Below are 57,671 nucleotides of genomic sequence, written 5' to 3' on the forward strand. Positions count from 1 at the left end.
AGTATGTTCAACAAAGGGTTAGCCCTGATTTTTAGTCTTTATTCTTCATTGAGCTGGGGAGGATTTGAGGTGGTCGCCCTCGGGGTAGACGGTGGCGTCAGCGATGGCAATCTCACTTCGTATTTAATTCGTGGTGATAATAATCCACTTTATTTGGCATTGGATGCCGGTTCGCTACTACCAGGCATCAGTAAGGCGTTGGATAACGGCCATTTCGCCGATGTTACTGATCAAATGGCGGCACCTTTTACTCGTCAGGGTTATATTCTCCGTCAGCGTATTAACAGTTATTTTATCAGTCATGCCCATCTAGACCATGTGGCTGGGCTGATTATTGCCTCTCCAGAAGACAGTAAAAAAACCCTTTATGGCACGGCTTCGACCGTAGAAACGCTGAGAAATTACTATTTTAACTGGCGTGTCTGGCCGAACTTTACCGATTCGGGTAGCGGCACACGCCTGGGAACTTATCGTTTGGAGGCGAAACGACCCGCCCAGAGTTTCACCATTGGACTCACCCGACTGCTCGGCGAAATTTATCCCCTTAGCCACGATCAATCCCCATCCTCGATGCTATTGATTAGCCAAAACAATGAGTCCTTTGCCTATTTTGGTGATACGGGTTCGGACGCGGTGGAGAACTCAAAGAATCTCGATCAGATCTGGCGCATTTTGGGTGAAAAAGTCAAACAGCAGCAGTTGAAGGGCATCATTATTGAGGTTTCCTACCCAAATAATGTGGCTGACGGCAAACTTTATGGTCATTTGACACCCAAATGGTTACTGACAGAGCTGAAGAATTTGGCGAAATACAGTGGTGAGAGTAAGCAGCCGTTGAAAGACCTGCCGGTGGTGATCAGCCATATTAAACCTTCCCTGCAACAGGGGGTAAATAGCCGTCAGATCATTGCCGACGAATTACAGCAAGGGAATGATCTTGGCGTTAAATTTATCTTTATGGATCAGGGTGAGCGCCAGCAATTCTAAAATTCGCCGGTTTGCTTTCACAGAAGTTGGCGGGTATGTTAACGCCAATAACGATGGTACGAGATAAAAGCATGCGTAATGATGAATTGGAAATCCTGCTTAACACCCAACTGAATACCACGGCCTTTCAGGATTATGCGCCGAACGGTTTACAGGTAGAAGGACGCCCTGATGTTCAGCGGATTGTCACTGGTGTTACCGCCAGCCAGGCATTGCTGGATGCCGCCGTTGAGCATCGAGCTGATGCGATTCTGGTTCACCACGGCTATTTTTGGAAAAACGAGCCAGTGATGGTGCGAGGTATGAAACGGAATCGGTTAAAAACCCTGCTGACCGAAGATATTAATCTGTACGGTTACCATTTGCCGTTAGATGCGCATCCTACTTTGGGTAACAATGCCCAATTAGCCAAGCTGTTGAATATTGATGTAAAGGGCGAGATCGAGGCCTTGCTGCCCTATGGTCAGTTTGAGCAACCGATCACTAATTTGGCGCTGAAAGAACGTTTGGAAGCACTGTTGGGTCGTTCGGTATTGCATTGCGGTGACCATGCACCAGCAGAAATTCGCCGCGTGGCTTGGTGTACCGGTGGTGGGCAGGGCTATATTCAACAGGCCGCTGATTTTGGGGTTGATGCCTTTATTACTGGTGAGGTTTCCGAGCAGACCATTCATATTGCCCGTGAAATGGGGGTGAATTTCTATGCGGCCGGGCACCATGCTACCGAGCGTTATGGTATTAAAGCTCTGGGGGAATGGCTGGCGGCGCAACAGGGTTTTGACGTGACGTTTATCGATATTCCCAATCCGGCCTGAGCATTGAATACTTCACGCCATCCTATCAGCGGATGGCATGACTTATCTTGGCGAAAACCAAAGACTACGCCTTTTTATCCGATTAAAATCCACTTTAATGCATAATTATGGGTAGAGATGAGATTTCTCATAATCTTTAATACCTTGCTACTGATTCTAAATAAGAAAAAAAACCTTCAAAGAATAAAATATGCCTTTAAAATAGGAAAATACTGTTTTTTTTGTGGCTAATATGGCTTTTTCACCCTTATTTGTTGATTAATCTCCCATCTTCTGTTGTTACCCGGCTATTGACAGTTTTAATACGCTAAAGCATAATTATGTATTCCTGACTAATAATTATTAAATTTCAGAAACAGTCAAAGTCTTATAAAAAACAGGGAGAACAGGATTGCAACGAGCACGATGTTACCTTTTGGGAGAAAGCGCGGTAGTTCTGGAACTTGAGCCGCCGGTGACGCTGGAAAACCAACAACGTATCTGGGGGTTGGCGGATCGTTTGATTCATCATCCTGATGTACGTGAAGCTATTCCTGGCATGAATAACTTAACGCTGTTGTTGGAAAATCCGCAACAAACGGCATGGGATGCTATTGAACGTTTACAGCGCTGGTGGGAAGACGGTGAATCTTTGCAACTGGAATCCCGTGATATTGATATTCCGGTGATTTACGGTGGCGCAGCTGGCCCCGATCTGGATGAGGTTGCCCGTCATACCGGCTTAACGCCACGTCAGGTAGTAGCATGCCATTCTGCTGCAAGCTATATCGTCTATTTCCTTGGCTTCCAGCCCGGATTTTCCTATTTGGGCGGTATGCCAGAGGCGCTGTCCACCCCCCGTCGTGCTGAACCACGGCTGGTGGTCGTTCCGGGTTCTGTCGGCATCGGTGGCAGCCAGACGGGTATTTATCCGCTGGCGACGCCCGGTGGCTGGCAGTTGATTGGCCGTACTGCACTGGCACTGTTTAACCCGCTGGAAATGCCACCAACCTTGCTACGGCCCGGCGATAACGTGCGCTTTGTGCCGATGAAGGAGGGAGTATGTTAAAAATTATCCGTGCGGGTATCTATACCACTATTCAGGATGAAGGACGGCCCGGTTTCCGTCGCTTGGGGATCAGCCAGGGTGGGGGGCTGGATCTGCCAGCGTTAAAAATGGCCAATATGCTGGTCGGCAATGCGCCCGGTGATGCGGCTCTTGAAATTACCCTAGGACAATTCAGCGCGGAATTTACCCAAGCTGGCTGGATTGCCGTCACTGGTGCTGGCTGTGATAGCAAACTTGATCATCAATCCTTATGGACTGGCTGGCGTTATCCGGTCAAAGCGGGTCAGCGTATTCAGCTCAGCGTACCGGTGCGGGGAATGCGTAGTTATCTGGCTATTTCCGGCGGTATTGACGTGCCCGAAATGCTTGGCTCACGCAGTACTGATCTGAAGGCTGGATTTGGTGGTCATCAGGGGCGATTAATTAAAGAAGGTGACGAACTGCCACTGGGCAAAGTGACCCGTTTACCTAATGCATCCGTTGGAATCAAACAATTATTATTCGGCAACCGAGTACGCGCTGTTCCTGGGCCAGAATATCACCAATTCTCAGCCAGTGCGCAAGAGGCGTTTTGGCGCAGTGCCTGGCAGCTTAGTCCACAAAGTAATCGTATGGGCTATCGACTGACCGGCGGGGCATTGGCTCGTACTACTCAGCGGGAAATGCTGTCTCACGGCTTATTGCCCGGTGTGGTGCAGGTTCCCCATAACGGCCTGCCGATTGTGTTGATGGCAGATGCACAGACTACCGGTGGTTACCCGCGAATTGCCTGCGTGATCGAAGCCGATCTCTTCCATTTGGCGCAGATTCGCTTGGGCGAATCGGTGCATTTTGTCAAGTCTACCCTTGAAGATGCGCTGCAAGCCAAGGCCGAACAACAGCTTTATTTACAGCAGATTGAATTCGGTTTAGCCGCAGGCTTTCGTCCGCTGGAGGCCAAATGAAGGTAGATTTAAACGCTGATCTTGGCGAAGGCTGCGCCAACGATCGCGAGCTACTACAGTGGGTCAGTTCCGCGAATATCGCCTGTGGATTCCATGCCGGTGATGCAGAAATCATGCGCCAGTCGGTACGCTGGGCCATGGAGTTTGGTGTGGCGATCGGTGCTCATCCCAGCTTTCCTGATCGGGAGAATTTTGGCCGCACGGCGATGAAATTGCCACCGGAAACCGTTTACGCGCAAGTGGTTTATCAGCTAGGCGCGTTGGCGGCGGTGGTGAAAGCCGAAGGTGGTCGTATGCAGCATGTGAAGCCACACGGCATGTTATATAACCAAGCGGCTCGCGATCCACAGTTGGCTGATGCGATTGCACGGGCGGTGAAAGCCGTTGATCCTACTTTACGTTTGGTTGGTCTGGCGGGGAGTGAATTGATTCTTGCCGGGCAGCGTGCCGGTTTACAAACGCGGCAAGAAGTGTTCGCCGACCGCCGCTATCAGGCTGATGGTTCGTTGGTTCCTCGTAATGAGCCAGATGCACTGATCAACAGCGATGCCCAGGCATTATCCCAAACGCTGGCCATGGTACAGCAACAGCGGGTTCAGGCGCGGGAAGGAACATGGGTAGCGGTACAGGCGGATACCGTTTGTGTGCACGGCGATGGTGAACATGCGTTGGTCTTTGCCCGCCGTCTTTATGACAGTTTCATCCAGCACAATATCAGCATCAGTGCTGATTAATAGGGCACCAATAATCATAACCGCCTGGCTCGGGCGGATTCAGTTAAAACTTCATTAGAACCCAGGAGAATAGATTTGGAAGCAACAGTTAATCTCTGGCCGCTTATCGGTATCGCCGCCATTATCATCGGATTTTTAATGCGAATTAATGCCGTATTGGTGGTGATTACCGCGGGTATTATTACCGGTGTTGCGGCCTTAATGCCGATCGCCACTATTTTGGAAAAATTGGGTGAAGGTTTTCTTAATACTCGAAACCTGCCATTGATTCTATTATTGCCGCTGGCAGTTATCGGTCTGCTGGAACGCCACGGCTTGAAAGAGCGGGCGCAAAGCTGGATTTCGCAAATTAAGAGTGCGACTTCTGGTCGTCTGCTGATTGTCTATCTGTTTATCCGCGAAGCCACGGCAGCGCTGGGTTTGACCAGTCTGGGTGGTCACCCGCAAATGGTGCGTCCGCTGTTGGCACCGATGGCGGAGGGCGCTGCGGAAACCCGTTATGGGGAATTGCCAGAGAAAGTACGCTATCGCCTGCGTGCCATGTCGGCAGCAACGGATAACGTCGGGCTATTCTTCGGAGAAGATATTTTTGTCGCCTTCGGTGCCATTATTTTTATGCATAACTTTATGCTGGAATCCGGCGGCATCCAAACCGAGCCGCTACATATTGCTCTGTGGGGAATTCCAACCGCAATTTGTGCCTTTATCATTCACGCCTATCGCTTGCAACGTTTGGACAAGCAACTGGCGGCAGAATTGACGGCGCTGAATCAGTCGGCACTGGCTGAAAAAGGGGCGTCAAAATGATTTTCCAACAACAATATCTTTACTGGTTAGCCGGCTCGGTTTTGCTGATCGTGGCCTTGATGTCCTTTCGCGATAAGGCTAATCCGCGTCGTATCACTACCGGCCTGTTTTGGGGTTTGTATGGCATGGTCTTCCTGGTGGGCGACTGGACATACCGTTTGGCAAATACGTTGGCGGGAGAGGGGCCGGATGAAAAACGCATCCTGAATATTGCGGTCGGTGTTGTGGTGGTCATTATGGCGCTGATCGCCGGTTTGGGTGGTGTACGTCTTGGTAGCTACCATCAGCGTACGCCAGTTGAACGTGAGGTGAGTGCCAAACGTTTGGGGAACCGACTGTTTATTCCAGCGCTGGCTATACCTATTGTCACGGTGATTGGCGTTTTACTGTTCAATAATATTCCGGCGTTAGATTTGTGGGTATTTGGTGCCGGTAATCATGCCACTTTGGTTACGTTATTCTCGATGACATTGGGCTGTGTGCTTGGCCTGATCATTGCTGTGGCCATGACGGGTGAAACTGCTGCGCAGCCGATTCAGGAGGCTCGTCGCTTGCTGGACTCTATCGGTTGGGCCTTTATTCTGCCGCAGATTCTGGCCACTTTGGGGCTGTTATTTACCACTGCGGGCGTAGGAACGGCGATAGCGCATTTAACGCAGGAATATCTGGCAGTCGATCATCGCTTTATTGCCGTAGCCGTCTATGCTATCGGCATGGCGGTACTGACCATGATTATGGGTAATGCTTTTGCTGCTTTCCCCATTGTCACTGCTGGGGTCGGCATACCAATTTTGGTATTACAGCACGGCGGTAATCCGGCGGTGATGGCGGCAATCGGGATGTTTTCCGGTTATTGCGGTACCTTAATGACGCCAATGGCCGCTAACTTTAATATTGTGCCGGCGGCATTATTGGAGTTGCCGGATAAAAATGCGGTGATTAAAGCACAGATTCCAACTGGCGTAACGTTATTGATTGTTAACGTATTCTTGCTCTATTTCCTGATGTTCCTGTAGGAGAAGTGATGAAAAATGTGTTGATTACCGGTTTTGAGCCATTTGATGGTGAGAGAGTCAATCCCTCTTGGGAAGTGGTCAGGCAACTGAATGATTTAATGTTGGGTGGGGTCAGAGTTGTGGCGCGCCAGTTACCTTGTGTTTTTGGTGAAGCATTGACGGCGCTAAATGTGGCAATAGATGAGCTACAGCCAGCGCTGGTACTGGCTATCGGGCAAGCTGGGGGGCGCGCTGATATGACTATTGAGCGAGTGGCGATTAATATTGATGATGCCCGCATTCCAGACAATAAAGGTCAACAACCGGTGGATCAGCCGATCATTGACGCTGGCCCGGCAGCTTACTTTACCCGTTTACCCATTAAAGCCATGGTGCAGGGGATCAGGGATGCTGGCATTCCTGCCTCGGTTTCCCAGACCGCAGGTACCTATGTTTGTAATCATGTTATGTATGGGTTATTACATCGGTTAAATCAGTCCGGCAATGTCAAAGGTGGTTTTATTCATATCCCTTATTTGCCGGAACAAGCTGTCAACCACCCCGGTGCGCCGAGTATGTCAGCGCAATCGGTGCTGGTTGCATTGGAGCTAGCGATTTCCATTGCTTTGCAGATTGATCATGATTTGCAGATTGCTGGCGGCGCGATTCATTGATTTTCATATGAAAATATCACAAGGAAAAGTGAGCGTTAGCCCATTTTTCCTTTAATATTCAGTGAGTTCTTTTATCCTTGGTCGCTGAGCTTAGACCGGTGTTGATTTTACTGATGGGGGGTGTTCGGTGGGTTGTGCTTCGATACTTATTTGATGCGTAAATCTTTTATTTGCCAATATTTTATTCCCATCATCTAATAAGGATTTCTTATTCCCTAAAATATCAGCAACACTTATTGCGAGTATCTTACCATCACTATAACTAACGGTTTTTTTATTTAAAATAGTTGCTAGTTGATCAGCCAGTCCTCCCGGCTTTCCCGCGTAACAAGCCGCGACATGTAATCGCTTTGTATCTTCTTTTAAATTTATTCCCGACTGCGTATTGATATACTGAACTAACTGAGTGGCAGTGAAGTATCTGGTATTTTTACTCTCGATGGTTTTAGAATCAATAATATATTCTACTGGTCCTGGAGTTACAGCATAATTCCCACATGGGGTACCATGTATCATGATCCCAGATTCACCCGTTCCCCTGAAATCACTAATATATGCACAAAAAGGTTTGTGCAGATGTACGGGGGCATCTGAGTTGGCTAAAAAAGCCTTAATATTAAACGCCTTGTAAAACTGGACGGGACTCGCCTGCTTTGGATGTAAGTTTAATTTAATATCCGGTCTGGATCTTACCAACTTGAAACCTTTTATTGCTTTGTTGCTAGATAAATTATACTTCATCACTTTCAATGAAATGTGAGTTCTATTTAATCGAGGGAATTCCATAACGCCTCCAAGGGAAAATAAAATTTTCGCTTAGTGACGAATCATTTTATATCATAAAAAGATAATTTGATATTTGGTGTTAAAATAAAATTGATATATTAATTATTAAAGTTATTTAAATAAAAATAAAAGGTCTGAGTTCCGCAACGTATTGAACTCAGACCAAAAACTAGCAGTCGGCTTATTTCTTCAACTGACTGTTAAATTCACGCTCGGCATAACCGGTATAAAGCTGACGCGGACGAGCAATTTTCAGACCTTCGTCATGCATTTCATTCCAGTGGGCAATCCAGCCGATGGTGCGAGCAATCGCAAAGATGACTGTAAACATGGAAGAAGGAATCCCCAAGGCTTTCAGGATGATACCTGAGTAGAAGTCCACGTTCGGGTACAGTTTTTTCTCAATGAAGTACGGGTCGTTCAGCGCGATACGTTCCAGCTCCATCGCCACTTCCAGCAGGTTGTCATTCAGGTTGAGTTCTTTTAACACCTCATGGCAGGTTTCACGCATTACCGTGGCGCGCGGGTCATGGTTTTTGTAAACACGATGACCAAATCCCATCAGACGGAATGAGTCATTTTTATCTTTGGCACGACGGATAAATTCAGGAATGTGCTCAACCGTCTTTATTTCTTCCAACATTTTCAGACAGGCTTCGTTCGCGCCGCCGTGAGCGGGTCCCCATAGGGAAGCGATCCCTGCCGCAATGCAGGCAAACGGGTTGGCACCGGAAGAGCCTGCAGTACGCACGGTAGAGGTGGAGGCGTTTTGCTCATGGTCAGCGTGCAGAATCAAGATACGATCCATGGCGCGTTCCAGCACCGGATTCACTTTATACTCCTCACACGGAGTGGAAAACATCATGTGCAGGAAATTGCCAGCGTAAGACAGGTCGTTACGTGGATAAACGAACGGTTGACCCAACGAATATTTGTAGCACATCGCGGCAACGGTCGGCATTTTGGACAGCAGACGGAAGGCGGTTATTTCGCGATGGCGCTCGTTGTTAACATCCAGTGCATCGTGATAGAAAGCGGCCAGTGCGCCAGTTACACCACAGAGTACCGCCATCGGATGAGAGTCACGACGGAAGCCTTGCAGCAAACGGGTAATCTGCTCGTGAATCATGGTGTGGCGGGTTACGGTGGTTTTGAAGGTGGCGTATTCTTCCGCCGTCGGTGTTTCGCCGTACAGCAGGATGTAGCACACTTCCAGATAGGTGGATTCTTTTGCTAACTGATCGATAGGGAAGCCACGATGCAGCAAAATACCTTCATCGCCGTCAATAAAGGTGATTTTGGATTCGCAAGACGCCGTGGAGGTAAACCCGGGATCAAAGGTAAAATAGCCTTTGGAACCTAAAGTTCGTACATCGATAACATCGGTGCCCAGAGTCGGGGTGAGTACGCCCAGTTCAATCGCTGCTTCGCCAGTCAAATTTAGCGTCGCTTTCTTGTCAGCCATTTACAGTCTCCTTAGCGCTATATTTTAAAATCCTTAACAACGGTAATGTCTTTTGTGCCTGCGACGCGTTTTTCAGATTATCAGCAGCACTCTGTTTTTTCATCGTTCAAGTCGCGATTTAGGGCACAGAGCATGTTGCTAATAGGTCGGTTGTCCAACACGCTGAAGAGTCAGGTGACGTTACGTGATTGTTAATGATTTGTCGGATACTTATATTCTTCTTATCATTGCCTACAGTCTATGTGTGGATATTTACTTTATACACTGTTGCATAACTCATGCTCATGGGGAAGTGTATCTGTAGACCTTTCACGCATCATAGAGCTTATTTAGCCCTTAGTTGTAATGGAAGTGTTTATTCTTTGTCAAATCAGATAATTAATTTTATTTAAATTGTGTGAATCGTGATCCTAATCACTGTTCAAGGGAAATGTTATTAATCAGTTTGTGTGGGAATTGTAATAAGAATGTGAACCCCCTATACTGCCGCTAGGTCTCCGGATTACCCTGAAGTAGGAGCACCCAGCGTTATACAGAGCACACATTTTTTGTACTCAGGACGTGGTATCGAAATTTGTGATGTGAAGGGTTACGACTCTTAATGCTGTCTGATCCCTGCCCAGGCCGGAGGAAGGAAAATAATAAGAGCTGTGTGGGCAAAACCGTGAAAAAACAAAGACCTGTCAACTTGGATCTGCAAACCATCCGATTTCCTATTACTGCGATCGCGTCCATCTTACATCGAGTCTCTGGCGTCATTACCTTCGTTGCTGTGGGTATCCTCCTCTGGCTACTGGGTTTGTCTCTCTCGTCTTCCGAGGGATTCATGCAGGCCGCTGCCATCATGAATAGCTTCATTGTTAAATTCATCTTCTGGGGAATCCTCACTGCGTTGGCCTACCACATCATCGTCGGTATCCGCCACGTATTAATGGATTTTGGTTATATCGAAGAGAGTTTGGCTGCGGGTACCCGTTCTGCCCAAGTGGCAATGGGATTAACCTTGGTGCTGTCAGTTCTGGCTGGAGTCTTGGTATGGTAAGCAATGCTTCTGCATTAGGGCGTAATGGTGTACACGATTGGCTGCTTCTGCGTGCGTCTGCGATCGTCATTACCCTGTTTGTACTCTACATCTTGGGCTTTGTTGCTATTGCCCCGGATATCACCTACGAAATCTGGCGTGGCTTTTTCGCCTCTTCCATCACCAAAGTCTTTACCTTGCTGACACTGTTGTCGATTCTCGCTCACGCGTGGATTGGGCTGTGGCAGGTACTCACAGACTATATAAAGCCATTAGCATTGCGGCTGGTGTTACAACTGGTCGTGGTTATCACGTTACTGGTCTACTTATTGTACGGAACTATTGTGGTGTGGGGAGCTTAAATGAAACTGCCGGTCAGAGAGTTTGATGCTGTTGTTGTGGGTGCGGGTGGTGCGGGTATGCGTGCCGCCTTGCAGATTTCTCAAATGGGGCTGTCTTGTGCCCTGATTTCCAAAGTATTTCCAACCCGTTCCCATACGGTATCAGCGCAGGGCGGTATTACCGTTGCGCTGGGTAACACCCATGAAGATAACTGGGAATGGCACATGTATGACACGGTGAAAGGCTCCGATTATATCGGTGACCAGGATGCGATTGAATATATGTGTAAAACTGGCCCGGAAGCGGTGTTGGAACTTGAACACATGGGGCTGCCTTTCTCCCGTCTGGAAGATGGCTCTATTTATCAGCGTCCGTTCGGGGGGCAGTCACTGAACTTTGGTGAAGGTCAGGCGGCACGTACTGCGGCGGCAGCTGATCGTACCGGCCATGCGTTGTTACATACGCTTTATCAACAGAACTTGAAAAACCACACCACTATTTTCTCCGAGTGGTATGCGTTGGATTTGGTTAAGAATCAGGACGGTGCCTTTGTTGGTTGTACCGCCATCTGTATCGAAACCGGCGAAGTGGTGTATTTCAAAGCAAAAGCAACGGTGTTGGCGACCGGTGGTGCAGGGCGTATTTATCAGTCCACCACCAACGCTCATATTAATACCGGTGACGGTATCGGCATGGCATTGCGTGCCGGTGTACCGGTTCAGGATATGGAAATGTGGCAGTTCCACCCAACCGGTATCGCGGGCGCGGGCGTGTTGGTGACCGAAGGTTGTCGTGGTGAAGGCGGATATTTGCTGAATAAACACGGCGAACGCTTTATGGAACGCTATGCGCCAAATGCCAAAGATCTGGCGGGGCGCGATGTGGTGGCGCGCTCGATCATGATCGAAATTCGCGAAGGTCGCGGCTGTGACGGTCCTTGGGGTCCACATGCCAAGCTGAAACTGGATCATTTGGGTAAAGATGTTCTGGAATCCCGTCTGCCGGGCATTCTTGAATTATCCCGCACCTTTGCTCACGTTGATCCGGTTAAAGAGCCGATTCCGGTGATTCCGACCTGTCACTATATGATGGGCGGAATTCCGACCAAAGTAACCGGTCAGGCTATTACCGTGAATGAAAAAGGTGAAGACGTGGTGATTCCAGGTCTGTTTGCCGTGGGCGAAATTGCCTGCGTCTCGGTGCATGGCGCTAACCGCTTGGGCGGTAACTCGCTGCTGGATCTGGTGGTGTTTGGTCGTGCTGCCGGTATGCATTTGCAAGAATCATTAATGGAACAGGGGCCGAGTCGCGATGCCAGTGATTCTGATATCGATGCCTCTCTGGATCGGATGAACCGCTGGAACAACACCCCGTCAGGCGAAGATCCAGTTGAGATCCGCAAAGCCTTGCAGGCCTGTATGCAGAACAACTTCTCGGTATTCCGCGAAGGCGATGCTATGGCTAAGGGATTGGAAGAGCTGAAAGTGATTCGTGAACGTCTGAAAAATGCGCGCTTGGACGATACTTCCAGTGAATTTAATACCCAGCGCATTGAATGTCTGGAACTGGAAAATTTGATGGAAACCGCGTTTTCCACCGCAGTCTCCGCTAACTTCCGCACCGAAAGTCGTGGCGCACACAGCCGTTTCGACTTCCCGGAGCGTGACGATGCGAACTGGTTGTGCCACTCGTTGTATCTGCCGAAAACTGAGAGCATGACCCGTCGTGAGGTGAACATGCAGCCGAAGCTACGCGCGGCTTTCCCGCCGAAAGTGCGTTCTTACTGATGTGTTTACCGAGTTAACCCGTTGCGGAGGAGTGAGTCATGAAACTCGAATTTTCGATTTATCGTTATAACCCGGACGTTGACGACGCGCCGCATATGCAGGATTACAGCCTGGAAGCGGAAGAAGGCCGGGATATGATGCTGCTGGACGCACTTATCCAGTTGAAAGAACAAGATCCAACCCTGTCATTCCGTCGCTCATGCCGTGAAGGCGTTTGCGGCTCTGATGGCCTGAACATGAACGGTAAAAATGGTCTGGCTTGCATCACGCCGGTATCGGCATTGGTCAATGGCAATAAGAAGATAGTGATCCGCCCATTACCGGGGCTACCAGTCGTACGTGATTTAGTGGTTGATATGGGGCAGTTCTACACCCAATACGAGAAAATTAAGCCCTATCTGCTCAATGATGGCAAAAATCCGCCCGCTCGTGAACATCTTCAGTCGCCGGAAGAGCGGGCAAAACTGGATGGTTTGTACGAATGTATCCTGTGCGCCTGTTGTTCAACCTCTTGTCCGTCGTTCTGGTGGAATCCGGATAAATTTGTCGGCCCGGCCGGTTTGCTCGCCGCTTACCGTTTCCTGATTGATAGCCGCGATACTGAAACGCAACCCCGTTTGGATGACCTTAACGACGCTTTTAGTGTCTTCCGTTGTCACAGTATTATGAATTGTGTGAGTGTTTGCCCAAAAGGCCTTAATCCTACTCGCGCAATAGGCCATATTAAGTCTATGTTATTGCAACGAAGTGCGTGATATGAGTTTATGTCGCCTGGGAGTTTCTTCCCAGGTGATATAAAAAGGTAGGGAATCTCTAAAAACTGGCGATGTGTCTGTTTCTAGAGGTTCCTTGAAAGGGGCCGATAAGGTCCATAACAGAACGTGCATCGAGCACGTCGAGTGAACCGTCTTTACGGCAAACCGTTTACTTCACGGTATATATGTTAACCACGGCGAAAACTGAAGCTTTAAAGCTTAAGGGATCATGATGCAGAACGGCGCAATGAAGGTCTGGCTGGATTCCTCCTATCTGGCGGGCGCAAACCAGTCCTACATAGAGCAGCTCTATGAAGATTTTTTGACAGACCCTGGTTCCGTTGATGATAGCTGGCGTTCAATATTTCAACAGCTACCGACTACGGGTGTAAAACCTGATCAATTACACTCTCAAACGCGTGAGTACTTCCGCCGGCTGGCGAAAGACACCACTCGTTATCACTCCGCGATCAACGATCCTGATACTGATGCCAAACAAGTTAAGGTGTTGCAGCTAATCAACGCCTTCCGCTTCCGCGGTCATCAGCATGCAAATCTTGATCCTCTGGGGTTGTGGAAACAGGAAGAGGTGCCAGACCTTGAACCTGCTTACCATCACCTGACCGAAGAAGACTTCCAGAACACTTTCAACGTCGGTTCTTTTGCCATCGGCAAAGAAACCATGAAGTTGGCTGATCTGTATGCCGCGCTGAAACAGACCTATTGCGGGTCTATCGGTGCCGAGTATATGCATATCACCAACACGGAAGAGAAACGCTGGATTCAGCAACGCATCGAATCTGTCGTAGGGAAACCAACGTTCAGTAATGATGAGAAACGTCGTTTCCTGAGCGAGCTGACGGCTGCGGAAGGGCTGGAGCGTTATTTAGGCGCCAAATTCCCCGGAGCTAAACGATTTTCGCTGGAAGGCGGCGACTCGTTAATCACCATGCTGAAAGAAATGATCCGTCACGCAGGGAAAAACGGTACCCGTGAAGTGGTATTGGGGATGGCTCACCGTGGTCGCCTGAACGTCCTGATCAACGTGTTGGGTAAAAAACCGGAAGATCTGTTCGATGAGTTTGCTGGCAAGCATAAAGAACATTTGGGTACCGGTGACGTTAAATATCACCAAGGCTTCTCTTCCGACGTAGAAACCGAAGGCGGCCTGGTTCACTTGGCGCTGGCCTTTAACCCTTCTCACCTGGAAATTGTCAGCCCAGTGGTGATCGGCTCTGTTCGTGCCCGTCGTGACCGTCTTGATAAAGCCCGCAGCAATATGGTTCTGCCAATCACCATTCACGGTGATGCGGCCATTGCAGGGCAGGGCGTAGTTCAGGAAACCCTGAATATGTCGCAGGCGCGGGGTTATGAAGTTGGCGGTACCGTGCGTATTGTCATTAACAACCAGATTGGTTTCACTACGTCCAATCCGCAGGATGCTCGTTCCACCCAATACTGTACCGATATTGCCAAAATGGTGCAGGCGCCGATTTTCCACGTCAATGCTGATGATCCTGAAGCTGTGGCGTTTGTTACCCGTCTGGCGTTGGATTTCCGTAACACCTTTAAACGTGACGTGATGATCGATCTGGTCTGTTACCGCCGCCACGGCCATAACGAAGCCGATGAGCCAAGTGCCACTCAGCCAGTGATGTATCAGAAGATTAAAAAACACCCAACGCCGCGCAAAATCTATGCTGACAAGCTGACTGAGCAAAAAATTGCTGGCCAGGAAGATGCCACGGAAATGGTCAACCTGTATCGCGATGCGCTGGATCACGGAGATTGCGTGGTTGAAGAATGGCGTCCGATGAATCTGCAATCTTTTACCTGGTCTCCGTATCTGAACCATGAGTGGGATGAGGAATATCCGAGCAAAGTTGAAATGAAACGTCTGCAAGAGCTGGCGCGTCGGATCAGTCAGGCTCCGGAAGCCGTTGAAATGCAGTCTCGCGTAGCAAAAATCTACGGCGATCGTGCTGAAATGGCGGCAGGAAACAAGCCATTCGATTGGGGCGCGGCTGAAACGCTGGCCTACGCTACGTTGGTGGATGAAGGCATTCCGATTCGCCTGTCAGGGGAAGATGCGGGTCGTGGTACTTTCTTCCATCGCCATGCGGTTATTCATAATCAGAAAAATGGTTCTGTTTATATCCCTCTGGCGAATATTCACAGCGGTCAGGGTGATTTTACCGTCTGGGATTCAGTGTTATCTGAAGAAGCGGTACTGGCTTTTGAATACGGTTATGCAACGGCTGAACCACGCACCCTGACCATCTGGGAAGCACAGTTCGGTGACTTTGCCAACGGTGCTCAGGTAGTGATCGACCAGTTCATCAGTTCTGGTGAACAGAAGTGGGGCCGTATGTGCGGCCTGGTGATGTTATTGCCGCATGGTTATGAAGGACAAGGCCCGGAGCACTCCTCCGCCCGTCTGGAACGCTATCTGCAATTGTGCGCCGAACAAAATATGCAGGTGTGCATTCCGTCCACTCCGGCTCAGGTTTACCACATGTTACGCCGTCAAGCGTTGCGCGGTATGCGCCGTCCGTTAGTGGTGATGTCACCAAAATCCTTGCTGCGCCATCCACTGGCGGTGTCTTCTCTTGATGAACTGGCTAACGGTACCTTCCTACCCGCAATCGGTGAAATTGACGAGTTGGATCCAAAAGCGGTGAAACGCGTTGTAATGTGTTCGGGTAAGGTTTATTACGACTTATTGGAACAGCGCCGTAAGAACGATCAAAAAGATGTCGCTATTGTGCGTATCGAGCAACTATATCCATTCCCGCATCAGGCAGTTCAAGCGGTTCTGGAGCAGTATGCCCACGTACATGACTTTGTCTGGTGTCAAGAAGAACCACTGAATCAGGGTGCCTGGTACTGTAGTCAACATAACTTCCGTGAAGTGATCCCATTCGGTTCCTCTTTACGTTATGCCGGTCGCCCAGCTTCGGCTTCTCCGGCAGTAGGTTATATGTCTGTGCACCAGAAACAGCAACAGAGTCTGGTTAATGACGCGTTGAACGTCGAATAGCTAATGGTTTAATACACAAGGGATAGATAATGAGTAGCGTAGATATTCTGGTTCCTGACCTACCTGAGTCCGTCGCGGATGCGACAGTCGCCACTTGGCATAAAAAACCGGGCGACAGCGTTCAACGTGACGAAGTCCTGGTAGAAATCGAAACTGACAAAGTGGTACTTGAAGTGCCTGCCAGCGAAGCCGGGATTCTGGACTCGATTCTGGAAGATGAAGGTGCAACCGTACTTTCCCGCCAGATTCTAGGTCGTATCCGTCCGGGTGACAGCTCAGGTAAACCAACAGAAGAGAAGAACCAGAGCAAAGAATCCACTCCTGCTCAGCGTCAAACCGCCAGCCTGGAAGAAGAGAACAACGATGCGCTCAGCCCGGCAATTCGCCGCCTGATTGCCGAGCATTCTCTTGATGCTAGCGCAATCAAAGGCAGTGGCGTGGGTGGGCGTATCACCCGCGAAGACGTAGACCAGCATTTGGCTACCAGGCTGGCGGCACCTAAGGTTGCTGAAGCCAAAGTAGAAATGCCAGTTCCTGCCTTGGGTAGCCGCAGTGAAAAACGCGTGCCTATGACTCGCTTGCGCAAGCGGGTGGCCGAGCGTCTGCTGGAAGCGAAAAACAGCACCGCCATGTTGACGACTTTCAATGAAATCAACATGCAGCCAATCATGGATTTGCGTAAGCAATACGGTGAAGCTTTTGAAAAACGTCACGGTGTACGTCTGGGCTTTATGTCCTTCTACATTAAAGCGGTTGTTGAGGCGCTAAAACGTTATCCAGAAGTGAATGCTTCCATCGATGGTGAAGACGTGGTTTACCACAATTACTTCGATGTCAGCATTGCGGTTTCGACTCCGCGCGGCTTGGTTACCCCGGTTCTACGTGATGTAGACACGCTGGGTATGGCGGATATTGAGAAAAAAATCAAAGAATTGGCTGTTAAAGGCCGTGATGGCAAACTGAAAGTTGAAGAACTGACCGGCGGTAATTTCACCATTACTAACGGCGGCGTGTTCGGATCCTTGATGTCTACGCCGATCATCAACCCACCACAAAGCGCAATCTTGGGCATGCATGCCATTAAAGATCGTCCTATGGCGGTTAATGGTCAGGTAGTGATCTTGCCAATGATGTATCTGGCGCTCTCCTACGATCACCGTTTGATCGATGGCCGTGAATCTGTCGGCTATCTGGTTACGGTGAAAGAGATGCTGGAAGATCCGGCTCGTCTGCTGCTCGACGTATAAAAAAGATAACTGGTAAAGGTTGCCTGTTGACTGGGTGAAATCCCGGATTACAGGCACCTGATGCCATAACAACCTATGTGCTAATAACGGTGGAACCCTGAGCGGTGTTATCTAGACACTGTAGGCTTCTCCCCGTTTTCAGACTTTATATGGATAGAACATCATGAATTTACACGAATATCAGGCCAAACAACTGTTTGCTCGGTATGGCTTACCCGCTCCAACCGGTTTTGCCTGTAGCACGCCTCGTGAAGCAGAAGAAGCCGCATCAAAAATCGGTTCCGCTCCTTGGGTGGTAAAATGTCAGGTTCATGCGGGTGGTCGCGGTAAAGCGGGCGGCGTGAAAGTGGTTAAAAGCAAAGAAGAAATTCGTGCTTTCGCCGAGCAATGGTTAGGCAAGCAATTGGTCACTTACCAGACTGATGCTCATGGCCAGCCAGTTCACCAAATTCTGGTTGAAGCAGCGACTGATATCGATAAAGAACTGTATCTGGGAGCGGTGGTCGATCGCGCTTCTCGCCGTGTAATTTTCATGGCTTCAACTGAAGGTGGTGTTGAAATCGAGAAAGTTGCGGAAGAAACACCGGAACTGATTCACAAGATTGCGCTTGACCCATTGACTGGCCCGCAGCCATATCAAGGTCGTGAATTAGCGTTCAAGCTAGGTTTGAGCGGCAAACAGGTCAGCCAATTTACCAAGATCTTTATGGGGCTGGCGGCACTGTTCCTGGAGCGCGACCTGGCGATGGTTGAGATCAACCCACTGGTGATCACCAAGCAGGGCGATCTAGTGTGTCTGGATGGCAAACTGGGTGCGGATGGCAATGCATTGTTCCGTCAACCAGAGCTGCGTGAAATGCGTGACCAGTCTCAGGAAGATGCCCGTGAAGCGCAGGCTGCACAGTGGGAACTGAACTATGTCGCGCTGGATGGCAACATCGGCTGTATGGTAAATGGCGCAGGTTTAGCAATGGGCACGATGGACATTGTAAAACTGCACGGCGGCGAACCGGCTAACTTCCTTGATGTCGGTGGTGGCGCAACCAAAGAACGTGTAACCGAGGCATTTAAAATCATTCTGTCTGACGACAAGGTGAAAGCGGTTCTGGTGAATATCTTTGGTGGTATTGTACGTTGTGATCTAATTGCAGACGGCATTATTGGTGCAGTGGCAGAAGTCGGCGTTAACGTTCCTGTGGTGGTGCGTTTGGAAGGGAATAACGCAGAGTTGGGTGCCAAGAAACTGGCAGACAGCGGTTTGAATATCATTGCTGCGACCAGCCTGACAGATGCGGCTCAGCAAGTTGTTGCGGCAGTGGGGAGTAAATAATGTCTATTTTAATCAATAAAGATACTAAAGTTATTTGCCAGGGCTTCACCGGCGGTCAAGGGACTTTCCACTCCGAACAGGCGATTGCCTACGGTACCAAAATGGTTGGCGGTGTCACGCCAGGCAAAGGCGGCACTGAGCATTTGGGTCTGCCAGTATTTAATACTGTACGTGAAGCGGTCGAAACGACAGGCGCAACGGCCTCGGTTATCTACGTTCCGGCTCCGTTCTGTAAAGACTCGATTCTGGAAGCGATCGACGCTGGCATTAAGCTGATTATCTGTATCACTGAAGGTATTCCTACATTAGATATGCTGGTTATCAAGGTGAAACTGGAAGAAAGCGGCGTGCGTATGATCGGCCCGAATTGCCCAGGTGTTATCACGCCAGATGAATGTAAAATCGGTATCATGCCAGGCCATATTCATTTGGCGGGTAAAGTGGGTATCGTTTCCCGCTCTGGTACCCTGACTTATGAAGCGGTCAAGCAGACAACGGATATTGGCTTCGGTCAATCAAGCTGCGTTGGTATTGGTGGCGATCCGATCCCAGGGTCTAACTTTATCGATATCCTGAAACTGTTCGAGGAAGATCCACAAACAGAAGTGATTGTGATGATCGGTGAGATCGGCGGTACTGCGGAAGAAGAAGCGGCTGCCTATATTAAAGATCACGTGACCAAACCGGTGGTGGGTTACATTGCTGGCGTAACTGCGCCGAAAGGCAAGCGTATGGGTCATGCTGGCGCAATTATTGCTGGTGGTAAAGGGACGGCAGAAGACAAATTTGCTGCTCTGGAAGCCGCTGGTGTGAAAACAGTTCGCAGTCTGGCTGATATCGGTGAAGCGGTAAAAATGGTTTTACCTCAGTAAGTTACCAAAAATGATTTGAGTTGTAGCAAGGCGCTAAATCCACCCGTCATTGAGACGGGTTATGGCCTATTGCTAACGCAGATACAACTTTAAGTTGATGGGAATAGATAACATAACGATTATCTCGACATCCTATGGCCACCTTTTTTGGGTGGCCTTTTTACGTTTTGAGCAAAGATACCAGGTAGAGGATTAGCCTCGTTTTTGGTGAGGGTTGGGTATTAGAAGTGATTTAGGGCCGTAATCAGCGTAATGTCATTTTGAGCTTGTTGCTTACTCTGTTCGCTTTTCGCCGTACTGACCTTCTGCCGCAAAGCGGCTAATGCGGCATCGTAGCTTGCTTGATCATTAAACAGCTTATCTTTGACGTTGATTGACGCGATATTGGTAAAGCGGCCATCCTCAGTCATCGGGAGTGTCATTTTCCCATCATTGATTAATTGCCTGACAATTTGGCGCTGCGGTTCATAGCCATCCAGACCTGCCAGTTTCCAGCGTTGTTCAGTTTTTCCCTGATACTGGCCTTTCTTCACCTCAGTCAGATAGCGAATGGTCAGATTACGGATAGTGCCTTCCTCTTCGCCAAACTCAGCTTTGGTATCAGACAATATCGGGAATATCTGGCCTTCAAGTATCCCGCCTTTCTGTGTTAAATGCCCCATGCGATAGCTGTTCATACCTAAACGAATAGGCATGCTGTCAGTGACGACACTGCCGTCATTAAAACGCAGGTTGGTGATACGTGAGCCAGCGGGTTGGCGTAGATCGATGGTATAGGTCACGCCATCAAAAAAGTCGTTGGTAGAATATTTGGAGGCGCGACGTAGCGGATTAAAACTGTAGGTGACATCGCCGGATTTGACCTGATTGAAATAATCAGCCGACCACTCCATATATTTTTTCAGCTCTTTACCTGTTAGCTGATAAACGGTTATTTCCCCACCAGCATACTGGTAGTTAAAAGCAATATCTTTAGCTTTTATCTCACCAAGATCTAATTTAGCTCGGTCATTATCGATCTGTAGGGCAATAACCTGCGCTTTCGGTGCATAGTAGCGAACGGCTTCCTGGAATAGGGCGCTGATACCAGTATCCTGAATATGGACCTGCGGGATGCCTTTAATCTGATCTTTAGGGACTAAATCAACCCCGCTTAGGATAGCAATAATTCGATTGGCGTTAGCACGTAACATATTGTGATAAGGCTGATAAATAGTTTCAAGTGCTACATCAGAATGAACACCTTTGATTGGATAGGTGTAGCTGTCTTTATTAATAAGATGATATTTTCCGTCTCGTTTTTCAAATTGCAGATCGATGCGGGAAAGCGCTCGGCCATATTTATCTGGCTCGGTAATAATCACACCGTTAACCACGGCTTTGTCGATTTTGACGTGCATATGGCCCGCAACAATGGCCGCCAGTTCTGGGTTGGCTTTAGCGATATCACCTACGCCGGTACCCGGACGCTGATTCTCGTTATCAATTCCCATATGAGCGACCAGCACAATCGCATCGACCTGTGGCTGAATTTGTTGAATAACTTGCTTAACTTCTTGCACCGGATCGGTAAAATGCAGGCCCTTAACACGATCGGTGCCTTTGGCAAACTCCGCCGTCATGGGGGTATCCATTCCGATGATGCCGATTTTGACCCCCTGACGTTCAATGATTTTATACGCAGGGAGATAAGGTTTGCCGCTGTCCCAGAAGATATTTCCCGCCAAAGCGGCGCCTTTAAACTGGTTCAGTGAGGTAGATAGCACCTTTAGGCCAAAATCGAACTCATGGTTGCCCATCACCCAGGCATCATAATTCAGGGCATTAAAACCCAGAATCATCGGGCTTAGTGCATCATTCTTGAAGGTTTCGACGAAGTTGCCTTGCAGGGTGTCACCGGCGTCCACCAAAATGATATTCGGCTGTGCGGCGCGGATTTTCTTCACCTGAGTGGCGATTTGGCTCAGACTGCCAGCCAGATTTTCGCTGTCGCTGGCATAATCCCAGGGAACAAAGGTGCCGTGAAGGTCAGAGGTAGCCAGAATTGTCACGTTAATAGGTTCGTTAGCCAGAGTGGTGGTGCTGAAGCAAAGTAGCGAGGCGATAACTGTTTTTTTCATTTTTATCTCTTGAAGGGGACAATATTTCATTGTGTAACAGCATTGATGATGCAACAAAATAGCAACACAAGCGAATGCTTCGCTGAAGATGAACTCATATATTCATATAAATTGCTAAATTGTGATTTAACTCACCCTCGTCAATATAAATAAAAAAGTTAATCTTGATCGCATAATAACGAAAAAATAATGCATTAGATAAACCATAAAATCACATTTATTTAACACTGAGGGGTTATATAAAAATAAAAGAACGATTAATTAACATGCGAAGAATAAAATTGTTCTAAATCAAGTTTTCAATATGGCAATAATGTTCATATGAGCTTAAATTGTTCTGGATCAAACTACCTGCCGAACGATAAATAGTCGGTTTGTTGACCTGTAGCCAGAACTCAACGCTGGGTCACGTAAAATCCTATTTATTGTGTGGGATTCAACGCTGGGTCACGTAAAATCCTATTTATTGTGTGGGATTAGAAGCGTAGTATTAGCATGGTGTAATACTGGGTAGTTGATATTGTTATTTTTGTTGTGTTTTTTTGGGCATTCACTGCTGGTAGTTATGAGACTTCCAATTAAAGCGGAGGTCGCGTTGCCGCAAGTCGGAGTCTTCCTGCGAGGAGCAAGGAGTCAAGATGTTTGATATTGTCGAACTGTCACGGTTACAGTTTGCCTTAACGGCTATGTACCATTTCCTATTTGTCCCGCTAACGCTGGGTATGGCGTTTTTGCTGGCAATTATGGAAACGGTTTACGTACTGTCTGGTAAACAAATCTATAAAGATATGACCAAATTCTGGGGCAAGTTATTCGCTATTAACTTCGCACTAGGGGTCGCTACGGGTTTGACCATGGAGTTCCAGTTCGGGACTAACTGGTCATATTTCTCTCATTACGTCGGTGATATTTTCGGTGCCCCTCTGGCCATCGAAGGTTTAATGGCGTTCTTCCTGGAATCTACTTTTGTTGGTCTCTTCTTCTTTGGTTGGGATCGGTTAAGTAAACATCAGCATCTGGCGGTGACCTGGTTGGTTGCATTAGGGTCTAACTTCTCAGCGCTGTGGATTCTGGTTGCCAACGGTTGGATGCAAAACCCAATTGCGGCGGATTTCAACTTTGAAACCATGCGGATGGAAATGCTAAGTTTCTCCGAACTGGTTCTTAACCCAGTTGCTCAGGTGAAATTCGTGCATACCGTTGCTGCTGGTTATGTTACCGGTGCGATGTTTGTTCTGGGTATCAGCTCGTACTATCTGTTGAAAGGCCGTGATATTCCGTTTGCCAAACGTTCCTTTGCTATTGCAGCCAGCTTTGGTTTAGCCGCGACATTGTCCGTTATTGTTCTGGGTGATGAATCCGGTTACGAAATGGGTGACGTTCAGAAAACCAAACTTGCTGCCATTGAAGCTGAATGGGAAACGCAACCGCCTCCGGCTGCCTTTACTCTGTTTGCTATCCCTAATCAGGAAAAAATGGAGAATGCCTTTGCCATTCAGATTCCTTATGCATTAGGTTTGATCGCAACCCGTTCATTGGATACGCCGGTTATTGGCCTGCGCGATCTGATGTCTCAGCATGAAGTCCGTATCCGTAATGGTATTCAGGCTTATCACTTGCTGGAACAGTTGCGTGCAGGTAACACCGATCCAGCGATTCGCGCTGAGTTCAATAAAACCAAACAGGATCTGGGCTATGGCTTGTTGCTGAAGCGTTATACGCCGAACGTAACCGACGCCACTGAAGCACAAATTCAGTTGGCAGCCAAAGATTCTATTCCCAAGGTTCTGCCGTTGTACTTCGCATTCCGCATCATGGTGGTATGTGGCTTCCTGCTGCTGCTGATTATCGGTCTTTCGTTCTACAACGTTTGTCGTGGCCGTATTGGTGAGAAGAAATGGCTGCACCGCTTGGCGCTTTGGGGTATTCCATTACCTTGGATCGCGGTTGAAGCGGGTTGGTTTGTGGCAGAGTATGGCCGTCAGCCGTGGGCCATTGGTGAAGTGTTGCCAACTGCCATTGCAAACTCATCGGTAACAGCAGGAGATATCCTGTTCTCCATGGGGCTGATTTGCGGTCTGTATACGCTGTTCCTGGTCGCAGAAATGTACCTGATGTTCAAATTTGCGCGTCTGGGGCCAAGCAGCCTGAAAACCGGTCGCTATCATTTTGAACAGCCGACTGCGCCTGCGCAAGAAGCACGGTAAACAGGAGTCCACTTATGTTTGATTATGAAGTATTACGATTTATCTGGTGGCTACTGATTGGTGTGCTACTGATAGGTTTCGCCGTCACCGATGGTTTTGACATGGGCGTCGGTATTTTACTGCGCATCATCGGTAAAACCGATACCGAGCGGCGGATCATGATTAACTCGATTGCTCCCCACTGGGACGGCAATCAGGTTTGGCTGATTACCGCTGGTGGCGCGCTGTTTGCTGCTTGGCCGATGGTCTACGCCGCAGCGTTCTCCGGTTTCTATATTGCGATGATTCTGGTGCTGGCAGCGTTGTTCTTCCGGCCCGTAGGTTTTGACTACCGTTCGAAACTGGAAAACAGCCGTTGGCGCAACATGTGGGACTGGGGCATCTTTATCGGTAGCTTCGTTCCTGCGGTGGTATTTGGCGTGGCCTTCGGTAACTTGTTGCAGGGTGTTCCATTCCATATGGATACCTATATGCGCTTGTTCTATACCGGTAACTTTTTCCAGTTGCTCAACCCGTTTGGTCTGTTGGCGGGGGTTGTCAGCCTGACTATGTTAGTCACACAAGGTGCAACTTACCTGCAAATGCGCACCCGTGGTGAAGTCCACCTGCGTTCTCGCGCTGCTGCACAGATTTGTGCGTTGGTGATGGGTGTGGCCTTCCTGTTGGCAGGTATCTGGGTAGTGAAGGGGATTGACGGCTTTGTGATCACGTCAGCACTCAATACGGCTGCAGAATCCAATCCAATGCGTAAAGAAGTCGCACATCAGGCCGGAGCTTGGTTGATTAACTTCAACAAATACCCAAGCCTGTGGGCATTGCCTGCGCTAGGTGTCATTCTGCCACTGTTCACGATTTTGTTCTCGCGGATGGAAAAAGGTGCATTGGCGTTTATCTCCTCATCACTGACTATTGCCTGTGTGATTTTGACAGCTGGGGTCACCATGTTCCCGTTCGTTATGCCGTCCAGCACTGTGCCAAACATCAGTCTGACTATGTGGGATGCGACATCTAGCCTGCTGACGCTGAAAGTGATGACTATCGTTGCTATCATCTTTGTACCGATTATCTTGATCTACACCAGTTGGTGCTACTACAAGATGTTTGGTCGTATTGATAAAGAATTTATCGATAACAACAAGCATTCACTGTACTAAGGAGCATATAGCATGTGGTATTTTGCCTGGATTCTCGGAACACTTCTGGCCTGCTCCTTTGGTATCATTACTGCTCTGGCATTAGAGCAGAGTGAGGCCAATGCGGCAGCGAAAGCAGCCAATAACGGCAGCGACGATGTTGTCCGATAAGTTGTACGCTTTAATGGATAAGGGCCCGCTGCGGGCCCTTTCACTTATTCTCGCCTTTACCTTGGCATTCTGCGTTTTCTGGGACCCCTCGCGTTTTGCGGCGGCCACCAGTTCACTGGCAGTCTGGCAGGAGGTGTTTTTAGTGTGGGCCGTCTGTACCGGGGTCATCCATGGCGTAGGTTTTCGACCGCAGCGGGTCTGGCTGAGGGCTTTTTTCTCGCCACTTCCTGCAATTGTGATCTTGGGCGCGGGAATTTTTCATTTTTTCGCCTAATCTTGCAGCTAATTTGCCTTATGGGTCGTCCGACCCATAATTATTTTCGTTCTCACCTTGCAAGTCATTCCAAAGCGAATCGCTCTTCAGTATAGTGTCTCCGTTAATTGCATTACTGGGAAGTAGAGTGAGTAATACGTTGTTTCGATGGCCGGTTCGCGTCTATTTTGAAGATACCGATGCTGGTGGCGTGGTTTATCACGCGCGCTACGTTGCCTTTTACGAAAGAGCGCGCACAGAAATGTTGCGCCAACGCAATTTTCACCAGCAGCAATTGCTCAGTGAGCATGTTGCTTTCGCTGTCCGACGCATGACGGTAGAATATCTGGCTCCAGCACGTCTTGATGATATGCTTGAAGTGGAGAGCGAGATTACCGAAATGCGAGGGGCTTCTCTCTCGTTTGCTCAACGAATTTTCGATTCTCATGGCAATCTTCTGAGTAGTGCAGAAGTATTGATCGCATGCATCGAACCACACCAAATGAAGCCAAGAGCGCTTCCTAAGTCTATTGTCGCGGAGTTTAAGTAGTGGCTGACATGAACATTCTGGATTTATTCCTGCAGGCAAGCCTATTCGTTAAGCTTATTATGCTGGTTCTGATGGGCTTTTCTATTGCGTCATGGGCGATCATCATTCAACGAACGCGAGTTCTGAATGCTGCCACGCGCGATGCTGAAGCTTTCGAAGACAAATTTTGGTCCGGTATTGAGCTTTCCCGCTTATATCAAGAAAGTCAGGCTCGCCGCGACACTCTGGGGGGTTCAGAGCAGATCTTCCACTCAGGTTTTAAAGAATTTGCCCGTTTACACCGTGCAAACAGCCACGCTCCTGAAGCGGTTATCGACGGTGCTTCTCGCGCCATGCGTATTTCGATGAACCGTGAATTGGAAGCGTTGGAAAATCATATTCCGTTCCTCGGTACTGTTGGTTCAATCAGTCCGTATATTGGCCTGTTTGGTACAGTATGGGGGATTATGCATGCCTTTATTTCTCTGGGTGCGGTGAAGCAAGCGACATTGCAGATGGTTGCGCCAGGGATTGCAGAAGCACTGATTGCTACCGCGATTGGTCTATTTGCAGCCATCCCTGCCGTTATGGCGTATAACCGCCTTAATCTGCATGTCAGCAAGCTTGAGCAGAACTATGACAACTTTATGGAAGAGTTCATCGCTATTCTGCATCGCCAGGCTTTCGCCAGCACCGAGAGCAAATAAGTAGGGGGTTGTATGGCGCGAGTACGTGGTCGTAAACGTCGCGAGCTTAAGTCTGAAATTAACATTGTTCCCTTGCTCGACGTACTGCTGGTTTTATTGCTGATTTTTATGGCAACAGCACCCATCATTACGCAAAGTGTTGAGGTAGATTTGCCTGATGCTACGGACTCGAAAACAGTATCCAGCGATGATAATCCGCCGGTAATTGTGGAAGTTTCTGGTGTTGGTCAATACACAGTGGTGGTCGATCATCAGCGGCTGGAACAGTTGCCAGAGCAGCAGGTTATTGCGGAAGCAAAGGCGCGTTTGACCGCCAATCCGAAAACCGTGTTCCTAATCGGTGGTGCCAAAGAAGTGCCTTATGATGAAATCATCAAGGCGCTGAATATGCTCCACCAGGCTGGTGTCACTTCGGTTGGATTAATGACTCAGCCGCTCTAAGAATGTGTTGATGCTGACTGGGTTTGAAATGCATTCCGGTCAGTAAAAACCCTGTTTTTGAACATCGAGTGTGGAAATCGAGCGTGGGAAAGGCAACCGAGCAAAACGATAAGTTGAATCGCGCCGTTATTGTTTCGGTCGTTCTGCACATTATATTGATTGGCCTGCTAATTTGGGGCTCTTTGACGCAGAAGACTGAAATGGGCGGCGGCGGCGCAGGCGGCGAAGTGATTGACGCCGTAATGGTCGATCCCGGTGCTGTGACCCAGCAATATAACCGTCAACAATCTCAACAGGCCGATGCTAAACGTGCCGAAGAACAGCGTAAGAAGAAAGCTGCACAGCAGGCAGAAGAATTACAACAGCAGCAGGCCGCCGAACAGCAGCGCCTGAAAGAGCTGGAAAAAGAGCGTCTGCAAGCACAGGAAGATGCGAAGCAGTCTGCGGAAGAACAGAAGAAAGCGGCGGCTGAGCAACAGAAGCTGGCCGCTGAACAACAGAAACAAGCGGCTGACGCAGCAGCAAAAGCCAAAGAAGAACAGAAACAAGCTGAAGCCGCTGCTGCCAAGGCAAAAGCGGAAGCGGAGAAGGTGGTAAAAGCCGCCGCCGATGCACAGAAAAAAGCCGAGGCGGAAGCTAAGAAAGAAGCGGCTGTAGCGGCAGCGGCGAAGAAACAAGCAGAAGCTGACGCCAAAAAAGCGGCAGAAGAAACGAAGAAGGCGGCAGAAAAAGCAGCTGATGAGGCTAAACAGCAAGCCGCTGACGCCGCAGAAAAGAAAAAGGCCGCCGCTGACGCCAAAAAAGCAGCAGCTGCCGATGCCAAGAAAAAGGCTGCCGCAGAGGCTGCTGCTGCCACGGATGTTGACGATCTCTTTGGTGGACTGGCTTCGTCTAAAAATGCACCTAAAAGTGGTACTGGTGCCGGTGAGGCCGCAGCAGGTAAGGGCGGGGGCAAGAAAAGCGGTGCATCAGGTGCAGAAATCAGTGGTTATCTGGGCCAGATCACCGCCGCGATTCAAAGTAAGTTTTACGATGCAGATTTGTATAAAGGCCGTACCTGTGATCTGCGGATCAAACTGGCTCCAGACGGTCTGTTGAGAGACATAACAGCGGAAGGTGGCGACCCTGCATTGTGTCAGGCCGCGATAGCCGCAGCGAGACAAGCTAAAATTCCTAAACCACCAAGTAAAGATGTTTACGAGGTATTTAAGAATGCGCCGGTTTCCTTTAAGCCACAATAAGTGTTGTTTAACCAGGTATTGGTTTGTTAATCAACCGCGGATTATGTAGTTTTGTTTGCGTTGGTTTGTTAAAATTCTGCTAATTATCGCGAGCATCCTGCTCGGGTAAGGGAGACAAGATGAAGCAGGCATTTCGAGTAGCGCTAGGTTTTTTAGTTTTATGGGCTTCTGTGTTACACGCAGAAGTTCGTATTGAAATCACCCAAGGGGTGGATTCGGCACGTCCGATCGGTGTTGTTCCGTTTAAATGGATGGGGCCGGGTACACCACCAGAAGAAATCGGTTCTATTGTCGCGGCTGACTTGCGCAATAGCGGTAAATTCAACCCGATTGACGTGGCGCGGATGCCACAACAGCCGTCAACCGCAGCAGAAGTCACGCCTGCGGCCTGGACTGCATTGGGCATTGATGCTGTTGTTGTTGGCCAGGTACAACCGGGCGCAGACGGCAGCTATCTGGTTTCTTACCAACTGGTTGATACAGCCGGTGCTGCGGGCAGTATTTTGGCGCAGAATCAGTATAAAATAACCAAGCAGTGGTTACGTTATTCTGCCCATACCGCCAGTGATGAAGTTTTTGAAAAACTGACGGGCATCAAAGGAGCTTTCCGCACACGTATTGCCTATGTGGTGCAGACCAATGGTGGCAAGTTCCCACACGAACTACGGGTTTCGGACTACGATGGCTATAATCAATTTGTTGTGCATCGTTCACCTGAACCTCTGATGTCTCCGGCCTGGTCGGCAGATGGCAGCAAGATTGCTTATGTTACATTTGAGAGTGGCAAGTCTGCACTGGTTATTCAAACGTTGGCCAATGGCGCAATTAAACAGGTTGCCTCGTTCCCACGTCACAACGGTGCTCCGGCATTCTCACCTGACGGTACCAAACTGGCATTTGCTTTATCTAAAAGTGGTAGCCTGAATCTGTACGTAATGAATTTGGCCTCCGGCCAGATCAGTCAGGTCACTGATGGCCGTAGCAATAACACGGAGCCAAGCTGGTTCCCTGATAGCCAGAATCTTGCCTACACCTCAGACCAAGGTGGTCGTCCACAGGTGTATAAAGTGAATATTAATGGCGGTGCGCCGCAGCGCATTACGTGGGAAGGTTCTCAGAACCAGAACGCGGATGTGAGCGCTGATGGTAAATTCCTGGCGTTGGTTAGTTCCAGCAGCGGGAGTCAGCACATCGCCAAACAGGATCTAGAAACGGGAGCCGTTCAAGTTCTAACGGACACGTTCCTGGATGAAACGCCTAGTATCGCGCCTAACGGCACCATGGTGATCTATAGCTCGACTCAAGGGCTGGGTTCCGTGTTACAGCTGGTCTCGACTGATGGGCGTTTCAAAGCGCGTCTTCCGGCAACTGATGGACAGGTAAAATTCCCTGCCTGGTCGCCGTATCTGTGATGCATGTGTAAATACGTATGTATGGCAAACTATAAAAAGGATCAAAGAGATGCAACTGAACAAAGTGCTGAAAGGGCTGATGTTGGCATTGCCAGTTCTGGCTATCGCTGCTTGTAGTTCTAACAAAAGCGCAAACAATGACCAATCTGGCATGGGCGCTGGCACTGGTACAGAAAGCAGCAACCTGTCTTCAGAAGAGCAAGCTCGTCTGCAAATGCAGGAACTGCAAAAGAACAATATCGTTTACTTCGGCTTCGATAAATACGATATCGCTTCTGACTTCGCTCAAATGCTGGATGCACATGCTGCATTCTTGCGTAGCAACCCGTCTTACAAAGTTGTTGTTGAAGGCCACGCGGATGAACGCGGTACGCCAGAATACAACATCGCTTTGGGCGAGCGTCGTGCTAACGCAGTGAAAATGTATCTGCAAGGCAAAGGCGTTTCTGCTGACCAAATCTCTATCGTTTCTTACGGTAAAGAAAAACCAGCAGTACTGGGCCATGACGAAGCAGCGTTCGCTAAAAACCGTCGTGCAGTTCTGGTTTACTAAGAGAATCGCATGAACAGTAACTTCAGACGTCACTTGTTGAGTCTGTCGTTACTGGTTGGCGTAGCGGTCCCATGGGCCGCTACTGCCCAAGCGCCAATCAGTAATGTCGGCTCCGGCTCGGTAGAAGATCGAGTCACTTCATTAGAGCGTATTTCTAACGCTCACAGCCAGCTATTGACTCAACTCCAGCAACAACTGTCAGATTCGCAACGCGATATCGATAGTCTGCGTGGTCAGATCCAAGAAAACCAATATCAGCTAAATCAAATTGTCGAACGGCAAAAACAGATCTACCAGCAAATGGATAGTCTGGGCGGGCAGGGTGCGCAAAATTCAGCGTCTGCCGCAGCTGGAGCGTCGGCAGAGAATGCTGCTACTGGAGCAACTGATAACGCAGTGGCAGGTACGGTAGCCAGTACAGCGGCACCGGCCAGCACTGGTGATGAGAACAGCGACTATAACGCAGCCGTTTCTCTTGCTCTGGAGAAAAAACAGTATGATCAAGCGATCACTGCTTTCCAGGGGTTTGTGAAGCAGTACCCAAAATCGACTTATCAGCCTAACGCCAACTATTGGTTAGGGCAGTTGTATTACAACAAAGGTAAGAAAGATGATGCTGCATATTACTATGCTGTTGTTGTAAAGAATTATCCAAAGTCTCCAAAAAGTGCAGATGCTATGTACAAAGTTGGTGTGATCATGCAGGAAAAAGGCCAAGGCGACAAAGCCAAAGCTGTTTATCAGCAAGTGATCAAGCAATATCCCAACACGGAAACAGCGAAACAAGCGCAAAAACGTCTTTCTGCACTTTAGTCTTTTTAAGCCCAGTAATTGGTCTGATTGGCTAATTTCTGGGCTTAATCGTGCGAAGAACAAGCAGTTAAACGATTGATTCGAAATTTAAGTTGCGCTGTGGGGAAAAATTAGTAATATATGCCGCCGTTGCCAAGACAACTTGCAAAACGTTAAAGCAGCCGAAAAATAGCACTAAATAATGGGTCGTTAGCTCAGTTGGTAGAGCAGTTGACTTTTAATCAATTGGTCGCAGGTTCGAATCCCGCACGACCCACCATTATGTGTCGTTGTAAAGAAAGTAAGTTATACCGCATCACAGCGGGTCGTTAGCTCAGTTGGTAGAGCAGTTGACTTTTAATCAATTGGTCGCAGGTTCGAATCCCGCACGACCCACCATTTGCCTCGTTGTAAAGAAAGTAAGTTGTACCGCATCACAGCGGGTCGTTAGCTCAGTTGGTAGAGCAGTTGACTTTTAATCAATTGGTCGCAGGTTCGAATCCCGCACGACCCACCATTTCCTCAAGTATCTATTAACTCGCCAAAAAAACCAAAACAGCCTATAACACGAACCGTGTGGGTGAGTAACCTGCGTTCAGGTTCGAGCCGAGCGAAGCGAGACAGCAACGCACAGCGTTGACCCGAAGGGCGAGTCCACAGGACGAGTCATCCCGCACGACCCACCATTTCCTCAAGTATCTATTAACTCGCCAAAAAAAACCAAAGCAGCCTATAACACGAACCGTGTGGGTGAGTAACCTGCGTTCAGGTTCGAGCCGAGCGAAGCGAGACTGTACGTCTGCGCATGGGGCGCAATATAAATTCTTTATTCTCGGTTGGTTAAGTCCCCCCGCTCGCGGTAGACTACACATCTGGTAAATTGTGCCAAACTCGTTTTAGCGATGTTCGACTTCCTCAGTGCCGAAGATAATTGCCGTTTTCAGCAGCGATATTTCTCTCCATTTTTAAATCGATTAAACATATTTTGCACTTTTCAATAAATTTGGGCGACTTTTGTTCATATCTTGGGTATTTTGTTTAGGATAAAAAACAAAATTACTTATTTTTATGGAAAGGTCGGTGAGTAACCCATTTTTTCCGTACACCCAGTGACGAGATATGAGCGATGAGCGAAACTTTTGACGTAAATGCGGCTATCTATCCTTTTCCGGCCAAGCCTGCCCCTTTGAATCATGATGAGAAAACTTTCTATCGTGACAAGATCAAAAGGTTGCTGAAACAGCGGAATGCTGTGTTGGTCGCTCATTACTACACCGATCCTGAAATTCAGGTGCTGGCAGAAGAAACCGGAGGTTGTGTCGCGGATTCGCTAGAAATGGCGCGCTTCGGCAATAGTCATCCGGCTTCCACGCTGTTAGTGGCCGGAGTGCGTTTTATGGGGGAGACGGCAAAAATCCTCAACCCAGAAAAACAGGTGCTGATGCCAACCCTTAATGCTGAGTGTTCGCTAGATCTGGGTTGCCCGGCAGACGAGTTCGCCGCATTTTGCGACAGTCATCCGGATCGCACGGTTGTGGTCTATGCCAATACCTCAGCGGCGGTAAAAGCACGAGCCGACTGGGTTGTGACCTCCAGTATTGCGGTAGAACTGATTGAACATCTGGATAGCCTAGGCGAGAAGATCATCTGGGCACCGGATCGTCATTTGGGCAATTATGTACAACAGAAGACCGGAGCCGATGTTCTATGCTGGCAGGGAGCCTGTATCGTCCATGACGAGTTTAAAACCCAGGCGCTGATACAGATGAAGGCCTTACATCCTGATGCCGCCATTTTGGTACACCCGGAGTCTCCTCAGGCGATAGTCGATATGGCTGATGCCGTCGGATCGACCAGCCAGCTTATTCAAGCGGCCAAAACATTGCCGCAGAAAAAATTAATTGTGGCCACCGATCGCGGGATTTTTTACAAAATGCAGCAAGTTTGCCCGGACAAAGAGTTATTTGCCGCACCGACCGCCGGAGAGGGAGCAACTTGCCGTAGCTGCGCCCATTGTCCTTGGATGGCCATGAATGGCCTCAAAGCTATAGCTGAAGGCCTGGAGCAGGCAGGGGTAATGCACGAGATACAGGTGGATGAAGCATTGCGTCAGCAGTCTCTGATTCCGCTTAACCGTATGCTTGAGTTTGCGAATCAGTTGAAACAGCAGGCACAGAGAAAAATCTGAGCATGAAATCTGGATTGATAGGGCTACAGTAGGCCGTTTTGGCGGATAACTAAAAGGATTAGCGGATGAACTTTTTTAGTACGGGCAATATATTGGTACATATTCCCCTTGGATCACAGGGATACGATTTATCTTGGATTGAAGCGATAGGCACGCTGTTTGGCTTGCTATGTATCTGGTTTGCCAGCAAAGAAAAGATTATTAACTACTTGTTTGGCCTGATTAATGTCACGTTATTCGCCGTTATTTTCTTCCAGATTCAGCTGTATGCCAGCCTACTGCTACAGGTTTTCTTCTTTGTTGCCAATATTTATGGGTGGTACGCCTGGAGTCGACAGACTGCGGATAATCAGGTTGAACTTAAAATTCGTTGGCTATCGTTACCAAAAGCGCTGGGTTGGGGCGTGGTGTGCGTAGTGGGGATTTTGCTAATGACCTTCAATATTGATCGTGTGTTTGCCTGGCTGACGGGTATAACCGTCGCCCTGATGCAGGCGCTGGGTGCCAATGTGCAGGTACCGCATCTGGAACCGGATTCCTTCCCGTTCTGGGATTCGACCATGATGGTGTTGTCCATCGTTGCCATGATCCTGATGACTCGGAAATATGTGGAGAACTGGCTGATTTGGATCATTATTGATGTGATCAGCGTGGTAATTTTCACCTATCAGGGCGTCTACGTTATGGCGCTGGAATACGTTATTCTGACGCTGATTGCGCTTAATGGTTGGTGGCTATGGATTAAAAGCGCCAGCCATAATCACTCTCGACCGCTATCAACAGAGCATTAGGGTAGTGAAGCTGTGATTGCATTCAAACTATGAATTGTACGATCTAATAATTTGCGAAGTTGAGTATAGGTTTCATCAATGATTTGCCCCTGCTGGCATTCAATAACCAGTTGTTGGCACAACGCTGCACCCTGTGCATGTTGCAGAATCAGGAAGCTGCCTTTAATGCGATGCGCGGTTTTTTCCACCAGCGATAAGGCGGGTTTCGGTTGCTCGAGCAAATTGGCATCCTGCATCAGGGAATCGATCAGCGTGGTTGCCAGTTTGCGCATCATGCCGCTGTTTTGGTGAGACAGAGCGTCGAGAAGCTGTCTCAAATCATCGGTATCATCGGGTTTGGCAATTGCTTCCAGATGCAGAATATTCTCAATAGCGGACAAGGAGATCGGTTTGGTCAGCCAATGGTCAATGGTGACATTACCGGGCAGAATCCGAGTGAATTCTTGTACGTCGGCCGAGCAGAGAATAATTTTTACCGGTACCTGATTTTGCTGGCGCTCCAAATAGCGGATCACTTTTGCTAATGTAAAACCGTCAGGATGCGGCATGTTGTAGTCGATAAATAATAAATCGAATGGCTGCAAGCGATGGGCTTGCAACAGATCTCTTCCATTCTCAAACAATTCGGACGGCCTGCCCAAATGATTTAACTGTTGCTGCATCAGTAACAGGTTGGTGGGATGATCGTCCACCACGGCAATTCTCAGTGATGGTAAGGCGGCCAATGGCACGCTGCTTTTTTTTATCGACAGGCCCGAGGTGGTTTCTTCAACTGCAACGGCTACAGCAGCAGGCAGGGAGATATTGACCTGTGTTCCTTGGCCTGTTTGTGAGGTTAGCGCTATGTGTCCACCCATTTGGTGGATGATTTCTTTGCAGATCGATAATCCTAAACCACTACCTTGCACCGACATACTTTTGCTGTTTCCGGCGCGATAAAAAGGCTGGAACAGATGAGGCAGTTCTTTGGCGGAGATACCGCAGCCTGAGTCCTGCACCTGCAAGTGCAAGGTGCCGGATTTATCATCAACAGGCTGCCATTGAATATCGACACTGATTTCGCCGCGTTGGGTAAATTTGATGGCGTTGGCAATCAGATTATTCATCACCTGAAGCAGCCGCCCACCATCGACCATAATGGCCCCCGGTAAGGACTCACTATGGCTAACCGTGAAGCTTACTGGGCGCATACCCAGTAAGGGCTGATAAACAGCACTGATATGGCTTATCCACGGCAACAGTGGCATCGGCTTGGCGTTCAGCTGTAAGGCACCGGTTTCCAGCTTGGCATAGTCTTGCAAATCATTGAGTAAACTGAGTAATGAGGAAGCCGAACTGTAAATCACCGGTAAATTGTTATTCTGCTGTCCCTGTTGCTTTAGTTCCAGCTCCAGTAACCCGAGAATAGCATGCATTGGCGTACGTAATTCGTGGCTGATGGTCGCCAGAAATTTGCTTTTCTTACGGTTTGCCGCTTCGGCGTCACGACGCGCCAGTTCCAGTCGGTTGCGTTCTCGCTGCTCTTTTCGTTGCTGGATAAATCGCCGTAGCAGGACAAAGAGTAATCCGGCAATAATCAACCCCAGCAGAGTGAGCAACCAACCCGCTTGGGGCATCATGCGATTTTCATTAACCGCAGCAATCAGGCTGCTGCGATCCGATGTCCAGTCATCACGCAGAGATTGCAGCGTGGCAGGAGGGATCTGTAGCAGATTCTTATTTAGGATGGAAAGTAATAGCGGTGAATCGGGCCTGATACCAAAGGCTATCGGATAGGCAATATTATTTGCGGCAAAAGCCAGCTTGATCGCACCAGAATAGCGGGAAAGTACAATAAAATTAGCGGAGATAACATTGTCTACCAGCCCGTCAATTTGCCCATTGGCCAAAGCGTCATACAGAGATTTACTGTTACCAAAGCTCACGATTGTTGATGCTGGCGGAATAAGGTGTAGAGCGAGGCTGCCATTAATGACGCCAATGCGTTTCCCGGCCAAATCTTTCCAGGTAGAAATGCTTTCTGTGTATTCATTGATGTAGACACCCCATAACGCACGATAGATGGGGATAGTGCTGTCGTAATGTTCTTTAAAACCTCGGGTTAATGGAAGTGCTGCCCGGAATAAGGCTTTTTTTTCATTAACTTGTTGGTCCGTCTGCTGAGGATTGCTACCCCAGACCGGGATGAACTTTAATCCGGTATTCTGGGCGATAATATTGAGAATAGCGACAATATAGCCGTGAGGTTCACCATCAGAACCTCGATAGCTGAAAGGGTAGTCATTTTCGATGATTGCATAATGAACCTGTGGATTTTCTTTCACCCATTCCTGTTCGAGTGGTGAAAGATCGGCGTTACCGGTATCCCGATAGCTGGGAATTTTTTTGCTCCAGCGATTCTGGATAATATTTACCGTTTCCATCGGTAAGTTACTGATAACTTGGTCGAGTATCTCAATTAGGGATTTGTGACTGGAGGAGAAGACCAGGGAGAGGTTTCCTAATTTAATGGCGCTCTCTATCTGATAAATTTGCCCCAGTTGTAACTGGTCGATAATAAAACTGGCGCTGGTTTCGTCGGCAATAAAGTAGTCATTGGTGCCATTTAATAATGAATAAACAGCCTGTAGATTACTGTCAAAAAGATTCACATGAGCGGTTTGATTATTGATCTCATCATAGGCCTGCATACCGGTAATTTTGCTGATGGCAATTCGGCTATCTTTCGAGTTCAGCATAATTGCGCGGCTATTTTGTCGATTGCGCAATACGCGGAGATTACTGACGTAATAAGGTCGGGATGAAAAGAGATTGGGCGTGGATCCATTCTGCGGTATACCAAACAGTAAATCGATCTGCTGGTTCTTCATCGCCAGATTTAGCTGGGCGAGATCGGCAAAGCCATAAATGGCAATATAAGCCCCTGTTGCTTGCTGAATATAGTCAAGATAGTCAGCATTCAGGCCATAAAGGTCATCATCGACAATAATATTGTAAGGGCTGAGGTTATCACTCAGAATGCCGACCCGTAGGGTTTTACCGCGCCAATCATTTTTCTGTGTAGCAAAGGTCTGATCTATGGGAACGTTGATACTGCTGATTAAATTATAACGAGCGGGGTCATCAGCCCGTACTGAAAGAGGCAGACCTAACTGGATAATGGTCAGCAGTAGCCAAAGATATTTCATGGTTGCAGATCGTTAAATACGGCAATTAATTCAAGAAGATTAGTTGCCCCGGTTTTATTCAAAATATTCTTCTTATGAGTACTGACAGTTTTATTGCTGATATTTAACATTTGCGCGATATGCAAATTAGAATGGCCTTTTGCCAGCAAACCTAATATCTGGATTTCTTTCTGTGTCAGACTATGTTTTTCCGTATTCTCCGCCGAGACGGTATAAGCAATTTCTTCCGGAAAGGCCATGTTCCCGTCGAGCACGCTGCCAATCGCATCCAGCAGTTGCGTCATTAAACTGCCCTTATGCACAAAGCCCTGAGCACCAGCATGGTAAGCCATTTTTGCGTAGACCTCAGTCTCTTGGGAGGTATAGACGATCACGGGTAACTCTGAGTAATGACGGCGAATTTTTCGTAAAAAATGCAATCCATCAACCTGCGGTAAGCCAATATCCAGAATTAATAACTCGAAAGAATGCTCCGCTAACCGCTGTAGCGCCTGCTGATCGTCGGATACGCCTTGCAACTGGTAGAGTACAGTCGATTGTAACAATGCCGCTTCAAGGGCGACATGTACAACGGGATGGTCATCAACTAATAGCAGCCTTGGCATAGCGTCTTTTACCTTTAGATATATATCATCCAAATTAATTATCTAACTAAATTCATTATGAGCGAGTTAAGTACTGGCGAATAGAGAAATATGAATAATTTTCAATAAAATGATGAATTAAAAAGTGTCTGGCTGTCCGATATGCAACGAAATATAGAGCAATAATTATAATTAGCATGCGTATATTATTTTATCTGGAATGGAGCGGTAGAAGGCAGTGGATTTTTACCAGAAGTTCAAGCTGTACGCTTAAAGCGATAAAGAAGATTTACAGCGTTCAATTCACAGGCTAGATTGGTTGAAACCTTAAATATGCAATGATTGTCACAAGACTGAATGGAAGAGCTATGAATTACCAGAATGATGATTTACGGATTAATGAAATTAAGGAACTCCTGCCCCCCGTGGCCTTGCTCGAGAAATTTCCTGCCAGTCGGCGTGCTGCTGAAACCGTCTCTCAGACGCGGAATGCGATTCATCAGATTCTGCGTGGTTCTGACGATCGTTTATTAGTGGTGATCGGTCCCTGTTCAATTCATGATATCCAGGCGGCGAAAGAATACGCTACGCGTCTGCTGTCACTGCGTGAAGAGCTAAAAGGCGAATTGGAAGTCGTCATGCGGGTGTATTTTGAAAAACCGCGGACTACCGTGGGCTGGAAAGGTCTGATTAACGACCCACATATGGATAATAGTTACGACATCAACGAAGGTCTGCGTCTGGCGCGTAAATTGTTGCTGGATATCAATGACAGTGGTTTACCGGCGGCGGGTGAGTTTCTGGATATGATCACACCGCAGTATCTGGCGGATTTGATGAGTTGGGGAGCCATTGGCGCGCGTACCACCGAATCTCAGGTTCACCGTGAGCTGGCTTCCGGTCTATCTTGCCCGGTTGGGTTTAAAAATGGTACCGATGGCACGATTAAAGTGGCGATCGATGCTATCAATGCTGCAGGGGCACCGCATTGCTTCCTGTCAGTGACCAAATGGGGCCACTCCGCAATCGTTAACACGGCGGGTAACAGCGACTGCCATATTATTTTGCGTGGCGGTAAAGAGCCGAACTACAGCGCTGCTGATGTTAGCGCAGTGAAAAACGGTCTGAATAAAGCCAACCTGTCGGCGCAAATAATGATTGATTTTAGCCATGCCAACAGCAGTAAGCAATTCAAGAAGCAACTGGAAGTGGGCACCGATGTGTGTCACCAGATTGCCAATGGTGAAAAAGCCATTATGGGCGTGATGATTGAAAGTCACCTGGTTGAAGGCAATCAAAGTCTGGAAAGTGGTGAATCATTGGTCTATGGCAAAAGTATTACTGACGCCTGCATCGGTTGGGAAGATACGGAAATTCTGTTGAAACAACTGGCTAATGCAGTTAAAGCGCGTCGCGCATAATATAATAGTGGCCTCCAAGATTGAGTACTGAAAATAATAAACCCCGGCTTGCCGGGGTTTATTTATGGATACAATCTCATCCGGCGAATTACTTCGCTTTACCTTGGTTTGCGACGGCAGCGGCTTTGGCCGCGATTTCATCAGCGTTGCCGAGATAGTAACGTTTAATAGGTTTCAGATTTTCATCAAACTCATAAACCAATGGCACGCCAGTTGGGATATTCAGTTCCAGAATGTCTTCTTCGCTCAGATTGTCCAGATATTTTACCAGCGCACGCAGGGAGTTGCCGTGAGCAGCAACAATAACACGCTCACCGCTGGCAATGCGTGGCTTGATCACTTCATCCCAATAAGGAATAACGCGTTCGATGGTCAGCGCCAAGCTTTCAGTCGTCGGCAACTCTTTGTCAGACAGTGATGCGTAACGTGGATCGTGGCCGGGGAAACGTTCGTCTTCTTTGCTCAATTCTGGTGGTGTGATAGCAAAACCACGACGCCATTGTTTAACTTGCTCGTCACCGTATTTTGCTGCGGTTTCGGCTTTGTTCAGGCCTTGCAGAGCACCGTAATGACGCTCATTCAACTTCCAGGATTTTTCTGTTGGCAACCAAGCCTGATCCAGTTCATCCAGAATGCTCCACAGCGTGTGGATTGCGCGTTTCAGTACGGAGGTATAAGCGAAGTCAAACTCGAAGCCTTCATCTTTCAGCAGCTTACCTGCCGCTTTTGCCTCGGTACGGCCTTTCTCGGACAGGTCAACGTCATACCAGCCAGTGAAGCGGTTTTCGTTGTTCCACTGGCTTTCGCCATGACGTACCAGAACCAGCTTTGTTACTGCCATAGTTCAAACTCCTCAAATGACTAACTTATTCAATGATAACTATTATCATTATATTGCGGGATGACTGCGAACAGCAATCAATAGTGTTTAACCATAGCCAATTTTTTCCCGCAAAGTAAGATCCTGAGTCGAATCGATTCACCTATGAGCCGGGTAGCCATATGCCAGACCGCAATTTACCGGAAGATCACAGCGATGAGATTGTCGTGACATAAGCCAGTGTAACGCTTGCGTATCAATAACCGCTCTTGTCGACTCATGTTGCCATCACACTTATTTTGGGTATTAAAAATACCCCGTAGTGGCAAATCTATCCATGGAGACAATCAGGCGGTTTTTTTCAGGCAACTGCTCATAAAGGTTTTACGGGCATCGCCTTTGAGATCTTTAGCTTCAGCGTTACAGGATTTCATCTTGTTCTGTTGTGGTGTCATGGCTGCTGGCGCATCGGCTTTTAGGCAGTTGCTCATGAATTTTTTCCGTTCATCCCCTTTGAGGGTTTTGCTGGTGGCGGCATGATTACAATCGGTCATTTTTTTCTGCTGCGCTAATTGGGCAGGAGACGGGGTTTTAGCCACATCCGCAGCCATCAAGTTAGCACTTAGCAACAGTCCAGCGGACAACAGCCACAATGTGGTCAGGCGCATAGCATTTCCTTTTGAGTCAGTAAGCGGAAGGATTGCAATCCGCCAGCGGCAACTAGCACGGTATATCTGATTAAGAAGAGGGTTTCTTTTCCCACTATCAGATCGTCAGTTATTGGTTTGACGGATCACTTTAAGCGTAGTCTGTGGTGTAGGCGAAGGGTAGGGTTGGGTGGAAATTCAGTGATATTTTAGGGTGTTTTCGTCTAGCCGCCGGACAGTGCGCCAACGGCAGTATTTTGCGTTTACCCGGAGCGCTGTATAGCCTCGCCCTATCGGGCGGGGTGGATGTCAAACTGCGTTAAATTGATACAAAGTTGTCGAGCGGTAGCGCTTGCCTGGCGTAATCCAGCAATCCGGCTGCGGCCACTCGGGGTGGTTGGGACTATCTGGTAGAAATTCGCTTTCCAGCGCGACGCCAGTGTAAGCGGTGTAAGTCCCACCTGAGCGATTAGGCGTGCCGGCCAGGAAATTCCCGCTATACAATTGTAACGCAGGAGCGGTGGTGAATACGCTCATTTTCACTTTGCCGTCAGCTGACCACAAATGCGCAGCCGGACTGTCGATAGCGCCACAGGTACGGTGCAGTAGGTAGGCGTGATCGTAACCCTTGACCCGTTGCTGATCCGGATCTTGCAGGAAATCCTGAGCCAGAGTTTTCGGCTGGCGGAAATCCATGCTGGTATTGTCAACCGCCGTCAGTGCGTTGGAGGGAATACCTTCGCTGTCTACCGGCAAGTAGCGATCGGCAAACAGTTGCAGGCGATGTTGTCGCACATCATGGCCTTCGCCATCCAGATTGACATACGCGTGATTGGTTAGATTGATTGGGCAGGCCTGATCGACCGTCGCCTGATAGGTAATCTCCAGGCGATTATCTTCCATCAGTTGATAACAGACTTCGACAGTGAGATTACCAGGGAACCCCTGGTCGCCATTTGGGGAGAACAGCTGATAACAGACTTGTCGCTCATCCTGACGAATAATCTGCCAGCGTCGGGCGTGGAACCCTTCAGGGCCACCGTGTAACTGATGTTGACCTTGATTGGGCAGCAAGGAAAATACCTGTCCATTCCGCTGAATACGGGCATTGGCAATTCGGTTAGCATAACGGCCGACGGTGGCGCCTAAATAGGCACCTTGATGCGGATAGTCCGCAGGTGTGGCACAGCCCAACAACAGTTCCCGCCGTTCGCCGTCTCTCAGCGGCAAAATCGCCGACAGCCAAGTTGCGCCCCAGTCCATCAGGCTGATGGTCAGGCCATTGTTATTTTGTAGCTTGGTCAAAGTAAACGGCTGACCGTCCGGTGCCAGTGCAACATGGCTGTTTAGCATATTCCCGCTCCTTGCGACGCCTGACAAACGTAGAACGTTGCCTGCATTCCGCCAGTTTGTAACGGGTATTCACGGCCAACAGTCATACGAACTTGTTCGACTTTATCCAACGGCATCAGCGCCACGATACAGCCGCCAAAACCACCACCGGTCATGCGTACACCGCCTTGCTCGCCAATGACAGATTTCACCATGTCCACCAGACGATCGATCGGCGGAACTGTAATTTCGAAATCATCACGCATTGAAATGTGAGATTCTTGCATTAATTTCCCGATCAATTTTAGATCGCCCTGTGCCAAAGCATCGGCTGCGGCCAGCGTGCGTTCATTTTCGCTAATGACGTGGCGGGCTCGTTTAGCTACCAGCGGATCCAGTTCATTCTGTATGGCGAGGAACTGCGCTGGATCGACATCTCGCAGGGCTTTTACGCCGAAAAAGCGCGCAGCGGCTTCACATTGCTGACGGCGGGTATTGTATTCACTGTCCACCAGACCCCGTTTTACATTGGAATTAATAATCACGACGGCCACATTTTTGGGCATCGATACCGCACGGGTTTCCAGCGAACGACAGTCGATAAGCAGAGCGTGACCTTGTTTGCCCAACGCGGAAATGAGTTGGTCCATAATGCCGCAGTTGCAGCCGACAAACTGATTTTCAGCTTCCTGACCGTTGAGAGCCAATTCAACACCGCTCAATGGCAGTTGATATAGCGATTGAAAGGCCTGACCCACCGCGACTTCCAACGACGCCGAGGAGCTTAATCCTGCGCCTTGAGGGACATTACCGCTGATCACCAAATCGGCACCGCCAAAATGTCTATTCCGCAGTTGCAGGTGTTTGACCACGCCACGGACGTAATCGGCCCAGCGTAATTCGGGATGGTTAACGATTGGCGCATCCAGAGAGAAAATATCTATCTGATTATCATAATCTGCTGCAATCACGCGAACCTGCCGGTCATCTCGCTTCGCCATACTGATGACGGTGGCGTAGTCAATGGCGCAGGGCAGCACGAAACCATCATTATAATCAGTGTGTTCACCAATCAGATTCACCCGACCAGGCGCCTGAATAGTGAGAGTGGGTTCGTAGGCAAAGTATTGACGGAAAATAGCCTGGGTATGTTGTTTTAACGACATGATGTGACTCCGGCTTCTCGATAATGAACATCACTTACCGCCCGCAGGTGTTCAGCGGCCTGTTCCGCCGTAAGGTCGCGCTGACTTTCGGCCAGCATTTCGTAACCCACCATGAATTTACGTACTGTGGCTGAACGTAACAGCGGGGGATAAAAATGAGCGTGTAACTGCCAGTGATGATGATCTGCGGCGTTGTAGGGCGCGCCGTGCCAGCCCATAGAATAAGGGAATGAACAGCAAAACAGATTGTCGTAACGGCTGGTTAATTTCTTTAGCGCCAGAGCCAGATCGGTCTGCTGAGCCGCCGTCAGGGAATCTATGCGTTGTACAGGGAATTTGGGCAACAGCAGGGTTTCGTAAGGCCAGGCAGCCCAATAAGGCACCACGGCTAGCCAGTATTCGGTTTCTACGACTGTTCGGCTGCCATCTGCGGCTTCGCGTCGGGTGTAGTCCAGCAACAGAGGGGATGCGTGTTGCTGGAAATAGTTACGTTGCAGCCGATCTTCACGCTCGGCTTCATTAGGCAAGAAACTGTTAGCCCAGATCTGGCCGTGAGGGTGCGGGTTAGAGCAGCCCATTGCTGCACCTTTATTCTCAAAGATCTGCACCCAAGGATAGATTTTCCCCAATTCTGCACTCTGCTCTTGCCAGGTTTTGATCACCGAGGTTAATTCGCTCAACGAGAGCAAAGGCAAAGATTTACTGTGATCGGGTGAGAAGCAGATAACCCGACTGGTTCCGCGTGCGCTTTGGCAGCGCATCAGCGGATCGTCGGTTTGTGGTGCATCAGGTGTATCGGGCATCAGCGCCGCAAAGTCATTAGTAAACACGTAACTAGCGGGATAATTTGGATTACAGTCGCCAGTTACGCGTAAATTCCCCGGACACAGGAAACAATCGGGATCGTGAGCTGGCTGCTTTTCTGTGGTCACGGGTTCCTGCTGCCCCTGCCACGGGCGCTTTGCCCGGTGGGGGGAGACAAGAATCCATTGATCGCTCAATGGGTTATAGCGACGGTGTGGGTGGTCCACAGGATTAAAGCCAGTCATTTTTCTTTCCTTAGTCAGGATAGCCTTGAGGATTTTGTGATTGCCAGCGCCAAGTGTCGACCGCCATTTCATCCAGCGAACGCTGAACGCGCCAACCCAACTGGCTGGCTGCTTTACTCGGATCGGCCCAATAGGCGGGTAGATCACCGTCACGGCGAGGGGCAAAATGGTAAGTCAAGGGTTTGCCGCAGGCTTTGCTAAAGGCGTTGACCACATCCAGCACACTGTGACCGTAACCGGCACCGAGGTTAAAGATGTGTACACCGGGCTGATCGTGACATTTTTTCAGCGCCGCGACGTGACCATCGGCCAAGTCGACCACATGGATATAATCGCGCACGCCGGTGCCATCAGCGGTCGGGTAGTCATGACCAAAAATGGCCAGAGAGTCGCGACGGCCAACGGCGACCTGAGCGATATAGGGCATCAGATTATTGGGAATGCCCTGCGGATCTTCGCCCATTAAACCCGATGGGTGCGCGCCGACTGGGTTGAAATAACGCAGAATGGTCATGTTCCAATTGGCGTCGGCTCGCTGCACGTCCTGCAAAATATTTTCGACCATCAGCTTACTTTTGCCGTAAGGACTGGAAGGGGTGCCAGTCGGGAAGCTTTCAACATAAGGGATTTTCGGCTGGTCGCCGTAGACCGTTGCTGAAGAGCTGAAGATCAGGTTTTTGACTCCGGCAGCGGTCATTGCTTCCAATAATACCAGTGTGCCGTGGAGATTATTGTCATAGTAGGCCAGCGGTTTATTGACCGATTCGCCCACCGCTTTCAGCCCGGCAAAATGGATAACGGCACCGATAGCATGTTGACTGAAAATGCTGTCCAACAGTTGGCGATCGCGGATGTCGCCGTTGTAAAAGTGTGGTCTGTGGCCGGTTAATTGCTCAATACGTGTCAGGACACTGGCTTTACTGTTGCAGAGGTTATCGATAATAACTGGTGTATAACCAGCCTCAATTAGTTGGACACAAGTGTGGCTACCTATGTAACCGCTACCACCAGTAACTAGAACAAACATATAAGGCTCCTGAATGGTACTTATGAGCTGAAGATATCATGCCAATAAGAGTAAAAAGGTGATCAAACATCAAAAATGGAATCGTTTACACACTTGTGCTGCGAGCATCAATGACAAGATATATTGCTAGCTTGAAGGCGTGAATTGAAAGAGAAAAGTATAACATTATGGTTGTGGTTTCAGCCATCTAACCAGCAGGAATCCCTGCTGGTTGATAAAGATTGTCTGAGGCTATCACATTATTGCGGCAGTGCTAGCGGGTAGGTAAAGAACAGTAGGTGGACTAAATTTAAGACAAAATGGAAGGCTACCGCTACCCACAGACGGCCACTCCACATCCAGGCTAGACCATAAATCACTCCGGCCATCGCGGCAAAGACCATCAATAGCGGCCCACCTGGAAAGTGTGCTGCGCCGAATAAAAGTGAAGCAATAATTAATGCCGGTAATGCACCAAGCCATTGGCTCAACCGTTGTTGTAGATAGCAGCGGAAAAACGCCTCTTCAACCAGACAGACGAAAAACAGGTTGCCAATGACAAAGGTACCGATCCATGCCGGTGCATGCAGTTCGATTTTCAGTCCGCCGAGAGCAACGGCTAAAAATAACAATGCCGGAATGGCAAAGACCAGAGCAATCCAGCCTGCTTTACCGACGGAAGGGTGTTTTCTGGCGACAAATAACCCGGGCAGGCAACTTGCAAGGATGAAAGGAATCAAAGCCTTATCTAAATTGTAGTACATTGAGAATGGTGCACTGAGTGGGCCAATCTGTACTTTATCCAGCACTTTAAGGTTGTTAAATCCGGGAATAAAATGAAATAACAGTGCAACTGAAACCACAATTAATAGACATTCCAATCCGGCGGCCAGTACGGTTTGCTGACGATATTTCTGTAGTGCCAATGTGGCCATCAGAATAAGAACCAGTGCTGCAATAGCCGGTAAGGTGAGTACCGCAGTAAAAGTGGCAATACCTAAGGTAATAGCCAAAAGTAGTAGGGCAATCACCCGGTTAAATGGCAAAAAAAGCAACGAAGCAGCAAGAACGCCCCACATAGAATAGTCCCTTTATGTGTTGAATCTAATGATGATTTCGGCACCGACAGCCTTGGCACCGAATGTGAATCGGGTCAGCAGAAGCTAACCGAGATCGATAATAACATAGCGCAAGCCGTTAAAAGGTCGGGTCAGTTGCCTGAATCGCTTTGCGGAGACAAATTAAATAGGGATATTTCCGTTTAGTGACGTATTTAATCTGGTTGCTGCATTAATGGGTAGCGTTAAGAATGTCCAATCGGTATCGGATTGAATACGCCGTTGTGGCCGATCGCGCGTTCGGGTATCACTTCGGCGAATGGGCAGGGAAAGGCGGATTGGCGGAAAAAATTCACTGCCCCATCAGCACCCCGACGCGGAAGATGCTGACGATATCGATGGGAAAAATCAGCAAAGGGTAGCGATAATGACCTGATCGGCATTAAACATGGCGGTAACGGGAGAACCAACCTGAAGATTAAGCTGGTGCAGTTTATGATTCGACAAGGTCGAGCACAAACTAGCACCGCCGCTGAGTGTGACTATAACCTCACTTTGTGCTGTTCCCGGATCGATACTGGCAACTGAGCCAGACAGCGCGTTGTCTGCCGCGCTAGCTAGCGCCTGATCGGTCACCAGTTTCACCCACGGAGCCTTGATCAGCGCCAAGACTTCTTTCCCCGCCGAAAGATGAAGGCGATCAGCGCTTTGCTGGGTTATCGCGGCGCAAAGTTGGGTTTTTCCATCGGCTAACAGAATAGTCACCTGCTGTTGAACCTGACGATGATCTCGCTCGATAACCGTGCCGAAAAACTGATTACGAGCGCTGGTTTGCAATGAAAAGCGAGAAATAGCGGCCAGTAAACTATCCAGCGGCAGCGAGTCATCACTTAATGTATCAAAGGCTTTTTGCTGAATTTGTGCTAGTAAATCATATAATTGGATTAGTCTTTCACCATAACGGGTTAACTGCGCGCCACCGCCGCCTTTGCCGCCAGTCGCCCGATCCACCAGCGTTTCTTCCGCCAGAGTATTCATTTCATTAATTGCATCCCAGGCACTTTTATAGCTGATTCCGGCCAGTTTTGCTCCCTGACTGATGGAACCAGTATGTTGAATTTGTTTCAATAACGCGATGCGGCGTGGGTCTGCGAAAAGGCGGTGCTGAAGCTTTAGCGTCAGAAGTATTTCGGCTTGCATAATATGTTCGCTCCGGCAGAAAAGGTATCATTGTCATCTATTGATGCGCATAGGCGCAAATCGCACTTTTGGCAGGTTACATTTCGCTATCAGTTGCTAAAATAATAAAGCTTATTCACTTAACGTATGAATTGCAGTTAATCATTGAAAGTCGTGTAGTATAGCGCTCAACGAGCAGTTAAATGAGGTTACCATCGTGGAATTATTGAAAAGTCTGGTCTTTGCCGTGGTTATGGTACCGGTGGTAATGGCCATTATTCTGGGTCTGATTTATGGCTTGGGTGAAGTGTTTAACGTGATATCGAAAGCTGGACATCCAAAAGAGCGCAACTGATTTATCCTTCATTTTTCATGCTGTTGCGTTGTGAGCTGAGGTGTTTCCGGATCGCAATGCGAAGGCGATAGAAGATAGATTCTATTGGCTTTACCTATGATAGAATAGACTTCGCTACGAATTTTCAGAACGTCTGGCTACTATGCTGGACGTTTTCGTTTCTGTTATCCGCCAACTTCCGCTATCTAGCACCAACAACTCAAGATATGTCACAGCTTGCCGATAAACAGCATGATCCCGTTATTCTCATGCGTTATATTGTTATCTACATAACGACTAGCTTAATGCGGAGAATAGAATGAAAAATCAATCGGGCAAGTGGGCTGCTGGTGTAGTTGTGGTATCGATGCTGTCAGGCTCGGCGATGGCGGCAGAGAATATCACTGTATTTGCTGCGGCATCGTTGACCAATGCGTTGCAGGATATTGCCATCCAATATAAGCAAGAAAAACAGATTGATGTGGTGGCATCCTACGCTTCATCATCGACGTTGGCACGCCAGATAGAACAGGGTGCACCGGCGGATCTGTTTATTTCAGCCGATCAGCAGTGGATGGATTATGCTATTGATAAAAAACAAATTGTCGATAGTACCCGCTATACTTTGCTGGGTAACGAGTTAGTGTTGATTGCGCCCAATGAAAGCAAAATTGATAAAGTCACCATCAATCAGAAAACCGAATGGAAAAAATTGTTGGATGGCGGTCGTCTGGCGGTGGGCGATCCCGATCATGTCCCGGCAGGAATGTATGCCAAAGAAGCATTGGAGTCTCTAGGTGCCTGGTCAACTCTAGCCCCAGAAATGGCTCGAGCTAACAATGTGCGAAGCGCAATGGCATTAGTCGAGCGGGCGGAAGCGCCTCTGGGTATTGTCTATGGTTCTGATGCTATAGCCAGTAAAAAAGTGAAGGTTGTGGGTGTGTTCCCTGAGCAAAGCCATAAGCCAGTGGAATACCCAATGGCAATTGTCAAAGACCATGAAAACGCCACAGTAAGTGCTTTTTATGATTATCTGAAAGGCCCGGAAGCGGCGGCTGTTTTCAAACATTATGGATTTACTCCACGCTAATGATATTGAGTGAGTATGAATGGCAGGCGATAGTGCTTAGCCTGAAAGTTTCAGGTGTTGCCGTCGCCTTTAGCCTGCCGTTAGGCATTTTGATGGCCTGGATTCTAGTCCGCTGTCACTTTCCCGGTAAGTCTTTGTTAGACAGCATTATTCATTTACCACTGGTATTACCACCGGTGGTGATTGGCTATTTATTACTGATCAGCATGGGTCGGCGCGGCATCATTGGTGAATGGCTGTATAGCTGGTTTGGTATTAATTTCAGCTTCAGTTGGGGTGGCGCGGCGCTGGCATCGGCGGTGGTGGCTTTTCCACTGATGGTACGGGCTATTCGGCTGGCGATTGAAGCGGTGGATACCCGATTGGAATTGGCAGCACGCACTTTGGGTGCGAGTCCGTGGCGGGTGTTCTTGACTATTACCTTACCGCTTTCTTTACCGGGTGTTATCGCCGGTACGGTACTGGCTTTTGCCCGTTCCTTGGGTGAATTCGGTGCCACTATCACTTTTGTTTCGAATATCCCTGGGCAAACTCGCACCATTCCACTGGCCATGTATACCCTGATTGAAACGCCGGGTGCAGAAGCAGCGGCAGCGCGGTTATGCATTATTGCTATCGGGTTGTCACTGATTTCACTGTTGCTGTCCGAATGGCTAGCCCGTTGGGGTAAAAAGCGTCTGGGGGGCACATGTTAGAGCTGGATTTCACGCAACAATTGGGCGATCTGACCTTACAGGTCAGTGCCGAGCTACCCGCTCAAGGGATTACCGCCATTTTTGGTCTTTCCGGCGCCGGAAAAACTTCGCTGATTAATGTGGTTGGCGGTCTGACCCGTCCACAACAAGGGCGGGTGGTTCTTAATGGTCGGGTGCTGGTGGATGTGGAGAAACAACGGTATCTACCGCCAGAAAAACGCAAAGTTGGCTATGTATTTCAGGATGCTAGATTGTTTCCCCATTATCGGGTACGGGGTAATCTGCAATATGGCATGGCAGCCTCAATGCGTGCCCAGTTTGATACCATTGTCAATCTGCTCGGAATTGCGCCCTTATTATCCCGTTTCCCTATGACGCTGTCCGGCGGCGAGAAACAGCGGGTTGCAATCGGCCGAGCCTTACTGACGGCACCTGAACTGTTGTTGATGGATGAACCGCTGGCGTCACTGGATTTACCTCGCAAACGGGAATTGATGCCTTATCTGGAACGTTTGTCGCAAGATGTGAATATCCCGATCCTATATGTCAGCCACAGTATGGATGAAATTCTGCGGCTGGCGGATCGTGTCATGGTGATGGATGCGGGAAAAATACGCGCAATGGGCGGTCTAGAGGAAGTCTGGGCCAGCAGCGCATTGCGTCCCTGGTTACAGCGGGAAGAACCCAGCAGCATTTTGCGCGTCACCGTCATCGGTCACCATGACCGTTACGCGATGACGGCATTGGCGTTGGGTGATCAGCGGTTGTGGGTGGGGGCGGTGGATGCTGAACCGGAAACGGCGCTGCGGATTAAAATCAATGCCGCTGATGTCTCTTTGGTATTACAGCCAGCGCATAACAGCAGTATCCGTAATATTCTGCCAGCCAAAATCAGCGAATGTCTGGATGTTGATGGGCAGGTCGATGTGAAACTGGCTGTCGGTGACCAATGGCTGTGGGCGCGGATTACACCTTGGGCCAGGGATGAATTGGCTCTGAAGCCGGGTCAATGGGTTTATGCCCAAATCAAGAGCGTCTCGTTTAATCGTAAAGGCCACTAACCGATGACAAGCGAGAATATCCGCTAAACGCGATTTTTCACCGATACCCAGCTCAAATAGGGTGACCTACTCCAGGAATCCTTTATCTGGCGTAGATCAACTTGAGATTTATCCGCTGTATGGATCACGCACGGATAGTTCCGATAAATCAACCGAGTACGTGCTGGCGAATCACGGCGGCAATGCCTGGTTTTTCGTTGTCGGTGATCACCAGATCGGCGCGTTGCTTAATAGCATCAACGCTGTTGCCCATGGCTACTCCCAGGCCGGCGGTTTCTAACATACTCAAATCGTTAAAATTATCCCCGAAGGCGATCACGTCCTTCATCTCTAGCCCCTGAGACTTAACCCACTGCTGCAAGCGCTTGCCTTTGCTGTTACCTGCCTGTGCGATATCCACCTGATCGTGCCATGACCACTCGCAGGCCAGACCCATTTCCTCTTCCACCATTTTAGCGAAAGCCTGTAGTTTGGTCGTGTCAGCGTGGGAGGTGGCAAATTTCCAAATCGCCGTGGCGCTATGTGCCGCTTGATGCAAACTGTCTACGTGAATAATGTTTGGGCGTTGATGCACGGGCAGATTTTCTGCCCAATTCAGCGAGCGGCTAACATGACCGTTAAGATGCTGATACAGCATCGCATCATCGACATACATCAGGCCGTGGATCTCGGCATGTTCTAGCAGTTGAATAACCTGAACGGCTTGCTGTGGTGCCAAGGGATCAGATGCCAGAACTTTTTTCGCTTGATAATCATAAAGGTAAGTGCCATTGCAGCATATTGCCGGCGTATCCAGTTCCAGCGCTTGATAGAACGGATGAATGGCAACATGGTGGCGTCCAGTGACGACGACCACTTTTACGCCTGCGGCTCGTGCTTCGGCTAAGGCTGTCAGCGATTCTGGCAAAATACGTTTCTGGTGGTCTAACAGAGTGCCGTCCAGATCTAGAGCAATTACGCGATAGGTCATATCAGTCTCATAAATTAGTTGATTAATAATACAGAATTAAATTGATACTACACCGGATAGGCGAGGGATTAAACCAAGCTGCTCGGTTCCTTGACCTTAGCTATAGATAACCTGAATGTATCCTGCAGTAGGACGTTGTTATGTCTGCCGAGTCAGGTAAGCTATGGCTCAATTAACCGTTTAGCGGTCATATTTGAATAGCCTGCATGACTAAGGAGTAGCGATGAATCAAGTGGTTTACGTGGCAAGCCCAGACAGCCAACAGATCCACGTCTGGCAATTGGATAAGGTGGGGGGCTTAACGCTACTACAAATCGTTGCGGTGCCAGGGCAGGTTCAACCGATGATCATCAGCCCCGATCAGCGTCATTTGTACGTTGGGGTGCGTCCGGACTTTGGTATCGTCACTTATCGCATTGCCGCCGATGGACAGTTACAGCAAGTCAGCATGGCACCCTTGCCCGGTAGCCCGACACATATTTCTACCGATTTGCAAGGTCGGTTCCTGTTCTCCGCCTCTTATAGCTTTAACTGTGTCAGCGTTAGCCCCATCGATGAGCATGGCCATGTGCAGTCGCCTATTCAGCAAATTGATGGCCTGACGGCACCACACTCAGCCAATATTGACCCAACTAACCAGATTCTGCTGGTTCCTTGCCTGAAAGAAGACCGTATCCGTCTGTTTGATCTGAACCTCAATGGTTTATTAACGCCGCATGATCAAATAGGGGTTTCCACCGCAGCGGGTGCTGGGCCACGTCATATGGTTTTCCACCCAAATAATCAGGTGGCATATTGTGTCAATGAGCTGGACGGCACGGTTGACGTATTCCAAATTGAAGATCAGGGTCAGCAATACCGTTTGATCCAAACGCTAGATGCGATGCCCACCGATTTTACCGCGACGCGTTGGGCGGCGGATATTCATATCACTGCGGATGGCCGTCATCTGTATATCAGCGATCGCACCGCTAGCCTGCTGAGCATTTTCCGTGTTTCAGCTGATGGTCGGGTGATTGCTTTGGTTGGCCACCATCCAACAGAAGCACAGCCTCGCGGTTTTAATATTGATCACAGCGGCAATTTCCTGATTTCGTCAGGCCAAAAATCTGATCATATCGCGGTATATCGTATTGATGCGACTAACGGTAGCCTGACGACTTTGGCACGCTATCCGGTCGGTAAAGGCCCAATGTGGGTCAGTATTCTACCCGCCAAAGCCTGAATGGCCGCCAGTGGACTAAGGTGATTACCGCTAGTCAGTGCCGTAGACGCGTAAAAAGTAGCCGCCACCGCCAGTCTATTCTGGTCGCGGCGGTATCAATGCTTTCTTTATCTGGCCACTGCGGCAGCAATGGCGTCGGTCAGACAAGTGAGTTGCTCAGGCTGAATAATGTAAGGCGGCATCAGGTAGATCAGCTTGCCGAAAGGCCGAATCCAGACCCCTCGTTCGACAAATCCACGCTGTAAAGATGCTACATTTACCGCCTCTTTCATTTCTATCACCCCAATTGCACCCAAAACTCGCACATCGGCGACGCTCGGTGCCGTTGCCAATGGGGATAATTCTTGCCGAAGCTGGCTTTCAATTTGTTGAACCTGCTGCTGCCAGCGGTTTTCGGCTAATAAACCGAGGCTGGCAGTGGCTACCGCGCAGGCTAATGGATTACCCATAAATGTTGGGCCGTGCATAAAGCAACCGGCATCACCATTACTGATGGTTTCGGCGACCAGACGGGTCGTCAGGGTGGCCGAAAGGGTCATATAGCCGCCAGTGAGCGCTTTTCCCAAACAAAGAATATCTGGCACGATATCCGCGTGTTCACAGGCAAATAATTTACCCGTACGGCCAAAGGCGGTAGCAATTTCGTCGGCAATCAGCAGAATCTGGTATTGGTCGCATAAGGCTCTGACTGCACGCAGATAGGCTGGATGGTAAATGCGCATTCCGCCTGCGCCCTGTACCACGGGTTCAAGAATAACAGCAGCGATCTCGTCATGATATCTGGCTATCTTGTCGGCAAAGTCCTGTATGTCGTCAGGATTCCACTCATCATCAAAACCACACTGCGGCGCAGTAGCAAACAGATGGTTTGCCAGATAACCATCGTACAGGCTATGCATGGAATTTTGCGGATCGCACACCGACATCGCGCCAAAAGTGTCGCCGTGATAACCGTGACGCAGGGTCAGAATACGTTGGCGTTTTTCTCCTTTTGCCTGCCAGTATTGCAGTGCCATTTTCAAGGCAACTTCCACTGCCACTGAACCCGAATCAGCCAAAAAAACGCATTCCAGCGCTGACGGCGTCATGTCGACCAACTGTCGGCAAAGGGCGACGGCGGGTGGATGGGTTATGCCGCCAAACATCACGTGAGACATTTTCCCTAGCTGTTGCGTCAGCGCCTGATTGAGCACTGGATGATTGTAGCCATGTATTGCCGCCCACCAGGAAGACATGCCATCGATGAGTTGACGTCCATCGGCCAGTTGTAGTTTCACGCCGCTGGCGGAGGCTACAGGATAGCAGGGAAGTGGCTGGGTCATTGAGGTGTAGGGATGCCAGATATGGCGTTGATCAAAAGCAAGGTCGGATGGTGTCATAAAGATCGGTTGTAAACTAAATTATAATATGGTGGTTGACAGTATATCGGGTTTACTTAAACTGACGAGACTTTTTCTACGTTGGAGATGCCAATATGGCAGATCGTATTCACTGGACAGTAGGGCAAGCCCAAGCCCTGTTTGACAAACCCTTATTAGAATTAGTGTTTGAAGCACAACAAATTCATCGTCAGCATTTTGACCCACGTCAGGTTCAGGTCAGTACTTTACTGTCGATAAAAACGGGTGCCTGTCCGGAAGACTGTAAGTATTGTCCGCAAAGTTCCCGTTATAAAACCGGTTTGGAAAGTGAGCGACTGATGCAGGTGGAACAGGTGCTGGAATCGGCTAAAAAAGCCAAGGCAGCAGGCTCTACCCGTTTTTGCATGGGCGCGGCGTGGAAGAATCCCCATGAGAGGGATATGCCGTATCTGGCGCAAATGGTGCAAGGCGTTAAGGCCATGGGTATGGAAACCTGCATGACGCTGGGTTCTCTGGATAAAAGCCAGGCACATCGTTTGGCAGCGGCTGGTTTAGATTATTACAACCACAATCTGGATACTTCGCCGGAATTTTACGGCAGCATCATCACCACTCGCAGTTATCAGGAACGTTTGGATACCTTGGGTGAAGTTCGTGATGCTGGCATTAAAGTTTGCTCTGGCGGCATTGTCGGCCTAGGTGAAAGCATTCAAGATCGTGCGGGATTATTGGTGCAATTGGCTAATTTGCCCAAGCCACCGGAAAGTGTGCCGATCAACATGTTGGTCAAAGTGAAAGGCACGCCGATGGAAAATAACGAAGATGTCGATGCTTTTGATTTTATTCGTACTATCGCGGTAGCTCGCATCATGATGCCGACCTCTTATGTGCGTCTGTCTGCAGGGCGCGAACAAATGAATGAACAAACTCAGGCCATGTGCTTTATGGCGGGAGCCAACTCCATTTTCTACGGTTGTAAATTGCTGACTACGGCTAATCCTGAGGAAGATAAAGATCGACAGTTATTCCGCAAACTGGGGCTTAACCCGCAGCAAACAGCCACTGAACATGGCGATCGTCAACAGCAACAAGCGCTGACGGATCAGATTAAATATAGCGATACCCCACAGTTTTATAACGCGGCGGTCTAATGAGCTGGCAGCATAAAATCGAACAAGGATTACAACAGCGCCATGAGCAGTCGACTTACCGGCGACGTCAGATCCATCAGGGTTCGACGGGGCGTTTTCTCCAAGTGAATAACCGCCAATATCTGAATTTTTCTGGTAACGATTATTTGGGCTTGAGTCAGGATGCTGCGGTAATTGCCGCCTGGCAGCAGGGGGCTACGCGCTACGGTGTCGGCAGTGGCGGCTCTGGGCACGTGACCGGATACACGCAGGCGCACGGCGATTTGGAACAACAATTGGCCGATTGGCTGGGTTATCCTCGCGCCTTATTGTTCATTTCCGGCTATGCCGCCAATCAGGCGTTGCTGGCGGCGCTGACCGTAGCGGAAGATCGTGTGTTAGCTGATCGTCTCAGCCATGCTTCGTTACTGGAGGCGGCCGCACATTCACCAGCACAATTACGTAGATTTCAGCATAACCAGCCAGAATCTTTGCAGACACTGCTGGATAAACCTTGTTCCGGGCAAACGCTGGTCGTGACCGAGGGCGTATTCAGTATGGACGGTGATAGCGCACCATTGGCCGCAATACATCAACGTACTGCCGCCAGCGGCGGTTGGCTGTTGGTGGATGATGCCCACGGCATTGGCGTGCGGGGCGAAGGTGGTCGTGGTAGCTGTTGGCAGCAGGGAGTGCAGCCTGAACTGTTGGTTGTGACTTTTGGCAAAGCTTTCGGGCTGAGCGGTGCCGCGGTACTCTGTCAGGAACCGGTGGCGGAGTATTTACTGCAATTTGCCCGCCATTTGATTTACAGCACATCGATGCCGCCAGCGCAGGCGTGTGCACTTCAGGCTGCGCTGTTACGTATTCAGCAAGGTGAGGAACTGCGCCAGCGATTACAGCAAAATTTGGCACAGTTCCGCCAGGGGGCAGCTGAATTACCTTGGCAACTGACGGCGTCGGATACGGCAATACAACCGCTGATTGTCGGTGATAACCAGCAAACGCTGGCGTTGGCACAGCGCTTGCGCGAACAAGGGCTCTGGATCACCGCCATACGCCCGCCAACGGTACCTCCGGGCGGCGCACGTTTACGCATTACCCTGACCGCAGCACATCAGCCTGAAGATATTGACAGATTAGTTGAGGTGCTCAATGTCGCTAGCCAGCAATGAAGCTGTGAATAAACAGGCTATCGCCAGCGCGTTTAGCCGCGCGGCCAGCAGTTATGATACTGCGGCTACCTTGCAGCGGGAAACCGGCGAGATATTAATGGCTCTCGCGGGACAACATCACGGCACCCAAGTATTGGATGCGGGCTGTGGAACCGGTTATTTCAGCCGTCGCTGGCGCGAATCCGGTAAAACGGTGGCGGCGTTGGATTTGGCGGAGGGAATGTTGCAATTCGCCCGCCAACAGCAAGCGGCTGATACTTACTTGCTGGGCGATATCGAGCATATTCCTTTGGCAGACAACGAGATAGATATCTGTTTCAGTAATCTTGCCGTGCAATGGTGTGGCGATCTACGCGCTGCACTCACCGAGCTTTACCGCGTCACCCGTTCCGGAGGCATCATTTTGTTTTCCACCTTGTCAGCCGGTTCTCTTGATGAGCTGAGCCGAGCTTGGCAACAGGTTGATGGACAACGTCATGTGAATGAGTTTTTGCCGCTGGAGGAAATTACCGCCGCTTGTGCGGGGATGCGTTATCAATTAACGCCAAGAATTCATCGACAGTCTTTTCATGACCTGATCGGATTAATGCGTTCCTTACAGGGAATTGGTGCGACTCACCTACACCAAGGGCGAGAGATTGGCCTGACCGGGCGGCGGCGGTTAGCTGCATTGCAGGCGGCCTATGCACAACAAGAGGGATTTTATCCGTTGAGTTATCAATTGGTTTATGGAGTTATTTATCGTGATTAAACGCTGGTTCGTTACTGGTACCGATACCGATGTGGGAAAAACTGTAGCCAGTTGCGCGCTGCTACAAGCGGCCAATTTGCAAGGCTATCATACTGCTGGCTATAAGCCGGTGGCTTCGGGTAGCCAGCTCACCGATCAGGGGCTACGTAATAGCGATGCTCTGGCGTTACAGGCTCACAGTCATCTACCGTTAAGCTATCAGCAGGTTAATCCATTGACCTTTATGGAACCGACATCGCCCC

55 protein-coding genes, 3 tRNA genes and 1 other RNA gene (1 of these 59 cut by a window edge) are annotated in these 57,671 nt (G+C 49.1%); 44 read left to right on the plus strand and 15 right to left on the minus strand.

Annotated features, from left to right (window positions below; all coding sequences use genetic code 11):
- Positions 1 to 3: 3 nt before the first annotated feature.
- From DJ39_RS08365 to pcp, 8 genes are all read left to right on the plus strand, one after another.
- Positions 4 to 987, plus strand: a complete 984-nt coding sequence (locus tag DJ39_RS08365; RefSeq protein ID WP_004722204.1) for an MBL fold metallo-hydrolase — start codon at positions 4 to 6, stop codon at positions 985 to 987.
- A gap of 71 nt (positions 988 to 1,058) precedes the next feature.
- Positions 1,059 to 1,802, plus strand: a complete 744-nt coding sequence (locus DJ39_RS08370; RefSeq protein ID WP_038244504.1) for a type 2 GTP cyclohydrolase I — start codon at positions 1,059 to 1,061, stop codon at positions 1,800 to 1,802.
- A gap of 391 nt (positions 1,803 to 2,193) precedes the next feature.
- Complete coding sequence (gene pxpB / locus DJ39_RS08375) at positions 2,194 to 2,850, plus strand: 5-oxoprolinase subunit PxpB (RefSeq protein WP_038244502.1); 657 nt, start codon at positions 2,194 to 2,196, stop codon at positions 2,848 to 2,850.
- The gene (gene pxpC / locus DJ39_RS08380) at positions 2,844 to 3,794 is read left to right on the plus strand and encodes a 5-oxoprolinase subunit PxpC (RefSeq protein WP_038244499.1); all 951 of its coding nucleotides are present in this window, start codon (positions 2,844 to 2,846) and stop codon (positions 3,792 to 3,794) included. The genes pxpB and pxpC overlap by 7 nt, the downstream gene beginning before the upstream one ends.
- Positions 3,791 to 4,528: a 5-oxoprolinase subunit PxpA gene (pxpA, locus tag DJ39_RS08385; RefSeq protein ID WP_038244495.1), complete on the plus strand. Its 738-nt coding sequence runs from the start codon at positions 3,791 to 3,793 to the stop codon at positions 4,526 to 4,528. Before pxpC ends, pxpA begins: the two co-directional genes overlap by 4 nt.
- 75 nt (positions 4,529 to 4,603) lie before the next feature.
- A complete protein-coding gene (locus tag DJ39_RS08390; RefSeq protein ID WP_004722195.1) occupies positions 4,604 to 5,335 on the plus strand; it encodes a DUF969 domain-containing protein in 732 nt (243 codons plus the stop codon).
- The gene (locus tag DJ39_RS08395; protein WP_038244492.1) at positions 5,332 to 6,351 is read left to right on the plus strand and encodes a DUF979 domain-containing protein; all 1,020 of its coding nucleotides are present in this window, start codon (positions 5,332 to 5,334) and stop codon (positions 6,349 to 6,351) included. Before DJ39_RS08390 ends, DJ39_RS08395 begins: the two co-directional genes overlap by 4 nt.
- An 8-nt stretch (positions 6,352 to 6,359) precedes the next feature.
- Complete coding sequence (gene pcp / locus DJ39_RS08400; protein WP_004722190.1) at positions 6,360 to 7,004, plus strand: pyroglutamyl-peptidase I; 645 nt, start codon at positions 6,360 to 6,362, stop codon at positions 7,002 to 7,004.
- A gap of 90 nt (positions 7,005 to 7,094) precedes the next feature.
- On the opposite strand, the gene DJ39_RS08405 is transcribed toward pcp, so the two are convergent.
- Together DJ39_RS08405 and DJ39_RS08410 are read right to left on the minus strand one after the other, a co-directional pair.
- On the minus strand, positions 7,095 to 7,790 hold the full coding sequence (locus DJ39_RS08405) for a hypothetical protein (protein ID WP_004722189.1): 696 nt from the start codon (positions 7,788 to 7,790) through the stop codon (positions 7,095 to 7,097).
- Between the two features lie 181 nt (positions 7,791 to 7,971).
- Positions 7,972 to 9,255 carry a citrate synthase gene (locus DJ39_RS08410; RefSeq protein ID WP_004722187.1) on the minus strand — a complete coding sequence of 428 codons (1,284 nt, stop codon included), beginning with the start codon at positions 9,253 to 9,255 and terminating at the stop codon, positions 7,972 to 7,974.
- Between the two features lie 601 nt (positions 9,256 to 9,856).
- Between DJ39_RS08410 and sdhC the strand changes: the two genes are divergently transcribed.
- The 8 genes from sdhC to sucD all read left to right on the plus strand — a co-directional run bounded on the left by sdhC (position 9,857) and on the right by sucD (position 19,649).
- The gene (sdhC, locus tag DJ39_RS08415) at positions 9,857 to 10,297 is read left to right on the plus strand and encodes a succinate dehydrogenase cytochrome b556 subunit (protein ID WP_256465956.1); all 441 of its coding nucleotides are present in this window, start codon (positions 9,857 to 9,859) and stop codon (positions 10,295 to 10,297) included.
- Positions 10,291 to 10,638: a succinate dehydrogenase membrane anchor subunit gene (gene sdhD, locus DJ39_RS08420; protein WP_038244487.1), complete on the plus strand. Its 348-nt coding sequence runs from the start codon at positions 10,291 to 10,293 to the stop codon at positions 10,636 to 10,638. The genes sdhC and sdhD overlap by 7 nt, the downstream gene beginning before the upstream one ends.
- The gene (gene sdhA, locus DJ39_RS08425; RefSeq protein WP_004722181.1) at positions 10,639 to 12,405 is read left to right on the plus strand and encodes a succinate dehydrogenase flavoprotein subunit; all 1,767 of its coding nucleotides are present in this window, start codon (positions 10,639 to 10,641) and stop codon (positions 12,403 to 12,405) included. It begins immediately after the preceding gene.
- A 38-nt stretch (positions 12,406 to 12,443) separates the two neighbouring features.
- Complete coding sequence (locus DJ39_RS08430) at positions 12,444 to 13,160, plus strand: succinate dehydrogenase iron-sulfur subunit (protein ID WP_004722178.1); 717 nt, start codon at positions 12,444 to 12,446, stop codon at positions 13,158 to 13,160.
- A 232-nt stretch (positions 13,161 to 13,392) separates the two neighbouring features.
- A complete protein-coding gene (gene sucA / locus DJ39_RS08435) occupies positions 13,393 to 16,200 on the plus strand; it encodes a 2-oxoglutarate dehydrogenase E1 component (RefSeq protein WP_038244485.1) in 2,808 nt (935 codons plus the stop codon).
- Between the two features lie 29 nt (positions 16,201 to 16,229).
- Positions 16,230 to 17,447 carry a 2-oxoglutarate dehydrogenase complex dihydrolipoyllysine-residue succinyltransferase gene (odhB, locus tag DJ39_RS08440; RefSeq protein WP_004722175.1) on the plus strand — a complete coding sequence of 406 codons (1,218 nt, stop codon included), beginning with the start codon at positions 16,230 to 16,232 and terminating at the stop codon, positions 17,445 to 17,447.
- A 163-nt stretch (positions 17,448 to 17,610) separates the two neighbouring features.
- A complete protein-coding gene (gene sucC, locus DJ39_RS08445) occupies positions 17,611 to 18,777 on the plus strand; it encodes an ADP-forming succinate--CoA ligase subunit beta (RefSeq protein WP_004722174.1) in 1,167 nt (388 codons plus the stop codon).
- Positions 18,777 to 19,649: a succinate--CoA ligase subunit alpha gene (gene sucD, locus DJ39_RS08450; protein WP_038244479.1), complete on the plus strand. Its 873-nt coding sequence runs from the start codon at positions 18,777 to 18,779 to the stop codon at positions 19,647 to 19,649. The genes sucC and sucD overlap by 1 nt, the downstream gene beginning before the upstream one ends.
- Positions 19,650 to 19,870: 221 nt before the next feature.
- Here sucD and DJ39_RS08455 read toward each other — a convergent pair whose 3' ends face one another.
- Positions 19,871 to 21,769 carry a 5'-nucleotidase C-terminal domain-containing protein gene (locus tag DJ39_RS08455; protein WP_004722171.1) on the minus strand — a complete coding sequence of 633 codons (1,899 nt, stop codon included), beginning with the start codon at positions 21,767 to 21,769 and terminating at the stop codon, positions 19,871 to 19,873.
- A gap of 638 nt (positions 21,770 to 22,407) precedes the next feature.
- On the opposite strand from DJ39_RS08455, the gene cydA reads away from it, so the two are divergent.
- The 17 genes from cydA to pnuC all read left to right on the plus strand — a co-directional run bounded on the left by cydA (position 22,408) and on the right by pnuC (position 34,187).
- Positions 22,408 to 23,976, plus strand: coding sequence for a cytochrome ubiquinol oxidase subunit I (gene cydA, locus DJ39_RS08460; protein WP_004722170.1), 1,569 nt, complete (start codon positions 22,408 to 22,410; stop codon positions 23,974 to 23,976).
- Positions 23,977 to 23,990: 14 nt separating this feature from the next.
- On the plus strand, positions 23,991 to 25,130 hold the full coding sequence (gene cydB, locus DJ39_RS08465; RefSeq protein ID WP_004722168.1) for a cytochrome d ubiquinol oxidase subunit II: 1,140 nt from the start codon (positions 23,991 to 23,993) through the stop codon (positions 25,128 to 25,130).
- Positions 25,131 to 25,142: 12 nt separating this feature from the next.
- A complete protein-coding gene (cydX, locus tag DJ39_RS08470; RefSeq protein ID WP_004722165.1) occupies positions 25,143 to 25,280 on the plus strand; it encodes a cytochrome bd-I oxidase subunit CydX in 138 nt (45 codons plus the stop codon).
- On the plus strand, positions 25,267 to 25,554 hold the full coding sequence (gene ybgE, locus DJ39_RS08475; protein ID WP_038244476.1) for a cyd operon protein YbgE: 288 nt from the start codon (positions 25,267 to 25,269) through the stop codon (positions 25,552 to 25,554). The genes cydX and ybgE overlap by 14 nt, the downstream gene beginning before the upstream one ends.
- Positions 25,555 to 25,681: 127 nt before the next feature.
- Positions 25,682 to 26,083 (plus strand): tol-pal system-associated acyl-CoA thioesterase, encoded by a 402-nt coding sequence (gene ybgC / locus DJ39_RS08480; RefSeq protein WP_004722162.1) that lies wholly within the window; start codon positions 25,682 to 25,684, stop codon positions 26,081 to 26,083.
- A complete protein-coding gene (gene tolQ, locus DJ39_RS08485) occupies positions 26,083 to 26,769 on the plus strand; it encodes a Tol-Pal system protein TolQ (RefSeq protein ID WP_038244475.1) in 687 nt (228 codons plus the stop codon). The genes ybgC and tolQ overlap by 1 nt, the downstream gene beginning before the upstream one ends.
- A 12-nt stretch (positions 26,770 to 26,781) precedes the next feature.
- Entirely contained in the window at positions 26,782 to 27,210 is a 429-nt protein-coding gene (gene tolR / locus DJ39_RS08490; protein WP_004722159.1) for a colicin uptake protein TolR, read from the plus strand.
- Positions 27,211 to 27,293: 83 nt separating this feature from the next.
- Positions 27,294 to 28,451: a cell envelope integrity protein TolA gene (tolA, locus tag DJ39_RS08495; RefSeq protein ID WP_004722157.1), complete on the plus strand. Its 1,158-nt coding sequence runs from the start codon at positions 27,294 to 27,296 to the stop codon at positions 28,449 to 28,451.
- Between the two features lie 119 nt (positions 28,452 to 28,570).
- A complete protein-coding gene (tolB, locus tag DJ39_RS08500) occupies positions 28,571 to 29,863 on the plus strand; it encodes a Tol-Pal system beta propeller repeat protein TolB (protein ID WP_038244474.1) in 1,293 nt (430 codons plus the stop codon).
- 49 nt (positions 29,864 to 29,912) lie between these two features.
- On the plus strand, positions 29,913 to 30,416 hold the full coding sequence (gene pal / locus DJ39_RS08505; protein WP_004722151.1) for a peptidoglycan-associated lipoprotein Pal: 504 nt from the start codon (positions 29,913 to 29,915) through the stop codon (positions 30,414 to 30,416).
- Between the two features lie 9 nt (positions 30,417 to 30,425).
- Positions 30,426 to 31,229, plus strand: coding sequence for a cell division protein CpoB (gene cpoB / locus DJ39_RS08510; RefSeq protein ID WP_038244472.1), 804 nt, complete (start codon positions 30,426 to 30,428; stop codon positions 31,227 to 31,229).
- A 183-nt stretch (positions 31,230 to 31,412) separates the two neighbouring features.
- Positions 31,413 to 31,488, plus strand: a tRNA-Lys gene (locus DJ39_RS08515).
- Positions 31,489 to 31,531: 43 nt separating this feature from the next.
- Positions 31,532 to 31,607: transfer RNA gene (locus DJ39_RS08520), tRNA-Lys, on the plus strand.
- A 42-nt stretch (positions 31,608 to 31,649) separates the two neighbouring features.
- A tRNA-Lys gene (locus tag DJ39_RS08525) sits at positions 31,650 to 31,725 on the plus strand.
- A gap of 43 nt (positions 31,726 to 31,768) precedes the next feature.
- Positions 31,769 to 31,894: non-coding RNA, RtT sRNA (locus tag DJ39_RS17420), on the plus strand.
- A gap of 440 nt (positions 31,895 to 32,334) precedes the next feature.
- A complete protein-coding gene (nadA, locus tag DJ39_RS08530; RefSeq protein WP_004716982.1) occupies positions 32,335 to 33,396 on the plus strand; it encodes a quinolinate synthase NadA in 1,062 nt (353 codons plus the stop codon).
- A 65-nt stretch (positions 33,397 to 33,461) separates the two neighbouring features.
- Positions 33,462 to 34,187 (plus strand): nicotinamide riboside transporter PnuC, encoded by a 726-nt coding sequence (pnuC, locus tag DJ39_RS08535; protein ID WP_038244450.1) that lies wholly within the window; start codon positions 33,462 to 33,464, stop codon positions 34,185 to 34,187.
- Here the strand turns inward: pnuC and DJ39_RS08540 are convergent.
- Both DJ39_RS08540 and DJ39_RS08545 read right to left on the minus strand, forming a co-directional pair.
- Positions 34,184 to 37,375, minus strand: a complete 3,192-nt coding sequence (locus DJ39_RS08540; protein ID WP_004716983.1) for an ATP-binding protein — start codon at positions 37,373 to 37,375, stop codon at positions 34,184 to 34,186. The genes pnuC and DJ39_RS08540 overlap by 4 nt on opposite strands.
- Positions 37,372 to 37,980: a response regulator transcription factor gene (locus tag DJ39_RS08545; RefSeq protein WP_038244445.1), complete on the minus strand. Its 609-nt coding sequence runs from the start codon at positions 37,978 to 37,980 to the stop codon at positions 37,372 to 37,374. The genes DJ39_RS08540 and DJ39_RS08545 overlap by 4 nt, the downstream gene beginning before the upstream one ends.
- A gap of 347 nt (positions 37,981 to 38,327) precedes the next feature.
- Here DJ39_RS08545 and aroG point away from each other — a divergent pair, with 347 nt between their 5' ends.
- Positions 38,328 to 39,380 carry a 3-deoxy-7-phosphoheptulonate synthase AroG gene (gene aroG, locus DJ39_RS08550; protein ID WP_004716984.1) on the plus strand — a complete coding sequence of 351 codons (1,053 nt, stop codon included), beginning with the start codon at positions 38,328 to 38,330 and terminating at the stop codon, positions 39,378 to 39,380.
- 88 nt (positions 39,381 to 39,468) lie between these two features.
- Here aroG and gpmA read toward each other — a convergent pair whose 3' ends face one another.
- From gpmA to DJ39_RS08585, 7 genes are all read right to left on the minus strand, one after another.
- Positions 39,469 to 40,221 (minus strand): 2,3-diphosphoglycerate-dependent phosphoglycerate mutase, encoded by a 753-nt coding sequence (gpmA, locus tag DJ39_RS08555; protein WP_004716985.1) that lies wholly within the window; start codon positions 40,219 to 40,221, stop codon positions 39,469 to 39,471.
- Between the two features lie 326 nt (positions 40,222 to 40,547).
- On the minus strand, positions 40,548 to 40,868 hold the full coding sequence (locus DJ39_RS08560; RefSeq protein ID WP_038244441.1) for a PsiF family protein: 321 nt from the start codon (positions 40,866 to 40,868) through the stop codon (positions 40,548 to 40,550).
- Between the two features lie 288 nt (positions 40,869 to 41,156).
- Positions 41,157 to 42,200: a galactose-1-epimerase gene (gene galM, locus DJ39_RS08565; protein WP_038251295.1), complete on the minus strand. Its 1,044-nt coding sequence runs from the start codon at positions 42,198 to 42,200 to the stop codon at positions 41,157 to 41,159.
- Positions 42,194 to 43,345, minus strand: a complete 1,152-nt coding sequence (gene galK, locus DJ39_RS08570) for a galactokinase (RefSeq protein ID WP_038244436.1) — start codon at positions 43,343 to 43,345, stop codon at positions 42,194 to 42,196. Before galK ends, galM begins: the two co-directional genes overlap by 7 nt.
- A complete protein-coding gene (galT, locus tag DJ39_RS08575; protein ID WP_038251296.1) occupies positions 43,336 to 44,394 on the minus strand; it encodes a galactose-1-phosphate uridylyltransferase in 1,059 nt (352 codons plus the stop codon). The genes galK and galT overlap by 10 nt, the downstream gene beginning before the upstream one ends.
- 10 nt (positions 44,395 to 44,404) lie before the next feature.
- Positions 44,405 to 45,421, minus strand: coding sequence for a UDP-glucose 4-epimerase GalE (gene galE, locus DJ39_RS08580; protein ID WP_004716991.1), 1,017 nt, complete (start codon positions 45,419 to 45,421; stop codon positions 44,405 to 44,407).
- Between the two features lie 239 nt (positions 45,422 to 45,660).
- Positions 45,661 to 46,479 carry a CPBP family intramembrane glutamic endopeptidase gene (locus DJ39_RS08585; RefSeq protein WP_038244432.1) on the minus strand — a complete coding sequence of 273 codons (819 nt, stop codon included), beginning with the start codon at positions 46,477 to 46,479 and terminating at the stop codon, positions 45,661 to 45,663.
- A gap of 230 nt (positions 46,480 to 46,709) precedes the next feature.
- Here DJ39_RS08585 and DJ39_RS17905 point away from each other — a divergent pair, with 230 nt between their 5' ends.
- Positions 46,710 to 46,880: a hypothetical protein gene (locus DJ39_RS17905; RefSeq protein ID WP_155115557.1), complete on the plus strand. Its 171-nt coding sequence runs from the start codon at positions 46,710 to 46,712 to the stop codon at positions 46,878 to 46,880.
- Here DJ39_RS17905 and modE read toward each other — a convergent pair.
- Positions 46,867 to 47,658, minus strand: coding sequence for a molybdenum-dependent transcriptional regulator (gene modE / locus DJ39_RS08590; protein WP_004716996.1), 792 nt, complete (start codon positions 47,656 to 47,658; stop codon positions 46,867 to 46,869). The genes DJ39_RS17905 and modE overlap by 14 nt on opposite strands.
- Positions 47,659 to 47,851: 193 nt before the next feature.
- Between modE and DJ39_RS17425 the strand changes: the two genes are divergently transcribed.
- The 4 genes from DJ39_RS17425 to modC all read left to right on the plus strand — a co-directional run bounded on the left by DJ39_RS17425 (position 47,852) and on the right by modC (position 50,817).
- Positions 47,852 to 47,992 (plus strand): AcrZ family multidrug efflux pump-associated protein, encoded by a 141-nt coding sequence (locus tag DJ39_RS17425; RefSeq protein WP_038244430.1) that lies wholly within the window; start codon positions 47,852 to 47,854, stop codon positions 47,990 to 47,992.
- A 298-nt stretch (positions 47,993 to 48,290) separates the two neighbouring features.
- The gene (gene modA, locus DJ39_RS08600) at positions 48,291 to 49,061 is read left to right on the plus strand and encodes a molybdate ABC transporter substrate-binding protein (protein ID WP_004717000.1); all 771 of its coding nucleotides are present in this window, start codon (positions 48,291 to 48,293) and stop codon (positions 49,059 to 49,061) included.
- Entirely contained in the window at positions 49,061 to 49,756 is a 696-nt protein-coding gene (modB, locus tag DJ39_RS08605; protein ID WP_038251298.1) for a molybdate ABC transporter permease subunit, read from the plus strand. Before modA ends, modB begins: the two co-directional genes overlap by 1 nt.
- A complete protein-coding gene (gene modC / locus DJ39_RS08610) occupies positions 49,750 to 50,817 on the plus strand; it encodes a molybdenum ABC transporter ATP-binding protein ModC (protein WP_038244424.1) in 1,068 nt (355 codons plus the stop codon). Before modB ends, modC begins: the two co-directional genes overlap by 7 nt.
- Positions 50,818 to 50,965: 148 nt before the next feature.
- Here the strand turns inward: modC and DJ39_RS08615 are convergent, their stop codons facing one another.
- Positions 50,966 to 51,787: a pyridoxal phosphatase gene (locus DJ39_RS08615; RefSeq protein ID WP_004717005.1), complete on the minus strand. Its 822-nt coding sequence runs from the start codon at positions 51,785 to 51,787 to the stop codon at positions 50,966 to 50,968.
- A gap of 223 nt (positions 51,788 to 52,010) precedes the next feature.
- On the opposite strand from DJ39_RS08615, the gene pgl reads away from it, so the two are divergent.
- Positions 52,011 to 53,012, plus strand: a complete 1,002-nt coding sequence (gene pgl / locus DJ39_RS08620) for a 6-phosphogluconolactonase (protein ID WP_004717006.1) — start codon at positions 52,011 to 52,013, stop codon at positions 53,010 to 53,012.
- Between the two features lie 107 nt (positions 53,013 to 53,119).
- Here pgl and bioA read toward each other — a convergent pair whose 3' ends face one another.
- On the minus strand, positions 53,120 to 54,391 hold the full coding sequence (bioA, locus tag DJ39_RS08625; RefSeq protein WP_004717009.1) for an adenosylmethionine--8-amino-7-oxononanoate transaminase: 1,272 nt from the start codon (positions 54,389 to 54,391) through the stop codon (positions 53,120 to 53,122).
- A 95-nt stretch (positions 54,392 to 54,486) separates the two neighbouring features.
- Here bioA and bioB point away from each other — a divergent pair, with 95 nt between their 5' ends.
- The 4 genes in view from bioB to bioD are tightly spaced (each overlapping or abutting the next) and all read left to right on the plus strand, a layout consistent with a single transcriptional unit that may run on beyond the window.
- Positions 54,487 to 55,524 (plus strand): biotin synthase BioB, encoded by a 1,038-nt coding sequence (gene bioB, locus DJ39_RS08630; protein ID WP_038244421.1) that lies wholly within the window; start codon positions 54,487 to 54,489, stop codon positions 55,522 to 55,524.
- On the plus strand, positions 55,524 to 56,678 hold the full coding sequence (gene bioF, locus DJ39_RS08635) for an 8-amino-7-oxononanoate synthase (protein ID WP_004717010.1): 1,155 nt from the start codon (positions 55,524 to 55,526) through the stop codon (positions 56,676 to 56,678). Before bioB ends, bioF begins: the two co-directional genes overlap by 1 nt.
- Positions 56,659 to 57,429, plus strand: coding sequence for a malonyl-ACP O-methyltransferase BioC (bioC, locus tag DJ39_RS08640; protein WP_038251300.1), 771 nt, complete (start codon positions 56,659 to 56,661; stop codon positions 57,427 to 57,429). Before bioF ends, bioC begins: the two co-directional genes overlap by 20 nt.
- A protein-coding gene (gene bioD, locus DJ39_RS08645; protein ID WP_038244467.1) for a dethiobiotin synthase crosses the window boundary here: on the plus strand, positions 57,422 to 57,671 show its 5' portion. Its footprint extends 428 nt past the window's final position; the window shows 250 of its 678 coding nt (coding positions 1-250); the start codon lies at positions 57,422 to 57,424; its stop codon lies off the right edge, out of view. Before bioC ends, bioD begins: the two co-directional genes overlap by 8 nt.

Source organism: Yersinia ruckeri ATCC 29473, from assembly GCF_000754815.1.
In the GTDB taxonomy this organism is placed as follows: domain Bacteria; phylum Pseudomonadota; class Gammaproteobacteria; order Enterobacterales; family Enterobacteriaceae; genus Yersinia; species Yersinia ruckeri.

Coding starts and splice junctions, on each gene's coding strand:
- aroG (WP_004716984.1), top strand. CDS start 38,328: ATGAATTACCAGAATGATGATTTACGGATTAATGAAATTAAGGAACTC.
- pxpC (WP_038244499.1), top strand. CDS start 2,844: ATGTTAAAAATTATCCGTGCGGGTATCTATACCACTATTCAGGATGAA.
- modC (WP_038244424.1), top strand. CDS start 49,750: ATGTTAGAGCTGGATTTCACGCAACAATTGGGCGATCTGACCTTACAG.
- DJ39_RS08615 (WP_004717005.1), bottom strand. CDS start 51,787: ATGACCTATCGCGTAATTGCTCTAGATCTGGACGGCACTCTGTTAGAC.
- DJ39_RS08560 (WP_038244441.1), bottom strand. CDS start 40,868: ATGCGCCTGACCACATTGTGGCTGTTGTCCGCTGGACTGTTGCTAAGT.
- cpoB (WP_038244472.1), top strand. CDS start 30,426: ATGAACAGTAACTTCAGACGTCACTTGTTGAGTCTGTCGTTACTGGTT.
- gpmA (WP_004716985.1), bottom strand. CDS start 40,221: ATGGCAGTAACAAAGCTGGTTCTGGTACGTCATGGCGAAAGCCAGTGG.
- DJ39_RS17905 (WP_155115557.1), top strand. CDS start 46,710: ATGTCCAATCGGTATCGGATTGAATACGCCGTTGTGGCCGATCGCGCG.
- pcp (WP_004722190.1), top strand. CDS start 6,360: ATGAAAAATGTGTTGATTACCGGTTTTGAGCCATTTGATGGTGAGAGA.
- DJ39_RS08545 (WP_038244445.1), bottom strand. CDS start 37,980: ATGCCAAGGCTGCTATTAGTTGATGACCATCCCGTTGTACATGTCGCC.
- modA (WP_004717000.1), top strand. CDS start 48,291: ATGAAAAATCAATCGGGCAAGTGGGCTGCTGGTGTAGTTGTGGTATCG.
- DJ39_RS08540 (WP_004716983.1), bottom strand. CDS start 37,375: ATGAAATATCTTTGGCTACTGCTGACCATTATCCAGTTAGGTCTGCCT.
- modB (WP_038251298.1), top strand. CDS start 49,061: ATGATATTGAGTGAGTATGAATGGCAGGCGATAGTGCTTAGCCTGAAA.
- sucD (WP_038244479.1), top strand. CDS start 18,777: ATGTCTATTTTAATCAATAAAGATACTAAAGTTATTTGCCAGGGCTTC.
- DJ39_RS08405 (WP_004722189.1), bottom strand. CDS start 7,790: ATGGAATTCCCTCGATTAAATAGAACTCACATTTCATTGAAAGTGATG.
- odhB (WP_004722175.1), top strand. CDS start 16,230: ATGAGTAGCGTAGATATTCTGGTTCCTGACCTACCTGAGTCCGTCGCG.
- bioC (WP_038251300.1), top strand. CDS start 56,659: ATGTCGCTAGCCAGCAATGAAGCTGTGAATAAACAGGCTATCGCCAGC.
- pnuC (WP_038244450.1), top strand. CDS start 33,462: ATGAACTTTTTTAGTACGGGCAATATATTGGTACATATTCCCCTTGGA.
- galT (WP_038251296.1), bottom strand. CDS start 44,394: ATGACTGGCTTTAATCCTGTGGACCACCCACACCGTCGCTATAACCCA.
- sdhC (WP_256465956.1), top strand. CDS start 9,857: ATGCTGTCTGATCCCTGCCCAGGCCGGAGGAAGGAAAATAATAAGAGC.
- sdhA (WP_004722181.1), top strand. CDS start 10,639: ATGAAACTGCCGGTCAGAGAGTTTGATGCTGTTGTTGTGGGTGCGGGT.
- DJ39_RS08395 (WP_038244492.1), top strand. CDS start 5,332: ATGATTTTCCAACAACAATATCTTTACTGGTTAGCCGGCTCGGTTTTG.
- pxpA (WP_038244495.1), top strand. CDS start 3,791: ATGAAGGTAGATTTAAACGCTGATCTTGGCGAAGGCTGCGCCAACGAT.
- nadA (WP_004716982.1), top strand. CDS start 32,335: ATGAGCGAAACTTTTGACGTAAATGCGGCTATCTATCCTTTTCCGGCC.
- bioB (WP_038244421.1), top strand. CDS start 54,487: ATGGCAGATCGTATTCACTGGACAGTAGGGCAAGCCCAAGCCCTGTTT.
- galM (WP_038251295.1), bottom strand. CDS start 42,200: ATGCTAAACAGCCATGTTGCACTGGCACCGGACGGTCAGCCGTTTACT.
- sucA (WP_038244485.1), top strand. CDS start 13,393: ATGCAGAACGGCGCAATGAAGGTCTGGCTGGATTCCTCCTATCTGGCG.
- DJ39_RS08410 (WP_004722187.1), bottom strand. CDS start 9,255: ATGGCTGACAAGAAAGCGACGCTAAATTTGACTGGCGAAGCAGCGATT.
- DJ39_RS08370 (WP_038244504.1), top strand. CDS start 1,059: ATGCGTAATGATGAATTGGAAATCCTGCTTAACACCCAACTGAATACC.
- DJ39_RS08585 (WP_038244432.1), bottom strand. CDS start 46,479: ATGTGGGGCGTTCTTGCTGCTTCGTTGCTTTTTTTGCCATTTAACCGG.
- bioF (WP_004717010.1), top strand. CDS start 55,524: ATGAGCTGGCAGCATAAAATCGAACAAGGATTACAACAGCGCCATGAG.
- pal (WP_004722151.1), top strand. CDS start 29,913: ATGCAACTGAACAAAGTGCTGAAAGGGCTGATGTTGGCATTGCCAGTT.
- ybgE (WP_038244476.1), top strand. CDS start 25,267: ATGTTGTCCGATAAGTTGTACGCTTTAATGGATAAGGGCCCGCTGCGG.
- bioA (WP_004717009.1), bottom strand. CDS start 54,391: ATGACACCATCCGACCTTGCTTTTGATCAACGCCATATCTGGCATCCC.
- cydX (WP_004722165.1), top strand. CDS start 25,143: ATGTGGTATTTTGCCTGGATTCTCGGAACACTTCTGGCCTGCTCCTTT.
- DJ39_RS08455 (WP_004722171.1), bottom strand. CDS start 21,769: ATGAAAAAAACAGTTATCGCCTCGCTACTTTGCTTCAGCACCACCACT.
- cydA (WP_004722170.1), top strand. CDS start 22,408: ATGTTTGATATTGTCGAACTGTCACGGTTACAGTTTGCCTTAACGGCT.
- tolR (WP_004722159.1), top strand. CDS start 26,782: ATGGCGCGAGTACGTGGTCGTAAACGTCGCGAGCTTAAGTCTGAAATT.
- DJ39_RS08430 (WP_004722178.1), top strand. CDS start 12,444: ATGAAACTCGAATTTTCGATTTATCGTTATAACCCGGACGTTGACGAC.
- sdhD (WP_038244487.1), top strand. CDS start 10,291: ATGGTAAGCAATGCTTCTGCATTAGGGCGTAATGGTGTACACGATTGG.
- modE (WP_004716996.1), bottom strand. CDS start 47,658: ATGCAAGCCGAAATACTTCTGACGCTAAAGCTTCAGCACCGCCTTTTC.
- pgl (WP_004717006.1), top strand. CDS start 52,011: ATGAATCAAGTGGTTTACGTGGCAAGCCCAGACAGCCAACAGATCCAC.
- galE (WP_004716991.1), bottom strand. CDS start 45,421: ATGTTTGTTCTAGTTACTGGTGGTAGCGGTTACATAGGTAGCCACACT.
- DJ39_RS08365 (WP_004722204.1), top strand. CDS start 4: ATGTTCAACAAAGGGTTAGCCCTGATTTTTAGTCTTTATTCTTCATTG.
- cydB (WP_004722168.1), top strand. CDS start 23,991: ATGTTTGATTATGAAGTATTACGATTTATCTGGTGGCTACTGATTGGT.
- galK (WP_038244436.1), bottom strand. CDS start 43,345: ATGTCGTTAAAACAACATACCCAGGCTATTTTCCGTCAATACTTTGCC.
- sucC (WP_004722174.1), top strand. CDS start 17,611: ATGAATTTACACGAATATCAGGCCAAACAACTGTTTGCTCGGTATGGC.
- tolB (WP_038244474.1), top strand. CDS start 28,571: ATGAAGCAGGCATTTCGAGTAGCGCTAGGTTTTTTAGTTTTATGGGCT.